Raw genomic sequence first — 57671 nt, forward strand, 5'->3', positions numbered from 1 at the left:
CCGGCGTGCCCGCCGAGCGTTCGTGGGAAATCGGTGAGGGTGTAACCCCTGACCGTCCCATGCTTCTTCGAGCGCGGGTCCCTCCCTCTCCCGCTGGGAGAGGGTTTCGAATTCTAGCCCTTCACCGCCCACAGCAGGTGTTCTTCCTGCCCGTCGCCGCCGGTGATCGGGCTGACGGTTACGCCCTTAATCGTCCAGCCCTGGGCCTCGACGAAGGCCGAGACCGAGGCGATGCATTCGGCGATGATCGCCGGGTTCCTGACCATGCCGTTCTTGCCCACCCGTCCAAAGCCGGCCTCGAACTGCGGCTTGATCAGGCAGACGAGATCAGCGCCCTCGGCGGCCAGGTCCAGCGCCACCGGCAGCGCCTTCTCCACCGAGATGAAACTGACATCGCTGACCACCAGGCCGGGCGTCTCGTCCAGATAGCCCTCGTCGAGGATGCGGGCGTCGACGCCTGACAGATCGACCACCCGGCCGTGGTTGGCCAGGCGCGGATTGAGCTGGTCACGGCCGACGTCGCAGGCAAAAACCTTCTCAGCGCCGCGTTCCAGCAGGACCTCGGTAAAGCCGCCGGTCGAGGCGCCGACGTCCAGCGCCACCTTGCCCATCACATCGATCGGCCACATGTCCAGGGCGTGGACCAGTTTGAGGGCGCCGCGCCCCACCCAGGGATGGGGTGGGCGGCCGTCCAGCTTGGCGCTGGTCTCAAGCAACTCGGCGGGCTTCTTGACCACATGGCCGTCGGCGGTGATCAGTCCGGCCTCGATGGCGGCGCGAGCCTTGGCGCGGGTCTCGAACAGGCCGGTCTCGACCAGCAGGATATCGGCGCGCTTATAGGTGGGGGGGGAGGTCATGGCCGCCGTTTAGCACAGTCCTCCCCCACGGGGGGAGGACCTTCAGGCCCGCGCCTACCCCTCGACGAACACCTTCTTCAGCTCGTTCTTCATGATCTTGCCGTTGGCGTTGCGCGGCAGGGTCTCGTGCCAGAAAACGATCTTCACCGGCACCTTGAAAGCGGCCAGGCGGTCGGCGACGAAGGCGCGAAGCTCGGCCTCGCTAGCCTCCGCGCCCGGCTTCAGGGTCACGACGGCTGCCGGCTCCTCGCCCAGGGTCTTGTGCTCGATGCCGACCAGGGCGGCGTCCATGACTGCGGGGTGCTCATAAAGGAGGTTCTCGACCTCGATGCAGTAGATGTTCTCGCCGCCCCGGATCAGCATGTCCTTGGCCCGATCGACGATGTAGCAGAAGCCTTCCTCGTCGAGCCGCGCCAGGTCGCCGGTCTTGACCCAGCCCTCCACGAAGGTCTGGGCGGTGGCTTCCGGCTTGTTCCAATAGCCCTTCACCACCTGGGGGCCCTTGCACCACAGCTCGCCGACCTCGCCGACCGGCAGTTCGCGATGCGGCGCCTCGACGGTCATGATCTTCAGGTCGGTGACCGGCACGGCCGGGCCGCAGCTGTCTGGACGGTTTTCGTAGTCCTCGCTCGAATTGCTGGTGGCTGTGGCCGAGGTCTCGGTCATGCCCCAGCCATTGCCGGGCGAGGATTTCGGCCAGATTTCCTTGATCTTCCGCACCAGTTCCGGGGCCGAGGGCGCGCCGCCATAGGCCACCGTCTCTAGCGAGGACAGGTCGTACTCGCCGCGACGCGGATGCTCGATGATCTGCCAGGCGATGGTCGGCACGCCGCCCATCTGGGTCAGTTTCTCGTCCTGGATCAGCTGCATGGCCTTGTCGGGATCCCACTTGCGGATCATAGCCAGCTTGGCGCCGGCGAACAGCGAGGGGTTCATCACCGCGAAACAGCCGGTCGCGTGGAAGAACGGCACCGAGATCAGCGACCCCTTCTGCGGCAGGCTGGGATCAGGCTGGGGCGGGGCCTCGCCGCGACGCAGGAAGCTGCGGGCTCCGGCGGCGGCGGCTGCGAAAATATTGCTGTTGACGTTGCGGTGGGTGCCCAGGGCGCCCTTCGGTTTTCCGGTCGTGCCCGAGGTGTAAAAGATCGTCGCGTCGTCTTCGGGACCGAGCGACACGGTCGACAGCGGCTTTTCGTCCAGCGTGATCCAGTCGTTGGGGGCGCCGATCACCTTCTCCATCCGCTTGACGTAGGGATGGGCGATTTCTTCCTTCGAGCGGCTGACATAGACCAGCGTCAAGGCGGGGCAATTGTGCAGGTGCTCGGTCAGGCGCTCGAATCGCTCGACGTCCATCACCGCCACCGAGGCGCCGCTGTCGATCAGACCGTATTCCAGCTCCTGCCCGGTCCACCAGGCGTTCAGCGGCGTCATGATCGCGCCGAGGCTTAGGCCGGCATAGAAGGCCACCGGCCATTCGGGCAGGTTGCGCATGATCAGGGCGATCCTGTCGCCCTTCTTGACGCCCGAGGCTTCCAGCTCGGCGGCGAACACCGTCACGGCCCGATAGAAGGCCTCGAAACTGACCCGCTCGTCCTCGTGAACCAGGAAGATCTTCTCGCCGTGCGTGCGGCCCGCCAGCAGGGTGTCGCGCAGGGTCGGCGGGCAGTTCTTCCAGACCCGGGTCATCACACCCCGGATGTCGATCTCCTCCATCTCACCGGCCGTGCCCGGCGCGGTGATCATGGCATAGGCCTGCTTGACCGACATGGCGGGCCAGGGGATGGCGGCGGGGGTGGGCGCGGGCGCGGCCTGGGTCATGTTTACTCTCCCGGTGTGTGGTCGCGCCTCGTTGGACGAGCGCGTTTCTCTCGCGAGAAAGCACAGGCCGAGGCCCGATGCAAACGTCTGTTCGAACGTAAGGGAACGACGATAAGTTAGAGAGGCTCATCCCCTTGCGGGCGCGTGCCATGACGGCGCTGGGCCTCCGCCAGTCTACAGTGACGCGCCAGCCGCCCAGGCTCCGCCGTCCCCGGCCCGCGGCTCTTGGGCGTGGGACGCGACCGCCGGGCGGTAGAGTTGGTTTCCCTGCTGATCCCGCGATCCGCCCGCAGAGCGAACCACCCGCAGAGCGAACCGCGTTCGGTCGCTTCCTATTTTGACCCCATCAGCGTCCAGCCGAAGCCCCAAAGGAACGTCAGCCTAGCGGCACGTTTCGCTAGATGGGAAATCGCATGCGTTGATTTCTGACCCTCGGCGCCGCCACGATCGCGCTCGCCATCACCGCCCCCGCCCTGCAGACTGCGCCGGGCCAGAACACGGCCCCGGCGGCCTCCGCTCAAGATTCGGGCGCCACAGCAACTATGACGGCTCCCGCAACGCCAGCGGCTCCGGCGGCGGCCGCCGCGCCCGTCACCGCCGGCCAACCCGGCAAGGACAATACCGGCGCAGTCATCGGCTCGGTCGTCGAGGTCAAGCCCGACGCCTCCGGCAAGTCGATGGCCACCATCAAGATGGACCACAAGACTTTCGCGGTGGACGTCGCCATGCTGGCCGTTCGCGACGGCGCCACCCTGATCAACGCCAGCAAGGCCGAGATACAAGGCATGATGGGGGCCGCGAAGAAGTAGGCACAGCGGACTTGTAGGGGGGGCGCGCACCCCAAGGCGCGGACACTGGGCAGACCGGCAAGCCGCTTGCCTTGAGGGGGCGTCCCGCTCTTGCGGGCCATAGTAGTTGGGATCTGGCGGGGCTATGAAGCGCCCCCTCGCCGTGCAACCTATGGCAGGATCGCGCGGTTTAACGTGGAGCCCGCGTGACAGTGGGGACCGCAGGCTTGCGTGAGGTTTGACATGGCGTTGCTGGTTGGAACAAACTTCGACGACAACCTCGTCGGGACCGCAGATGACGACACGCTCCTGGGTCTCGATGGCGCGGATACCCTGGATGGCGGCGGCGGGAACGACTTCCAGGACGGCGGCGCGGGCAACGATACGCTCTATGGTCTTGTCGGCGCCGACATTCTGCAGGGCGGCTTGGGGGACGACCTTTACGTAATCAGCGACGCCGCCGTGCGCGTTCGGGAGTCGGCCGACGGCGGGAATGACACGCTGATGACCTATGTGGATTTCGAGCTCGCGGGCGGCATCGAGAAGGTTCGGGTGCTCGACCCGGGCGCCATCAAGATTTTTGGCTCGAACGACGCCGAACAGATCATGGGCTATCTGGGCGACAACTATCTCAGCGGCGGCGGCGGGAATGACGCGCTCTACGGCCATGGCGGTAACGACAAGCTGGATGGCGGCGCGGGCGACGACTGGCTTGACGGCGGCGACGGCGGATCCGTGGACGGCGGCAGCGACGTCCTTTTCGGCGGCCTGGGTGCGGACGGCCTGGCAGGCCGGGACGGCGACGACTGGCTGGACGGCGGAGCCGGCGCCGACCTGATGATCGGCGGCGTCGGAAATGATAGCTATGTGGTCGATGACATCGGCGACCGGGTCATCGAGAGGCCGAACGAAGGTGTGGACCTGGTTCTTTCGTCGATCACCTTCGCGCTGGAGGGCGGGGTCGAGCAACTGCGATTGCTGGGCTCCGGCGCGATCAACGGCTTCGGCTCGAACGACGCCGAGCGGATCATCGGCAATCTGGGCGATAACTATCTGGGCGGCGGCGGTGGAAACGACGCGCTCTACGGCAGCGGCGGCGCCGATCATATCGACGGCGGCTCCGGCGACGATTGGCTGGACGGCGGCGACGGCGGGTCGGTCGATGGCGGCGACGACGTGTTTTTTGGCGGCCTTGGGTCAGACGGTCTCGCCGGGCGGGACGGCAATGACTGGCTGGATGGCGGCGCCGGCGCCGACCTGATGTTCGGCGGCCTCGGGGATGACATCTATGTGGTCGATGACGCCGGCGATCAAGTCGTCGAGGCCGCAGGTGAAGGGTTCGATCTGGTCCTGGCGTCGGTCAGCTACCAGTTGCAGGGGGGCGTCGAGCGGTTGGAGTTGCAGGGAAACGCCGCGATCAACGCTTTCGGCTCCGCCGACGCCGAGCAGATCAACGGCAATAACGCTTCCAACTATCTGTTCGGGGGCGGCGGCGATGACATTTTAAGGGGTCAAGCCGGCAACGACACTCTCGACGGCGGCGCGGGCGACGATTTGCTGATTGGTGACGACAGCTATCCCCGGTCGTTCCCAGAAAACGACATCCTGTTCGGCGGCGCCGGTTCCGACTTTCTCGATGGTGGATTAGGCGCCGACTGGCTGGATGGCGGTACCGGCGGCGATAACATGTATGGCGGGAAAGGCGACGACATCTATATCATCGACGACGCAGGCGACGGTACGACTGAGTACTTCAACGGCGGGTATGACATCGTCTATTCGTCAGTCAGTTACTCCTACGCCTTCCCCCATTACCCCTATCGCACGTTTATCGAGGAACTGCATCTGACCGGGACAGCCTCGATCGACGCCACTGGATCGGATTACGGCGAAAAAATCTTCGGCAATGCCGGCAACAACGTCCTGCGCGGCGGCAACTCCGGGACCAGTCTGGGAGTGGACGGTGTCGATTGGCTGGATGGCGGCGGCGGCGACGACACCCTGTACGGCTCGAGCCCCGACAACCGCACCTATTATGGCGGCTACTCAATCGACCAGTTCTCGTTCGGGCCGGGCGGCGGCCACGATCACATCATCGATTTCCATTGGGCCTACTGGAATACGCGCAGCAACGTTTCCGAAGACATCCTGGATCTGTCGTCCGAGAAGGCCGCCGGGACGACATGGACGATCCAGCAGGTTGGCTACGACACCCTGATCAGCCTTTCCGATGGCGACAGCATCGTCCTGGAGGGCGTGACCGCCAGCCAGCTTCAGCAGAATTCCAGCGGCTGGATCTTCTGATCGCTTGGAAAGTGTCGATCGCCGCTCGCTGATAAGGCCAAGATCGCCTTGGTGACCTGATCTAGACAACAGCGGTTTGCCCGCCCTCGGACTGCGCCGAGGGCGGGTCAGCAGTCGATAAACCGGCCGACGGGATCGACAGGCGTCAGGCCCCTTACCCCACCGCCACCAACCGCGCCAGGGCCGCTTCCAGCTTGGCCTTGGCGGCTTCCGCGTCAGCCAGGCGCTCGCGGTTCTCGGCCACCACCTCTTCCTTGGCTCGGGCCAGGAAGTCCGGGTTGCCCAGCTTCCTGGCCGTCTTCTCGATCTCGCCGACATGGCCGGCGATCTCCTTGGCCAGGCGAGCCTTCTCGGCGGTCAGGTCGATGAACTCGGCAATGGCCAGGGCCCCCGTCGCCTCACCCAGCACGAAGGGCACGGCGCCGGCGGGCGGCGCTTCGGCCTCGCGGGCGCTGTCCAGGCGGGCCAGGCTCAGCAGCAGGTCGCGGTGGCGGGCCAGGCGGGCCTTGGTCTCGGGATTGGCGCCGATCACCGTCAGCGGCGGCTTGGCGCCGGGCGGGACGTTCATCTCGGCGCGGACGGAGCGGATCTCGCCCACCGTCTCGACCAGCCAGCCGATCTCGGCCTCGGCCTCGGCGTCGATCCAGCTTTTCGGAAGTTCCGGCCACTTTTCGACGATCAGCATGCCCGTGCGGGGCGCGCCGAATTCGGCGGTCTTGTCCCACAGCTCCTCGGTGATGAACGGCATCACGGGGTGCAGGAGCTTGAGGATCACATCCAGCGCCCAGGCGGCAGTGGCGCGCGTCTCCGCCTTGGCCTCGGCGTCGTCGCCATTGAGGATCGGCTTGGCCAGCTCGACATACCAGTCGCAGAACACGTTCCAGATGAACTTGTAGAGCGCGTCGGCCGCGTCGCTGAAGGCCGGCGCCTCCAGGGCCCGCGTCACCTCGGTGACGGTCTTGACCGTCTCGCCGCGAATCCACTTGTTGATCGGTTGCTTCACCGTGGACGGGTCGAAACCCTCCACGCGGACGCACTCGTTCATCTGGGCGAAGCGTGAGGCGTTCCACAGCTTGGTGCCGAAGTTGCGATAGCCCTCGATGCGCTGCTTGGACAGCTTGATATCGCGCGCCTGGCCCGACATCGCCGTCATGGTGAAGCGCACCGCGTCGCAGCCCAGCTCGTCGATCAGGATCAGCGGATCCATCACATTGCCCTTGGACTTGCTCATCTTGGCGCCCTTTTCGTCGCGGACGAGGGCGTTGATGAACACCTGCTTGAACGGGACTTCGCCCATGAAGTGCAGACCCATCATCATCATCCGGGCCACCCAGAAGAAGATGATGTCGAAGCCGGTGACCAGGGTGTTGGTCGGATAGAACTTGGCGAGGTCGGCGGTCTTGTCCGGCCAGCCCAGGGTCGAGAACGGCCACAGCGCAGAGCTGAACCAGGTGTCAAGGACGTCTTCGTCTTGCTTCAAGACAACTATATTTCCGCCAGACTCAGAACTTCCCAAGCCAGATTCTGGGATGCTTACTCTCTCATCGCCATAGTAGTCTCGTGCCTCTGCGAGAGCCTCTTCGGCAGTCTCAGCCACGAACATATGAGGCGTGAGATGCTCCAACTTCATAGTGGTTTCAGTTCGTTCGACAACGCGCGGCCCATACCAAACTGGGATGCGGTGCCCCCACCATAGCTGCCTGCTGACGCACCAAGGTTCGATGTTTCGCAGCCACTCGAAGTAGGTCTTTTCCCAATTCTTCGGCTCGAAGACCGTTGCGCCCTCTTCCACCGCCTTGATCGCCGGCTGCGCAAGCGTGTGCGCATCGACGTACCATTGATCCGTCAGGCGAGGCTCGACCACCACTCCGGAACGGTCGCCATGTGGCACCGCATGGCGGATTTTTTCAATCTCCCGCAGCCAACCTTCATTTTCAGAGATCGCAACTATCGCTTTCCTAGCGCTGAAACGATCGAGGTTTCGCAGTTCAGCCGGCAACTCATGCAGGGGTGCGCTGGGCTCAAACTTTCCATTTTCAACTACCCACCGCTTCGGGCGGGCGAGCGTTGATCCACGCTCATCGAAAACGTCGATGAAAGCCAAGCCGTGGCGCTTGCCGACCTGGAAGTCGTTGAAGTCGTGGGCGGGCGTGATCTTGACCGCGCCCGAGCCCTTGGTCGGGTCGGCATAGTCGTCGGCGACGATCGGGATGCGGCGGCCGATGATCGGCAGGACCACGTCCTTTCCGACCAGGTCCTTGTAGCGTTCGTCCGAGGGATGGACGGCCACGGCGGTGTCGCCCAGCATCGTCTCGGGACGCGTTGTGGCCACGACGATGAAGTCGCGGGTCTCATATTCGGTAGCCTTGCCGTCCTCGTCGAAGGCGACCGCGTGCTGGTAGGTGACGCCGTCCGCCAACCGATAGGCAAAATGCCAATAGAAGCCGTCGACCTCCTTCTGTTCGACCTCAAGGTCGGAGATGGCGGTCTGGAACTGCGGGTCCCAGTTGACCAGGCGCTTGTCGCGATACAGCAGATTCTGCTTGTAGAGCTGGACGAACACCTTGCGGACGGCGGCCGACAGACCCTCGTCCAAGGTGAAGCGTTCGCGCGACCAGTCGCAGCTGGCGCCCAGGCGGCGCAGCTGGTTGACGATCTCGCTGCCGCTCTCGGCCTTCCATTCCCAGATCTTCTCGACGAAGGCCTCGCGGCCCATCTCGCGCCGGCCGACATTGCCGGCGGCGGCCAGTTGGCGCTCGACAACCATCTGGGTGGCGATGCCCGCATGGTCGGTGCCCGGCAGCCACAGGGCCGATTTGCCGCGCATCCGGTGGAAGCGCGTCAGCACGTCCTGCAGCGTGTTGTTCAGCGCGTGGCCGATGTGCAGCGAGCCCGTGACGTTGGGCGGCGGGATGACGATGGTGAACGACTCGGCGTTCGGGTCCTCGCTCGGCTTGAAGGCGCCAGAGGCCTCCCAGGCGGCGTACAGGCGGGGCTCGATGGATTTGGGATCGAAGGTCTTTTCAAGCATGGCGCTGCGGGTATGCCATCTGCGGCCGCTCGGCGAAACCGTGGGCCTTGGTTCAACAGGGATTTTGGGACGGAAAAAGGCGGTCGCCGGAGCGACCGCCTTCCAAATTCCGGGCCGTCACCGCCGCGCGAGCGACGGATGACGGCGGATTATACGCCGCGACCGCGAGCGATGCGGTGGACTTCTTCTTCCACCTTGGTCTCGACGATGCGTGGCAGGTTCTGGTCCAGCCATTCCTTCAGCAGCGGCTTCATCAACTCGCGGACCACGTCCTCGAGGGTGCGGCCGTCCTTGGGCATCAGCAGGGCCGAGGTCAGGCTGCCGAAGGCGCTGGCAGCCAGGTTCGAGGCGTGGTCGCCGACCAGGTTCTCGGCGACTTCGTCGCGCGAGAATCCCGACGGAAAGCTGGTTTCCGGAGCCGGCGGCGGCGGCGGCGCGGGTTCAGGCGCGGGTTCCGGCGAATAGACGTCGATATCGCCCACCGACTCCAGCGGCACGGACGGATCGATCGGATCGGTCAGGTCGAGCACGTCGTCTTCAGGCTCGATCTCGGCCAGCGGCGCGGGTTCAGGCGCGGGCGGGGCGGCGGCGGCCTCGGGCTCCGCCGGCGCGTCATCTTCCGAGATGATGCGCCGGATGGAGGCGAGGATCTCCTCCATCGTCGGTTCTTGAGAGGTCTGGTCAGACATGTGCGGGCCGTCTCGAAGGGGTACGAATCCTGTGAGCGCCCAGGCAGGCGCTCACAGCGATGGTGCAGACTTGCGCGGCTTAAGCAAGCTCAAGGATTGGGGCCGCGCCAATTCGTCCTACTTGGACGCGGTCTTGGGCTGGGCCTTGACGGCGGTCGAGGGCGCGCCGACGTGATCGATGGCCTGGATCACCGGCTCCCACGGCACCCAACCGAAGGCATGGTTGACCTTGTCGTAGGACTTGACCGGGTCGTAGCGCTCGACGGCCGGCGCCAGGTTGGCGAGATTCAGCACGCCCATGGCCTGCAGGACGCTGGCGCTCGCGACATATTCGTCGCGTCGGGCGACGACTAGGGAGACCTCGGCATTGGCCAGTTCCAGCTGGGCGTTCAGCACGTCCAGCGTGGTGCGCAGGCCGACCTGCTGCTCCTGGCGCACGCCCTCGAAAGCGATCCGCGTGGCGCGCACCTGCTCCTCGTTGGAGACCAGATTGGACCGCGAGGCCAGCAGGTTGTTCCAGGCGGTGGAGACCTGTTGCAGGGCCGAGCGCTTTGCGCCCTCCACGGCGATGCGGGCGGCGTTCTCGCGCTCGGTGGCGGCGCGCACCTGCGAGCCGTTCAGACCGCCGGTGAACAGCGGCACCGATGCAGTAATAGAGCCGGTCAGGGCGCGGCCATAGTCGCCGAACTGGCTCCCCGCGCCATTGAGGTTTTGGGCGTCCCAGCCCAGGCCGGCGCGGGCCGAGACGGTCGGGCGATAGGCGGACCTGGCGACGGCGACCCGGGCGGCGGCGGCTTGTTCGGCGTAGCGGGCCGCCTGGACTTGCGGGTTGAACTGGTCGATCGAGTCGAAGGCCTGCTCGACGGACGTCGGCAGGAGGGCGGCCAGCGACGGCTCGGGCGCCAGGTCGGTCGGGTTCTGGCCGACCACGGCGGCGTAGGCCGCGCGGCTGGCGGCCAGGATCGCCTGGGCCGACGACTGGCTGGCGCGAGCGGCGGCCAGGCGGGCTTGCGACTGGGCGACGTCGGTCCGGGTGATCTCGCCGACCTCGAAACGGGCGTCGGACTCCTCGAGCTGGCGGCTCAGGACCGCGACGTTCTCGTTGGCGATGCGCAGGCGTTCCTGATCACGACGAACATCGACATAGCTCTGGATGACATTGCCCAGCACCGATTGCTCGACACTGCGCAGATCTTCGCGGCCGGCCAGGACGTCGGCCTGGGCGGCGGTCAGGTTGGCGGTGGCTCGGCCGCCGCTATAAAGCGGTTGGGCCAGTGAAAGGCCAGCGCTGCTGGTATTGATCGTGCGGTTGTCACGATTGGGGACGTTGACCATCGCGCCATTGACGAAGGTGGCCGTCGTGCCCGGATTGGCCAGTTCGGTGCGTTGGCCGCTGACATCGGCCGAGGCGCTGAGCGCGGGACGGAAAGCGGTCTTGGCCTGGACCACGCCTTCGTCGGCGGCGCGCTGGTTGGCGCGCTGAGCCTGAAGCGTGGGGTTGGTCTGATAGGCCAGGGCCAGGGCGTCGGTCAGGGTCTCGGCCATGACTGTCGACGGGAAAGCGACCGAGACGAGGCCCGTCACCAGCCCTATGCTGCAAGCGGCGGCCAACAAAACGGCCCGACGGCTATTCGACATCAAGTTCATCCCCAGACACACGGCGCGACCGCACCCTATATGATCGGCTGTAAGACGCGACGCCAGCGGCCGCTAGTTAAGCTTTTTTCACGCAGACGTTGCGCGGATGTCTCGTGGGCGTGTTGCTAGAAGGTGAAACCGGGTTCCACCGCGAAGCCGGCCAGCATCGGCGGGGTGGAATCGAACACCGCCCGGCGACCGACGCCATCCTCGGCATGAACATAGATCATCGCCCGACCCACCGGCCCGTCGCGCTCGACCACGCCTAGACGGCCGCCGACCGCCAGGGCCTGGGTCCAGCTGGCTGGAGCGCGCGGCACGGCGCCTTCGCAGATGATCAGGTCATAGCCGGCGCCGGGCACGGCGGTCAGGTCGTCGCCGTCGAGCCGGGTGACGGTCAGGCCCATCTTTTCCAGCACGGCGGCCGCATAGGGCGCGGCGATGCACAGGGCCTTGTCGCCTTCACGGGGACGCAGGTTCTGCAACAGCTTGCCGAGGTCACGCGGGCGCAGCAGCCAGCGGCCGGGAGCGTACTCAACATCGGCGTCGGCATAGGCCAGATGGCCCTTGCCGGCCGGCACGCAGGCCTCGCGCGCCACGACGCGCAGGGCGTCCTGCAGCGGCAGATCGGTGACATCGGCCACGCGGATCTGGCTTTCGACCATGTTGAGGCGCGCGGCGGCGAAATCGGAGCTCATGGAATCCCTCAAAGGGCTGGATTTTCAAGCCCGCTTATAGGTCCCCCGCTCGGGTCTAGGCAATCGGGGCTTTTCCCGAAGGAAGCGCCGAGATCTACCAGCGCCGATAGCCCACCACGCGGGCCGCGAAGGCCTCGGCGTCCTCGTGATCGCTCCAGTCGGCGATGGCCGGGACCAGGGAGGCGATTTCCAGCATCTGATGCTGGGCGTCCTTGTAGCGGGCGACGCGGGCGTAGCGGGCGGTATCCAGGATCAGGGCGCGCAGCAGCAAGGTGGCGGCCAGGGGGTGGCGGCCCTCGATGGCGCGGGCGGCTGGCTCCAGCAATTCGGGCCGATCGCCGTCCAGCTCCGAGGCGCGGCGCAGCACCAGGCGCGCGGCGCGATCCCAGGCCGGCCAACGGATCAGGAAATCGAGCGCCGCGTGCAGGTCGTGAAAGTCTTCCGCATGGGCCAGGGCCTTGTCCTCGGCCTCGACGTCGTCGAAATCGGGCAGGCGCTTGAGATAGTCTCGCAGCCGCTCGACCGACAGGCCGCGCTCGAAGCCGGCCCAGCGCATGTCCTGGGCCAGGTCGCCCTGCCCGCGCGCCTCCAGCACGTCGATATAGGTCTCTTCCCATTCGAGCGCCCCGGGTCCAGGCAGGCTGGGTCGTCCCAACACCGTGCCGATCAGTTGGGCGAAAGAGCCCGGCGTCGCGCGGTCGAGCGCCGCGATCGCCTCGTCCAGCCGCCCCGCCGCCATCAGCCGGCGGGCGATCTGGGTCCCGATGGGCGGCAGCACGGCCTGGGAGTCGGTGAATTGGGCGATGTAGCCATCGACGTCGCCCAAGGCGTCGGACAGGACCTGAACTGCGGCCTTGAATGTGCCGCTGACCCGCTTCTGCGAGGCCATGGCCGTCTGGATCCGGGCCCGCAGAATGGCGATGGCGTCCTGGCCCATGGCCGGCAGGGCGTTCTTCAGCACGCGCGGCGCCAGGCCGGCGCGGCCCGAGACCAACAGATCATGGAGCTGGTCGGTCAGGAGGCGCGGATCTGGCATGGCCACGGCAGAGATGCTCGCCACATCCTCGACGGCCAGATCAAACACCGCATCGACCTCGCCCTTGGCGTCGGCGGTGCGTTGAAACACCCAGTCGGCCAGGTCCAGGAAGCGCAGCATCATCGACAAGGCCAGGGCGGCGTCGAGTTCGGTCAACCGACCGGCAATCATCGCCCGCACCATGTCCAGCTCGCGGACGAACTCCTTGTGCTTGCGCCAGTGGATGCGGGCGCGGCTATCGGCGACGGACTCGATGCGCTTGGCCAGCTCTGCCGCCAGGTCCCCTGCCCCCACCTCGCCCGCCAGCTCCAGACGAAGCCGGCGCTTGATCTGGGCATGACCGTCGGCGACATCGATCAGCAGATCGGCCAGCCGCTCGGCGCCCAAGGCGGCCAGATTGGCCGTCGTCAGGGTCTTCTTCGAGCCCGTACGCTTCACCGTCGCCAGCGGAGTTCTCCCGTCACGCGTCCATGGTCCGAGCCAGGCGACTCGCCAGGTTCGGAAGCACAGTCTCTAACACGACGGCATAGGCGGAGGCTGCATGGGGCGCGTCGAGGCCGTGCGCGCGCTTAAAGGCGTCCTCGACGACCATGGCCTGCTGCTCGAGGTTCAGGGCCGTGAAGACCGGTTCGCCGGTCAGGTCGTAGGCGTAGGCGGCCGGCCCGTCCCCGGCCCGCAGCTTGGCGATCAGCAGGTTGAGACCGTGCTGCGCCTGCCAGACATGCACCAGCTCATGGACGAAAAGCGCCTGGTCGCGGACGGAGACGTCGGAAGCGGTGAAATCCGGCCGCGCGCCTCGCGCCGGCCAAGCCATCAACCGGCCGCTGGCGGCGAAGGCGCGGCTCCACAGCGGCATCGCCCAGAGCCGCACGCGCGTGCTGTCCAGCGCGCGACCAAACACCTGGGCGCTTAGCGCCCGTTCGCCGTCCGTGAGCCGACGCAGGCGACCGGGCCTCATGCATGTGTGGCCGATGGGCATCACTCGCCAACGTCCGCTTTCTTGAGGGGATCCGCCGGGAACAGGTGAGCGGTGGCCGTGTTGAATTAACGCATTGGAAAATCCTAACATGGCCAAGGGCTGGGTAGTACTGGGTGGAACGGCGCTGGCGAGCGTGGCGCTGATGATCGCCGCCCCCGCCATGGCCCAGACCTGCCGTGGCCCCACGCCGTCTGTCGGCCAGACGGTCACTGGCCCGGTGATGCATGTTCTCGACGGCCGTACCCTGTGCGTCGCCCAGGGCCCGACGCCCGACCAGTGGATCCCGCTGCGGATTTCGTCGTCCATCGCGCTGATGACCGACGATCGCGAAAAGCTGATGTCTGCCGCCTTCGCTCAATCCCTGCGTTGCGATGTCACCGGCGGCCGCGGCGTAACACGCACGGCCAGTTGCACCCTGGCGGGTCGGCCGCTCGACACCTTGCTGGCCGACCCCGCGGTAGTCACCCAGGCCAGGGCCCGGCGGTAAACCTGGTCTTCTCCGCCCGCGCAACAAAAGGGTCAGGCCGACCGCCTGAACGGCTCGGCCGGGCAGTGCTGGCTCAGGAAGTCCTGGTGGCTGGGCAGCGTGGCGACGAACTCGGCCAACATGGGCGCTGACTTGTCCATCAGGTTCATGATCACGCCCAGCGGAATGCGATCGACCAACTGCTGGTAGCGTTGGGGCCGGATGCCCATGCCTTCCATCACCGACTGCCAGCTGGGGGCGCGGAACATGTCGTCAACCCCGTCGCGCAGCGCGGCGCTGGCCTTGAACAAGGCGATCCGCGTCTTCAGGCTTTCAGGCAGTTCGACCGCCTGGCAGGCGCGCCAGAACGGCGTGTCACCGCGGGCGGTCACCGAATAGTGCAGCACGACGAAGTCACGGATCTCCTCGTAGTCGGCGGTGATCCGGCGATTGTACTCGGCCGCCAGGATGGGGTCGGCGTCCATGTCCGGCATGAACCGCAGCAGATAGTCCATGCCCTTGTAGATCAAATGCAGGGCGGTGGATTCCAGCGGCTCGATGAAGCCGGCGGCCAGGCCGATGGCGACGCAGTTCTTGACCCAGGGCCTCTGGCGCATGCCGGTCTTGAACGGGATGACATTGGGGCCGAGCACCACCTCGCCCTGGACCTGGCTCATCAACACGGCGGTGGCTTCGTCGTCGCTGAGATATTTGCTGCAGAACACGTAGCCGTTGCCTGAGCGATGCTGCAGCGGGATGCGCCAGCGCCAGCCGAAGTCCTGGGCCTGGGCCAGGGTGTAGGGATGGGGCGCGCCGACATTCTCGGTCTGCAACGCAATCGCGCGGTCGCACAGCAGCAGGTCGGACCAGTCGCGGAAAGGCTCGTCCAGGGTCTTGCCGACCAGCAAGGAGCGGAAGCCCGAGCAATCGATGAAGAAGTCGCCCGCCACCTCGCGGCCGTCCTTCAGGATCACTTTCTCGATGCCACCGTCGGCGCGGGTGGCCACATTGGTGACGATGCCTTCCGTCCGCTTGACGCCGCGCGTCTCGGCGAAGTCGCGCAGATACTGGGCCACCAACTTGGCGTCGATGTGCAGGGCGTAGTTGGCGTTGGCGATCATCGTGCGCTGGGCCTTGGCCGGCAGCATGAACTTTCCCGTGTCGGCCATCACCGTGGCGGGCGCGAAGTCCTGCAGCGCCGACGGATGGCCGTTCTGCTTGGCGCGAAGCCAGCACTGATAAAACTCATTGATCTCCAGCGGTCCGCCGATCTGGCCGAACGGATGGTAGTAGGTTTCGCCCTTCTGGCGCCAGTTCTCGAAGCGGATGGCCAGCTTGAAGGCGGCTTGGGTCTTCTGGATGAAGTCCTGCTCGTCGATGCCCAAGGTTCGGATCAGCTGCAGGAACGGCGGGATGGTCGATTCGCCCACCCCGATCGTGCCGATCTCCTCGGATTCGACCAGCTCGACTTCGGTGGGGCCGTTCTGGAAATAGTGGCTGAGCATGGCCGCGCAGATCCACCCAGCCGAACCGCCGCCGACGATCACGATCTTGTTCAGATGAGCCATGAGGTCGTTTCCTTACTCGGCCGCGACGGCCTGAGGCCGGGCATACTGTTCGATGAAATCGCCGTGAGTCGGTGAAGCGTCGACGGTCTCGCGCACCGATTTTCGCATCTCGGTCAGGGCGGCCGACAGCTGCCGCACGTCCAGCCCATCGACGCTGGCGTCGTAGGTTTCCGGCAGCATTTCGAACCCATCATAGATCGCCAGCCAGCTGGGTTGCGAGAACATCTCCCAGCGATAGCGGATGAAGTGTCCCTGGGCGCGCCACAGGTCGATCTTCTTCTGGAGCGTGTCGGGCACGCTCATCTCGCGGCAGTGTCGCCAGAATCCGGTCGGGTCGTCCGTCCTCTGGTTGGCCTTGTAGTGCAGGATGATGAAGTCGCGGACGCGCTCCATCTCCAGCCGCGACATCGCGTTGAACTCGTCGATCACCAGCGGGTTGAAGTCGCGGTTGGGGAACAACTGCTTGATCTTCTCGATGCCCGTCTCGATCAGGGCGATGCTGGTGCTCTCGAGAGGCTCGAGAAAGCCCGATGCCAGGCCCAGGGCGATGCAGTTCTTGTTCCAGGCCTTCAGCCTGCGGCCGGGATGGAAGCCGATCTTGCGGGGCTCGTGTAACAGACGCTCGTCGAGGGAGCCCACCAGCACGGCCTTGGCGTCCTCGTCGCTCGTATGGCGGCTGGAATAGACATAGCCATTGCCGTAGCGATGCTGCAGCGGAATGCGCCATTGCCAGCCGGCCGGGCGGGCAGTGACGTCGGTGTAGGGCGGCGGAGCGCCCTTCCCTTCGCTCTGCACGGCCAGGGCGGAGTCGCACATTAGCCACTCGCTCCAGTCCTCATAACCAGTGTGCAGCGCCTCCTCGATCAGCAGGCCGCGGAAGCCCGAGCAGTCGATGAACAGGTCGCCCGCGACGCGCCCGCCGCTGTCGAGCGTAACGGACTCGATGAAGCCGTCCTCGCCGCGCAGGTTGACGTCGGTGATCCTGGCGTCGAGGCGGCGCACACCGGCCCGCTCGGCGACCTGGCGCATCAGCTTGGCGAACAGGCTGGCGTCGAAATGCAGCGCCCAGTCGAAGACCGACAGCGACGAGGGCGGGTTGCGCGACGGGGTGACAAACTTGCCGCCCGCCGCCAGGCTTGCGCCCAGCGAATAGTCGGCCAGAGGAACATCCTCACCATTGGCCCGCAGCCGCATCCAGTAGTGGTGAAAGGCGACGCCCTTGAGGTCTTGGCCGTACAGGCCAAAGGGGTGGATGAAGCATGAGCCGGGCCGCAGCCAGTCGTTGAAGCGGATTCCCAGCTTGCAGGTGCCGCCGGTGGCGCGGAGCACGTCGATGTCGGACAGGCCCAGCGCCTGGTAGAAGCGGCGGATGGTCGGGATCGTGGCCTCGCCCACGCCGATCGTGCCGATCTGCGAGGACTCGATCAGGGTGATGTTGATCAGCGCGTTTCCGAAGTGATGCTTCAAACTGGCGGCCGCCATCCAGCCGGCCGTACCGCCGCCAACGATGACGATCTCGCGGATACGGTCATGCGCCATGCTCAGTCCCCAAACGCTCGAAGCACTTCGGCTTCCGTGTCGCGGGCGTCGAGCACGCCCGTCTTGTGGTCCATGCTATCGCCCCCGCGCGAAAAAAGAAGCCGCCGTGACAGGGGTCACGGCGGCCCGCAGGGAGGGGTGGAGGCGCTAGAACTTCGCGCGCACGCCGATGGTGTATCGGGCTTCGAACTCGTTCTGGCTGAAGTACTGAGTCTTACCTTCCGCAAACTTCACGTAGTAATTCTCAATCTCTCCGGTCACGTTTGAGCCGTTGGCGTAGACCACGACATTGTCGCGAACATTGTAACTGACATTGACGTCGACATAGCCCGTGGCCTTCTGGAAGATCGGCAGGTTGTCGCCGGAGCTTCCAGCCACCGTGGACAACCGGTCAGTACGATAGTTGTAGGCCACGCGGGCCTGGAACTTGTCGTCCTGGTACCAACCGATCAGGTTGTACTGCTGTTTTGAGTTATCGGTGAACGGCAGTTTCTTGCCATCGAGACCAAGCCGTGATTCCGAGCTGGGCGAGTAGGTGTAGTTAGCGTCGACGCCGAAGTTGGAGAAGAAGCCGCCGCCGGCCAGCAGGTCGCTCAACGCCAGCTTGGTGCCGACTTCGACGCCCTTCACCGAGCCGCCGTCGCCCTGGATGGGCTGGCTGACATTGACGGTGCGCGGGGTGCCGTCCTCGTCCTTGAAGGTGCCGGTGGTGGTGCCGCCGGTGACGAAGCTGTCGATCTTCAGCTTGAAGGCCGACAGGTTCACCATCGAGGCGCTGCCGAAATAGTACTCGACCGCGCCGTCGAAGTTGGTCGAGCGCCACGGATCCAGGTTCGGGTTGCCCGAGGAGCTGGCGCCGGTCACGCAACGGCCGGGCTTGGTGCCGCAGTCGGCGGTGGAGATGCTGAGACCGCCGCCGTAATTGCCCAGATCCAGCGGTTGCATGGTCTTGCTGTAGGCGAAGCGGAACTTCAGGTGGTCGTCGAAGTCATAGACAGCGTTCAGCGACGGCAGCCAGTCGGTATATTTGCGGGTGGAGACCGTGTCGCCGACGTCCAGATTGGTGTCGCCGTAGTTCTGGGTGGCGCCCGTCAGGTTCTGCTTCACCAGGAAGTGCGTCTGGATGACATGCAGGCCAAGGTTACCCGACAGCTTGCCGGCCGCGAAGTTCATCACGCCGTAGGCGCTCTGCTCCTTCAGGGTCACGTCATAAGTCGCGCCGGGGATCTGATAGCGGACCGCCGCGCCGAACACCTTCTTCTGGAACGAAGCCACATCGTCGAAGTCATGCGGATCGACGACCCAGAAACCCGGCATGCCCTGGGTGACGCCACCCAGGTCGGTGAGGAAGATGACGTTGTTGTGGGCGTCGATCTTGGTCGGCCGGTTGACCGTATAGCCCTGGAAGCAGGTTGGGGTGTTCTTGCGATCGTTGGCGCCAAGGCCCGGGGGCGCGGTGCAGTTTGAAGGCCCGGTCCCGAGCGGCAGGGTCGAATTGTAGGCGGGGTTGGAGACGACTTCCCCCGCCTGGCACTGGTCCTGGCTCATGACGACGTCGATAGCCTTCCACTGGGCGAAACAGCCGGCGGCCGGAACCGGTTGGCCGTTCAGTTGCACCGCGCCCGGCGAGCCGCCGTAGAACGGCGAGAACAGGTGGAACGACTCGACGTTGACGGACCGGTCGCTCTGGCGAACCCCGGCGTCGATCTTGGTGATGAAGCCCAGGAAGTTATTATCGAACTTGTAGTGACCCTCGGCGCGGAACACGTTCATGTCCGAGTCGACTTCGTTATTGCCTTCCGAGGAGAACGCCGCGATCGCGTAGCTGTCCTTGTTGGCCATGTAGTCCTTGAGCGTCTTGCCGGCGCCAAGACCGCCAACCAAAGGCTTGTCGAAGCCGCTCCAGATCGCCTTGTCGCCGCTGATATTGTAGTGCAGCTGCGGATTGGCGCCGTAACCTTGCGGGTTGGGGTTCAGATAACAGCCGCCGGCGCTGCCGACGACCGCGTTGCTGCGCTGCGAAGCCGGATACTGCGAACAGATCGACGACGGATAGAACGGACCTCGGGTGCGGTCGGCGGGGTCGCGGAACAGGTTGAAGCGGCCCGGCGCGTACTGCCAGTTGCTCAGGTCGCCCTGGGCTTGGCCGTTCATGCTGAGGCGGTTGCCGTTGGCGCGGATGGCCCGCACCTCGCTCGTGAACTTGCCGCCGTTGTCGTATTTCAGTTCGAGGTTGTAGTTCTTGGTCGTCGACTTGGTGGTGCGGTTGACCGAAAAGGTGTTCACCCACCAGGCGTCGATGTCGTACTCATCGACAGCCACCCACGGGCGGCCATTGCCGGTGCTCTTCTGGCCGGTGGCCTCCGAGACCGTGGGCTGGGTCCAAACGCCGAAGGCGCCGCCGTCCCAACGGTTGGAGATATTGATGCCCGCGGCGCGGTTGTATTCGTCGAGCTTGGCGTAGAATCCCTCGGCCACCAGCGTGAAGCCTTCGCCCAGGTCGGCCTCGAACGAGACATTGACGCCCAGGCGCTTGCGCTCGTTCACGCGGTTGAAGCTTTCGAAGCCGTGCGGCGAAACGAAGTTGTTGGCGGCGCCGCCACCCCAGTCGTTATTGCCGGACATGCCGACCACGCCAGAGGAGTTGTTGCCCAGGTTCGACTCGCTGCCGGCCACCGAGGCCAGGATACCGACGCGGTCGTTGCGCCAGCTGACCAGGGCATTGGCGACGTAGTCGTTTTCCTTGGTGCGTTCGCCGGTCTGGCCTTCGAGGCCGCCGGCGATCTGGAACCCTTCCTGCATCTGGAACGGACGACGGGTGCGCAGGTCGATGGTGCCGGTGATGCCCGACAGGGCGTTCTTCGGATCGGTCGACTTGTAGACCAGCACCTGGTTCATCAGTTGCGAGGGCACGTCGAGCAGGTTTGGCTGGGCCGAGCCCATGTTGCCGGCGCTGAGATACTGTTCGCCGTTCAGCAGGGTGATGACCTGGGCCAGACCGCGGATGTTGACCGTGGCGCCTTCGCCTGCGTCGCGTCTGATCTGGATGCCCGGGATCCGCTGCAGCGAGTCGGCGATGGTGACGTCTGGCAGCTTGCCGATGTCTTCCGATGAGATGGCGTCGACGATCGAGGCTTCGCGCCGCTTGACATCGACCGAGCGCATCTGCGAGCCGCGGATGCCGGTGACGACGATTTCCTCGACCTGGGCGGGCGCGTCCGGCGCCGCCTGGGCCCAGGCGCTGGTGGCCAGCGCCATGGTCGATGCGCCCGCCAGCAGCGTCAGGGTCATGCCCCGCGCCAAGACGGACTTGTGGGTTGGATTGGACAAGATCTTCGCTCCCCAAACGTTTTTATGGCCGTTCTTGACCCCCGCCGGTTTCGACGAGGGCTGCAATCAATTCGCCTGGTGCTCAGGACATCCGGCCTGCCCGGAAGGTCCTGCGTTCAGGCGAAATCTGTAGGCGCCCCCTGCGTCTCGAGACGCACACGCTGGCTCACGCCCTCCCCAGCCGCAGTGCAAGATCGGCAAATGTCCGCTCCGTGTCAACTGGAATGTCAACGTTGTCATTTTGTGAGGAAGAGCGTGGAAACGGGCGATGCAATGGAATTTACTGGCCGCCCGACGCAAACCTCATCCCCAGATACAGCCCACAAACCTCTGATGATACTTATCAATTCACCCTGATAGGGATGGACCGACCTTACACCGGGAAGGCTTGAGAGTCGGCGTTTGGCAGGCCACCAAGCCATGCCCAGCCCTGACTAGGTAGTTGCTTTCCCCCGCTGCGCGAGAAATCGCTGTTATGAAATGTCTCGAAGTGTCCATAAATGTCCAACTGGATGTCTATTACAGACAAATAATGTCCTCAGGCATGACATCGTTGTCGGGTTGGGCTATGGGTTCCTTGCTGGCAAGCGGTAGCGGTTCCAGTGATCAGGCGCGACGCCGAGAAATTTGAACCCTAGGTGCGACGACGTAATGGCGACGATCCATGATGTGGCGCTTCAGGCGGGAGTGTCGCCCAAGACGGTCTCGCGGGTCATGAACGACCACGAGAGCGTCACCACAAAGACTCGCGAACGCGTCCGCAACGCCATGCAAGCCTTGAATTATCAGCCGAACGCCGTGGCGCGCACGCTGCGCTCGCAGACCGCTCCGGCGGTCGGCATCCTGATGGGCGACCCCAGCGGCGGCTATCAGACCCGCGTCCATCACGCCCTGATGGTCGCCTGCCTCGAGAACGGCCGCCACCTGACGGCCGAGTTGGTCGAGGGCGACATGGCGCGCTGGGAAGACCGGATTCGCGCCTTCGTCACCGAAGGCGGCATTCGAGAGATGGTTCTGCTGCCGCCGGAATGCGATTTCGCGCCGCTCAAGACCCTGCTGCGCGAGCACGACGTGCGCTGCGTGCTGATCTCGCCAACCAGCCCCGATTCGCAGTCGCCCGGCATCGTCATGGACGATCGCGCTGCGGCCCGCGAGGTGGTCGAGCATCTGTTCAACCTGGGCCACACGCGGATTGGCCACATCGCCGGCCACCCGGACCACGCCGCCAGCACCCTGCGCCGCAACGGCTTCAACGAAGCCTACGCCGCCGCCGGCAAGCCGCGCCCCGACCCCGCGCTGATCGTGCCTGGCGATTTCACCTTCAAAGGCGGTCTGATCGGTGCCCAGGCCCTGTTAGACATGGCCGATCCACCTACCGCCATCTTCGCGGCCAATGACGACATGGCCGCAGCGACCTGCATGGAAGCCCAGCGTCGCGGTCTGAAACTGCCCGACGAACTGTCGGTGGTCGGCTTCGATGATGCGCCAATCGCCGCGGCCATCTGGCCGTCCCTGACGACTATTCGCCAACCCTTCGACCAGATGACTCGCCGGGCCATCACCGCCTTCTCGTCCTGGAACGCCAACGAGGCGCTGGGCAAGTCGGCGGCGACAATCCTGACCCAGCATAGTCTGGTCATCCGCGAATCCACCGGCCCCGCTCGGGCCGGCTAGAGCCAAACGCCAGAATGCGTCGGCGAGCGTTCGCCGACGCCAAGAATGATGTGGGAGGTACTATGAACCGACAATCCGTGCAGGGCCTGGCCCTGGCCTTGATGCTAGGCGTGTCCATCGCCGCCGTGTCGCAAGCCGCGCAGGCTCAGACCGCCGCCGCCTACCCGGCCACGCAGCCGTGGTTGGATGCGAGCCTCGACCCCGACGCCCGCGCCGACCTGGCGTTGAAGGCCATGACCCAAGACGAGAAGATGACCATCATCTTCGGATTCTTCGGCTCGGAAATGGCGCCCAAATACACCCGCGTGCCCCAAGCCCTGCCTGGCTCGGCCGGCTATGTGCCGGGGATCGCGCGTCTTGGCGTTCCGGCCCAGTTCCAGACCGACGCCGGCGTCGGCGTGGCCACCCAGGGCGGCGAGCCCAAGAAGCGCGAACGCACAGCCCTGCCATCCGGCATGGCCACCACCGCCACCTGGAACCCCGACCTGGCCTTCAAGGGCGGCGCGATGATCGGCTCGGAAGCGCGGGATTCCGGCTTCAACGTCATGCTGGCCGGCGGGGTCAACCTGGTTCGCGAGCCGCGCAACGGCCGCAATTTCGAATATGGCGGCGAGGACCCGTTATTGGCCGGCCGCATGGTCGGGGCCCAGATCAAGGGCATCCAGTCCAACGCCATCGTCTCGACGATCAAGCACTACGCCGTGAATGGCCAAGAAACCGGACGCTTCGTGTTGGACTCCAAGATCGGCGAGGCCGACGCCCGGACCTCCGACCTGCTGGCCTTCCAGTTCGCCATCGAGGACGCCGACCCACATTCGGTGATGTGCTCGTACAACCGCCTCAACGGCGACTACGCCTGCGAGAATGATTTCCTACTCAACAAGGTGCTCAAGCAAGACTGGGGCTTCAAGAACTACGTGATGTCCGACTGGGGCGCGGTGCATTCCAGCGCCAAGGCGATCAACGCCGGCCTCGACCAGGAATCCGCCGGCCAGGCCTTCGACAAGCAGAACTTCTTCCAGGGCCCGCTGAAAGGCGCCTTGACCAAGGGCGAGGTCTCACAGGCCCGCCTCGACGACATGGCCCGTCGTATCCTGCGCGGCCTGTTCGCCAGTGGCGTGGTCGAAAAGCCGGTCAAGATCGCCGCCATCGATTACGCGGCGCACGCCAAGGTCACCCAGGCCGACGCCGAGGAAGGCATCGTCCTGCTGAAGAACGACAAGGGCCTGCTGCCGCTCGCGGCTTCGGCCAAGAAGATCGCGGTGATCGGCGGCCACGCCGATGTGGGTGTCCTATCGGGCGGTGGCTCGTCGCAGGTCTATCCGATCGGCGGCCGCGCGGTGACGGGCGAAGGTCCAGCCAGTTGGCCCGGCCCGATGATCTATTTCCCCTCCTCGCCCCTCAAGGGCCTGAAGGCGCGCTTGCCCGGCGCCGAGATCCGCTATGCCGACGGCAAGGATCTGGCCGCCGCCGCGAAGCTGGCGGCCGACAGCGACGTCGTCCTGGTGTTCGCCACCCAATGGAACGGCGAGTCGTTCGACAGCCCGCTGACCCTGGAGAACAATCAGGACGCCCTGATCGACGCGGTGGCCTCGGCCAACACCAGGACCGTGGTGGTGCTGGAGACCGGCGGCCCGGTCCTGATGCCGTGGCTGCCCAAGGTGGGCGGCGTGGTCGAGGCTTGGTATCCCGGCTCGGCGGGCGGCGAGGCCATCGCCCGCGTCCTGACCGGCGAAGTGGACGCTTCGGGCCGGCTGCCCGTCACCTTCCCAGCGGCGCTGGCGCAATTGCCGCGCCCCGTGCTGGACGGTGATCCCAAGAAGCCCGACGACAGCTTCCCGGTCGACTACACGATCGAGGGCGCGGCGGTCGGCTACAAATGGTTCGACAAGCAGGGCCACCAGCCGCTGTTCGCCTTCGGCCACGGCCTGTCCTACACCAGCTTCGCCTATGACAACCTCAAGGCCACCAGCAAGGACGGCGTCGTGACCGTCAGCTTCGACGTCAAGAACACCGGCCCCCGGGCGGGCAAGGCCGTGCCGCAGGTTTATGTCTCGCCCAAGGCGGGAGGCTGGGAAGCGCCGCAGCGCCTGGCCGCCTTCAGCAAGGTCGATCTGGCTCCTGGCGCCACAACAAGCGTCACCCTTGCGGTCGATCCGCGCCTGCTGGCGACCTGGGACTCCAAGGCCCACGGCTGGTCCGTGGCGGCCGGTGACTACACCGTTACCCTGGGCGCCTCATCGCGCGACACGGCCGCCAAGGTCGATGTCGCGGTGGCGGTGGCGGCCATCCCGGTCGGCCTGATGAAGCCCCGGTAAAGCCTTTTGGTCGCAGGTCAAATTAAGGTCTGATTAACCATAAAGGCCCAATTTCGGCTGGTCTTCCTTGAAGACACCCCACCATCACTGACTTTCAACAGCTCGACGCAAGTCGGGCTGTTTTTTTGTCCGAATGCGCTTGCACCGAGTTAAACGGGCGGCTATCACCCGGCCTCTTCCTGAGGCGACCTGTTCCGCGGTAGCTCAGTGGTAGAGCAGCCGGCTGTTAACCGGCTGGTCGTAGGTTCGAATCCTACCCGCGGAGCCACCTCTCCCCCCGAGGCCCTCATGGGTAAGGGGTTCGATGGGGGTGGAGATGAGAGCGCCCTACATTGCGCCCCACATCGTAACTCGACTGTAGCGGCCGAAAAATCTGGGCCTGGCGAACGCCATTCGCCGTGGTCGGCGTGGTTTTGATCCGCCCTCGACTCGACAATACCGCAATTCTACATCGGCGATTCCAAACCCGTCGGTCTGATGGACATGATCCGGATTCTCGAGAAGGCGCTCGGTCGCGAGGCGGTCAAGATCATGCGTCCGATGCAGCCCGGCGACGTCACCGCCACCTATGCCGACGTCTCCAAACTTCGCGCCCTGACGGGCTATGACCCCAAGGTGGCGCTGGACGATGGCCCGCCGCGCTTCGTCGAATGGTGGAGAAGCTGGAACGGTCGAAACGCCGTCTCATAGGGGGCGGGGACCGTCCGAACAACCTGCGGTTGGCGCGCCACGCCCTCGTCCGCCCCCCGTCTGCGCCGGCGCGTGATCGTCGCGCCCGAGGCCACAGGCGCGCCGCAAGCCCGGCGGGCACGGCGATCGGCCGTCCGACGATGCGGGTCCGTCCGGCACGATGAGCGTCGGCCCGCCTCGCCCGCGAGGGGGTCTCCTCGAAACGCTCACCGGCCCGAGTTTTCTGCCAAGATCGCCGCTGACGCCCTGACCGCCGCGCAACCGGCGGCGCGCATGCGGCTATGGCCTCGCGGTTCGAGGCGCCCAGAACCTCCATGCCGCCGTGCAATTGTGGAACCGGAGCGTTGAACCCCGCGCCGGGCGCTTGGGAAAGGGCCATGGCTCGCCGCCTTTTCGAAGACGGCGAGCCTTTTCATCCAGCCCGTCGAGGCGATCCGCGCGAGGCGGAGCCGGGCGCGACATTGGGCCTACACCGCCCGCAAGCCGCCAGGCGGCCGTGTCCCGGGGACGGGGCCTGCGGTTACGCGCCGGAGCTGGTTTGGACAGCGCCCTCGGGGAACAGCGAGGGCGGACCGGCATTGGATGGGGACGCTGATTGATTTGCCCGCGCGATCCGACGCGAGACAACAGGCGCGGGGCTGGCTGAAGGCGGAGCGGATTTCACATTTTGTGCTGTTTCAGCAGGTCAAGGTGCACGACCCGAACGAGGGTCGCCGGTTCAAGACCTCGATCGCCGCCCACCTGGCCTGACCGGCCCCCCCGGACGGGCGGACTCGCAAGCCGGGCAGGCCGCACGGATCGGACCAAAGCCGATTTCGGGGGAGCGCCTGGCCGCTCGCCGACGCCCTTCCGATCGGCCTCGCCTCCCGACCGTCATCGCCCTCGCCCGTCCGGCTCCCCGTGGGAAGCGGCGGGACTTCGATTGGGGCGCTTGTCCAAGGGCGGCGCTCGGATGCCGCAAGGGAGCGGACTTGCGCCGCGCGGCGCTGAGGACGGCTGGCCGAGGGTGATCCGAAGGGCCGTGCGTGGAGATCAGACACGCCAACAGGATGGCGGGGGTCACGGGCTTGGCCAGAGCGCGGAGTCGGTCCTGCGGCGTCCTGCACAGCCCCGTCGCCGCGCCGTCGGATCAGAACGGGTCAGGCTCGACGGAATCGCCCCCAGACCGGCCGCCTCGCGTGCGCAAGGGGACGCAAGGTTCGCCAGACCGCCGCGCCGGTGACGCGCGTTCGGTTGTCAGGTCCCGCGCGATGACATCGATCCAGCGGCGCGACGCGGCCAGACGTCACCACCCGCCTATTGTTCCGACTGACGGGCCTTGGCCTGAGACCCCGCTCCGGCCACTATCTTCCGTCGAGCGAGGCCCGATCGCGTGTCCGACGGGTCAGTTGCGGCGCGGAGGTCCGCGAGCGACGAGAACCGCCCCGTCTTCGGTCAGCCCAGGCGAGAGAGGCCAAGGTGGCGTCCGGCGATGTCCGAACGAGACGACGCAATTGCTCGATCATCCCGGGGAGCAAGGCGATCCCGATCCCCAGCGCATCAGCTGAAAAGTCCGCCAAAAACATACTGCGGCCCGTCAGGCCCTGGGCCAGTTCGGTCAGGACCCCGAAGACCAGCATGACGACGGCCAGGTCGGTGCGTCGGCGCCGCGGAGCGACGGCGAACAGGATCTGGGTGACGGCGAAGGCGGCGATGGCGTGAGCGGGCTTGTCGGTCAGGCCGAACACATGCTCCAGACCCTGAAAGGGACCAAGCACGAGGGATCAGCCCGACGACGAAGGCGACGCGCAAGGCAGTGAGGACGCGTCGAGGCGTAAGCATGGGACGGTAAGTCCTATCAACCGTCCTGAAAGTGTCGCTGAGTGTCACAAAGTCCGGTGAAAGGGTATGCTCAACAAGTGATGAACCCTACAGTTCGCCGCCCCTCGGCGAGAGGTGCGCTCGTCGCCGGACGGGCTGGCTGGCTGGCTGGTGGCTGCGATGATGCCATGGTCTTTGCGAACAACGGGCCAAACAGCACCATTTGGTCGTCGGCGGTGACTGACGATCGCGCGACATGAAGACATGTCGGGCAGCAGGCATCATTCCCCTTGCAAGCCCGGCGCCTCGCACGGAGCCTCAGCTAGCGTCACCATACGCCGTAGTCAGGAAACAGCGCCATAGCCGGATCCTGCTGTCAGGCAGCCAAGTCGCCGACTTGCGCGCTGATCTTGATCGGGTCAACGCCGAGCTGATCAAGGCAGGATCCTTCATCGCTGACTGCATGCAGGAAAACCAGGGCTCGCGTCTAAAGCATGGCGGAGCCTGATGCCGAACCTGTTCGCGCACTGGGTCGGCGGGGCCGTCCGCCTCTCCTTCCGCAGTCCAGTTGCGAACGCCCACCTCAGGCTTCTGCCTCGGGCTTCTACAGCGTCAGTAGAGACTGCCCATCAAGGGCGGACCATCATTGCGCGCGGGAATGGAGAGTTGCTAAAGTTCAGGGGGCGAACGACCGTTCTGTCAGCCGGAGCGGAAATCCAATGCAGAGTCCGACCTTTCGACCGGATATCGCAGCGCTCCGCGCCATCGCAGTCGCGGCGGTCGTCCTGTTTCATTTCGGCGTTCCGGGCATAAACGGCGGCTATGTCGGCGTAGATGTCTTCTTCGTGATCTCGGGATTCCTGATGACAGGCATCGTGACGCGCGCCTTACAGCGAAAGACGTTTTCGCTTTGGGGCTTTTATCGGGCCCGCGCCGAACGGATCATGCCCGCACTCGCCGTGCTCTGTCTCGTATTGGCCGTGCTCGGCCTGACAGTACTGGATCCCATGACGGCGCGGGAGATCGGGATCAGCATTCTGGCCACCCTTACCTTCACCTCCAACATCCTGTTCTGGTCTCAGGACGGTTATTTCGCCCCCGGCGCCGACGCCCAATGGCTGCTGCACACATGGTCTCTCTCGGTCGAATGGCAGTTCTATTTCGCCTTCCCCATTTTTGTGATGCTGATCTGGCGGATTGATTTCCTGCGGCGTCGATTTGGCGCCGTTATGATCGCAGGCACCGTTCTGTCGTTCGTCGCCTGCGCGGCAGCGGGTATGCTCGGCGAGGGAGCTGTCAAGACCAGCTTTTTTTTGCTGCCCTTCCGGGCTTGGGAGCTTCTGCTGGGCGGCCTCGTGGCCTGCTATCCGCTGTTGTTCTCGCGCATGCCCTCCCCGCTCGTCATCACGACAGGACTGGGAATGATCGTCGTGTCGATCCTTGTCTTCGACCCGACGACGATCTGGCCCGCCTGGAACGCCCTGCTGCCGACGCTGGGGACGGCCCTCGTCATCTGGGCGGGAGGGCGGTGGGACGGCTGGTCGAACTTACCGGGCGTGCAGCGGATCGGTGCTTGGTCATATTCGATCTATCTGTGGCACTGGCCAGTCGTCGTTGGACTGGCTTATTTGGGCCTGCGCCACAACGTCCCCGCGATCGTTGGGGGAGTTGTGGGCTCAGTCCTTTTGGGCGCCCTGTCGCATGTGACTTTTGAGGTGCGGATGCGCAAACGCCTGTTCGGTCGAACGGGCAGGCTGGCCGTGACATCCGCATTGGCGGGTCTTGCGATCCCTTTGGGAATTGGAGCTGTCGCAGCATCGAGCAATGGACTGGAGGCCCCCCGCATCGCCCACTTGTCGCCCGAGATTCAGGCCGCCCTCAGGGATTACAGGGCCGCCACGTCTGATCGTCGCTATCCAGCCGACTGTGTCGGCGGAAAGATTTCCGAAGGCCTGCTCGCCATCTGTCAGATCGGCGATCCATCAGCTCGCGACACCCTGATCATCGGCGATTCACACGCGCAGCAACTAACTCCACGCGTGTCGCAGTTGTTCGAGAACCGCCCCGGCGGCGTAACACTCGTGACACGGGGCGGATGTCCGACCCTGCCTTTGGTCAACCTTACGACGCCAGGCAACAATTGCGCAGATCGCAATCGCGCCGCTTTCGACTATGCGCTCACCCAGCCATACCATCACATTGTGATCGCAGCGTTCTGGTCCGGGTATGTCGAACCCGCCCAGGAGACGGGCGTGTTGCAGCGGAAGCTTTGTTTCGTCACCTCAAGCGGGTGCCGAACGCCCTTGGATGAGGCCGGCTACCTCGCCCAAGTCGATCGGGCCGTGGACCGGCTGGGGATCGAACTTAAACGGCTCAAGCGCGCAGGACGGCAGATCACGCTGGTTCTGGCCGTGCCCTATGCCTTCAGCAACGATCCACGACGATTGTACGCCGAGACCTTTCTGACCCGCAGACTGGTCGCTCCCCTTGGCATTCCCCGCGATCAGATGACCGCGCCGCAGCGCCGCTTGCGCGACCGCCTCATCGCCATGGCTGGCGCAGCGGGCGTCGATGTGGTCGATCCACGCGACACCATGTGCGGCGCTCGAACTTGCCCTTCGACCGATGACGGCAGGGTCATCTACATGGACAACAACCACATCCGGTCTACGATGGTCGTGCGGCCGGAGTTTGCCTATCTCGATCGGGACATGATCCCCGAACATCAAGGCAGCCGCTGAACGCCAGCTTTTGCTTGATTCTCGACCGAACTGTGAGACTCGGGGGCCGGCGTCAACGCCAACGCGGAGGGTCAAGGTCTGTGCCCTAGTCGCCGCTGGCCTTCGGCGTCTGCTCGGATCGACGTTCCCGTGGATCGAGTTCAGCCCCCATGTCGGCCGAATGGACGCGACCTGAACGGGAAGGTCGAAAAGGCGTAGGAAAGACCGGGTGAGTCCGGTTCCCGTCAGCCCAGGACGAACACACCGCCTATGCTCGGATGCCCAGGTCGATCCATGGGCACCCTCAGGACCTCTTCAGCATCATAAAGCCGACGCTACCCGAGCTGCGTTCCTGGTAATTGATTAGGCGTTCTAACCTCTGCTCATTCAGACGGTGCATGCTGATCCAAGGGCCACCTGACCGGCGTGAACGGTTTAACCCCGCCGCCTCACCCGCGATTTGCTCCGGGTTTCCTCGGCGCTATGCAGCCGAGCCAGGCGCTCCGAAGGAGCCAAGCCCGTCCTATCGCAAAGCGGCACGCTCTCTTGAGTTTAGAACAGCAGTATTTTTTGCTTAGCATCCAGCCAGCCGCGCCAATCTTAACGACCATCAACCATCTTCGATCACAGCCCAAAAACTATAGCTGTAAAGCGCATTTTAGACTCGGCGCGTCAATGTCTCCGCATGGCTGGAGAACCCTACATGCCGCGCCGGATACTGAACGTCACCGCAACGCTATTCGTTCTCGCTGCGGGAGCCGCAGGCGGATCCGCGCGGGCGGCCGAGGCCGATCGGGCCATGCACGTCTCCATGCCTTTGGGCCTCTCCGTCCCGGCCCCGAGCGGATTCCTGGAGTTCTGCCGCCGAACCCCGGAACAATGTCAGTCCTCAACGACAGAGGGACGAAACCCCGCCGCAGCCGCGCGACACGCCTCTCAACTCTACTGGCGAAACGTGTTTGCGCGCGGCGCCGCCCCCGGTCCTGCGTCGAACGGCGTGAGGGTCCAGTCCGCTGCGCCCAGCAGCAACACGCCCCTCCCCCGCAGCGCGGGTCGTGACGCATATGACCGGCCCTATGGCCTTCCAACCGTCGGCTCGCCTGGCCGCCCGGATGTGGTCATCGCCCCCCGCCTGCAGCCGGCGATGACGGGCGGACCTCATCGTCCTTCGGCGACAGAAGCCGGCGATCAGCAGGCGGAGACCCCCGTGGCCGATGGCGCCTCTCACGCGTCCGACTTCGCCGCCTCCTCCAATCCCTCCGCGCAAAGCATTGCGCAGATCGGCGGCGTGCCGGGTGCGGGGTCGCCTGAGCTCACCTCAACCCAAGCCGTTCCGGGATTCGCAGAGGCCGATCAACCTTCGCCGCCGGCAGCCCTCTCCGCCAATGACCTGGAGAGTGCCCGACCGGCTGCCGACACCGTTCTGGCCCTCACGCCCGAAACCTGGACGCTGCTCAACACGGTCAACCGCCGGGTGAACTACAGCATCCGCAAGGCTTCCGACCAATCCACCTTCGGAAAGGCGGACTATTGGCAGTCGCCAACCCGAGACGGCGCCCCCGGCGATTGTGAAGACTATGTCCTGGCCAAACGCCAGGCCCTTATTGCGTCAGGCGTCCCTGCGGCAACGCTTTCCATCGCCATCGTCCAGACGCGTTGGGGCGAAAGCCACGCCGTCCTGCTCGTCATCGGCGACACGGGCGAGGTCGTCCTCGACAGCCTGTCGCCGGCGATCTTGCGCTGGGATTTGGCCCCCTACACCTGGCGCGAGCGCCAGGCTCCGGGACAGGTGTTCGAGTGGATGACCATACCCGCTCCGGGCCTGCCTTCAAGAGCGTCCCAAATCACCGCGGCTTCGTAATCCAGGTTCCAGGCTGCGAGACGCGGGGGCGCGCTCGCGTGACGCACGGAGATGACGCTCGCCCGCTGAATTCCTGCCTCTAGGCTGATCTGGGCCGGCGTGATACCAGAACGACTTCATGGCAATCCCGCAAAGCGGGTACAGGCCGAGACCTCAGCGGGAACCTTCCGGGTCAGGAAAGCTTTTGGTAAGAGCCTTAAGCCAAGGCATGGTGAATTTTTGATGCGCAGATCTGTCCTCACTCTTGTCGCCCTCCTCAGTGTCGGTGCCGGTTCTGCAGCCGCCCAGACCAACTGCGGCCGACCCGACGAGATTGTTCCAGCAGTCAAAACGGCCGCCGAGGACCTTCTGGGCGCCAATGTGGTTGGGCGCTCGGCCTATGCGTGTGCACGCCCCTGGTCGGCGAGCGCCATCTTCGAAAAGGCCCTGGTCGCCCGACCGTCCATCCTCTCACGGTTCAACCTTGCTTCGGCCTATGCCGCCAGCGAGCGACTCGACGCGGCGGCGGCCCTCTATCGATCAGTGGTTGAGGACGGGCAGTTTGTGACCTTGCGACTTGACCCCAAGCTAAACGAGAGGACCAGGACGTCCATCCGCGTCAACGCAACGGACGAGGCGCAAAGGCGACTCGATGGCCTGAGCGCCAGGCTGCAGAGTAACGTCGCGCCAGCGGCCATCGGGGGGGGCGCCGAGGATGGATCGAGCGACAGCATCGCACTTTCTCCGCTTCATTCGGCGACCCTGGCGATCATTTCGTCGGCCCATGTGGACGAGGATCGCGCGCTCTATTTCGACGGTCTGGCGGCGGCTCCAGCCGACCTTAAAGGGGTTACGCCTTAAAAAGGGTCGCGTTTTCCCAGGGAGGCGTCCCGCCTTGATGAGCCGTTCGGACGCGAAAGATCGGGCCCCCAGTCGCTATGCTGCTTGCGGCATGTTTCGGACATAGAGAGCCGTCCGCCGCGTCGACTCAGATCTCCATTTCCTCTGGCGTCGCGGACTGCCCACTGGCCTCAAACCGAGTGCTGTGAAACGGCCCCCCAAGCTCGTCCCGGGTCACTGCAGCGGGCGAACAAATACAGTCGTCCCACGCATTGCACCAGGGCAGGACAAGGGCCCGCGGAGAAAAGGCGTTGGGTGACGGGACACGCGACCGCGTGGCCCTGTGAACCACAACGCGCCCGTCAAGGCTTTCCTGACCAGGGCGGCAGGCCGTCCATCCGGCCCGCGGCGGCCACGGCCGACTAGAAACGATGGAATATTAAGCCGATCCTCGGCTCGCGGGGGCTCAAGCCTCGCTCTGGTCAGGGTTGAAGCCTGAGCGGCCTGCGTACAGCGCCCTTTGAGGGGAGCTCAGCACAGGTCAATGCGACCCTGTACGGTGACTAGGTTTCGAACACTGGGCCGTTGGTAAGTCTAGAAGGCCGACACGTCTGTTCTCTCTGGCCCAAACAACGAGCTAAGGCCAGGCGTCAAACGCCTGACAAACTGGGTGGCCCTATCCCACCACCCGTCTGGTCATTACTCGCCAAATCTTCTAGCAGACGCCTGAAGTTGGTTATCCGAGGTTTAACCTCGTTTCCAAACCACAAGTTACGGTTTTCAGGGCGAGTATTGAGCTCCTTTCGGGAACAGTAACAATGTATACTAACGCCAAAAAACTGATCATGGCCGAGTCGGGAGCAACCCAGAATTGGGTTACCGGATCGGCAAACGCCGAAACCCAGACCGGCACGGCGAAAAATGATGTCTTCTACGCCTCGCGCGGCGACACCCTGATCGGCGGCGCGGGCGACGACACCTACTACGTTTGGGACACGTCTGCGGTTGTCACCGAAAAGGACAAGGACGGCATCGACACGATCCTCGCCAGCGTCTGGGCCCCGATCACCCTCGCCGCCAACGTGGAGAACCTCATTCTGACGGGTCAGGGCGCTCGATCCGGAACCGGCAACGCCCTAGGCAATATCCTGGTCGCCAGCGATTTCGGTTCGACCCTCAACGGCCTGGCCGGGGACGACGTCCTGGTGGGCGGCTCTCACGCGGACCTGTTCAGGATCGTGGCCGGAAACGGCTCCGACGCCATCGTCAACTTCAAGCCCAGCGTCGATGGAATCCAGCTGCAGGGCTACGGCGTCTCGACCTTCAGTCAACTGATGGCCTCCGCGACCCAGAACGGGTCCGACGTAAGCTTCGCCATGGGCAACGGAGAGTCGCTCGTCTTGCGCGACGTCTCGCTTTCAAGCCTGCACGGTTACGACTTCGGGTTTCGCATCGCCAACGTCGCCGAAGCGGGCGAGAGCCTGATGGCGGGGGCCGGTCGGGCCACGCTCGTCAACGGCTGGTACGTCGTCAACAACATCTGGAATCCAGGCGCGCTCGTCGAGAACAAGGACTATACGATCGAGAGCACCCTGACGCGCTCAAACGTAAGCCATGGCACCACCTTCACCTGGTCCTTCCCCTTCACGACGGAGTACGGCGCGCCAGTCCGCGGTTATCCCGAGGTCGCCTTCGGCCCGGCCCCGATGGCCGGCGGCCAGAAGCCGACAGACATCGGCGGCGTCTTCCCGCTTCAGGTGAGCACGATCTCGTCGCTGGCTATCAACTACGACGTCAGCATCGCGGGAAACACGGCCGGCTTCAACGTCGCCTTCGACATCTGGCTGACCAGCGTAAAGGGCGGGGGCGAGTCCACGATCACCAATGAGATCATGATCTGGACGCACACCGGCGACTTCCCGCCGTTCGGCGACCTCATCGGAACCTATTCCGACGCCAACTTCTCCGCCAAAATCTATCATACCGGCCGCTACACGGCGTTGATCCTCGACACAGACAATTTCAGGGGCACCGTCGATTTCGCTGCAGTTCTCGCCAAGCTTGTGTCTCTCGGCATCGTGTCGCCGAATGAATATCTCGCCTCCGTGGAGCTGGGTTCGGAGATCTTCTCCGGCACGGGCTCATTGACGATCAACGACTTCGGGATCCAGGCGACTACCGTTCCCGTAAACGGCGTTCAGTCGACCTATGTCGCCGACGGCTCCGGCACCGTCCGGACGGAGTTCACCGTTCGCCCGGCCGACGGGGTCTTCGACGGCGTGAACAGCTCTCATGACTTGATCGGGGCCGGCGGCGCAGACATCGTCTCCTACGCCGCCGCGACAAGGGGTGTGCTCGTCGATCTCGCTTCGTCCGCCCTGAACACGGGCGACGCCGCAGGCGATACCTTCAAAACCCTCTCGAACGTCCGCGGTTCGGCCTTCGCCGACAGCCTCTTCGGCGACGGCGCAGCCAATATGTTGCAAGGTGGAGCAGGCGCCGACGTTCTCGTCGGGCGCGGCGGCGCCGACATCCTCGAAGGCGGGGACGGCGACGACAGGCTCCAGGGCGACGCCGGATCCGACATTCTGCGCGGGGGCGCCGGGATCGACACGGCCAGTTACGCGGGCGCGCAAGCCGGCGTGGTCGTCGACTTGCTCACGCCCGCCGCGAACGCGGGCGAAGCTGCGGGCGACACCTATGACAGCATCGAGAACATCCTTGGCTCGGCGTTCAATGACACGCTCGGCGGCGACGACGGCGCAAACACGATCAACGGGGGCGACGGGAACGACATCATCCGCGGCCGTGGTGGCAACGATGTTCTCATCGGCGCAGCGGGCACCGACAACCTGTACGGTGATGCTGGCGCCGACATCCTTCAGGGCGGCGAAGGCAATGACATGCTGGTCGGTGGCCTCGGCGCCGATCGCCTGGAAGGCGGAGCCGGCATCGACACGGCAGGCTACCAGAGCAGCGCCACGGGCGTTCAGGCCGATCTCCAGGACGCCAGGCTGAACACGGGCGAAGCCGCCGGCGACACCTATGTGGGCGTCGAGAACCTGCTCGGCTCCTGGCTGAATGACATCCTCGCCGGCGACGCCGCCGCCAACCAGCTAACGGGCGGCACGGGCGACGACCTCCTGCTCGGCCGCGACGGAAACGACGTCCTCGACGGCGGCGACGGCAACGACACGCTCGACGGGGGCGCCGGGAACGACACTCTGCGGGGCGGCGCGGGCTCCGACGTCCTCGTCGGCGGCCTGGGCGCGGACGTGCTGGACGGCGGCGACGGAACCGACACCGTGAGTTACAAGGCCTCCGCCGCCGGTCTTGCGGTCGACCTCTTGGCGCCGGGCACGAACACCGGAGAGGCGGGGGGCGATACCTATCGGGACATCGAAAACATTTCCGGCTCGGCGTTCAATGACACGTTGCGAGGCAACGCCGTGTCGAACATCCTCTCCGGCGACAACGGCTCAGACTCGATCTTCGGACGCGACGGCGACGACACCCTCTTGGGAGGGTTGGGTGCCGACTATCTTTACGGCGACGCCGGCGCGGACAGCCTCTATGGCGGAGACGGCGACGACCTCCTGTGGGGCGGTGCCGGCGCTGACCGTCTGGACGGCGGAGCCGGCGTCGACACGGCGCGATACAACAACGCCCTATCAGGCGTCACCGTGGATATGACAGCGCCATCCGGCAACACCGGTGAAGCGGCCGGCGACAGCCTCATCAGCATCGAGAACCTCACCGGATCGGCGTTCAACGACAGTCTTCGCGGCGATGACGGCGCCAACCTGCTCACGGGGGCTGCCGGCTCGGACGTCCTCGAAGGCCGGGGCGGAAATGATCTGCTGGAGGGTGGGCTCGGGGCCGATACGCTCAACGGCGGCGGCGGCTACGATGTGGCCCAGTACCTCGGGGCGCAGGCGGCAGTGACCGTCGATCTGTCCAATCCCGGTCTGAACAGCGGCGAGGCGGCGGGCGACCGGTATATCAGCATCGAAGGTGTGACCGGATCGATGTTTAACGACATCCTGCGCGGAGACGCCGCGAACAACTATCTGACGGGCGGCGTCGGAGACGACGTTCTGTCTGGCGGCGGGGGCTCCGACACCCTTCGCGGAGGCATCGGCTCCGACACCCTGACCGGCGGGGCCGGCGCTGACCGGTTCCTGTTCGCAGACAAGGATGGATCGGATAAAATCACCGATTTCGTTCATGGCGAGGACCGGATCACCCTTTCCCGCTCGGCCTTCGGCTTCCAGACCATCAAGGGCGACGAGCGCGCGCTGACTGCCAGCGACGCCGATTTCATCGCCTCCGGTTCGGCCTCAGTGTCCGGCCGCCCGACCTTCTTCTGGAACGCCCAGACCGGGGCCCTGACCTTCGATGCAGACGGTACGGGCGCTGGTAAGCCGACTCTGATCGCCAGTCTCAAACCGGGCCTGGCGCTGAGCCTCGGCGACATCCATACGGTCAGCGACGCCGACATGGACATCAGCCATCTCCTCGACGGAGTCGGGGCCCAGACCTCGCCCCCCAGCGCTCTCTTCTCGGCCTCTGACGCTTTGCCGGGCAAGTCGGTCGCATCCGCGAGCGTGTCTTCAACGGACCTGGCGCACAGCGTTTCGGGCGACTTCACGACCCCCCACTTCGTGGCGACGGACGCAGGCCATGCGCTTGCCATCGCCGATCCTGCCGGAATGGTCACCCTGCCCGATATGGTGGCATGGCTTTCGCAGCCGACGCCGGCGTACTGGGGTCATGCCTGACTCGACACGGCTGGCCGGCATACCCGGCCAGCCGTGTCGACGTCGGGCCGCAGGCTAACCGCCTTGGCTCCACAGCGAGGACATCAGGGGTTCAAACCAGAATTCCAGAAGGCTCTTCTTGCGCTTGCGGATCAGCACCTCGACCGGCATTCCGGGCCTGAGCCGAACGGGTGACGCCTCACCCCGGTTGAGCTTCAGAAGCTCGACTTCACTGACGACGGCGCGGGCCGTGTAGAAGGTCGCGCCGGTCTTCTCATCGACGAGAGTGTCAGGCGACAGAACGGCCAGGGATCCCATCAACACCGGGGTCCGTCGGTTCGTGAGGCTGGGAAATTTGATTTCGACAGCCTGCCCCGCAGACAGCCCCTCCACATCCCGCGCCGGGACCCGGACATCCATGGTCAGCGACGGCCGAACGGGAACGATCTCCATCAGGTTCTGCCCTGCCGCCACCACGCCCCCGACGGTGTGGACCGTCACCCCCATCACTGTGCCGGAGACGGGTGCTTTTATCCGCGACGCCTCCAGCCGCTGTTTGGCGGCCTCCCATTGCGGGATAAGGCTTGAAAGCTCCGACTGCGCCTGGCGGGTCTCGGCGGCCAGCAGGCGGGCGCGCTCCGCAGACGTCTGGCTCATCTGCAGCCGGATTTCGCCGACGCCCGCGCCGAGGCGCGCTATTTCCCCGCGCTGAACACCGTTGGCGCCTTCGAGCTCGGCGGCCGCCCGTTCCAGCGCGCGAACCCGGGTCAGGGGCGCATAGCCCTGGTCCGCTAGGCGGCGCATCCCGCTGAGTTCCTGACCCATCAGGCCCTGCTGACGTTCATTGGCGGCGCTCTGGACGCGCCCCCCCGTGATCTGTTCGTGAAGCTGGTCGACACGGCGCGAGAGGACCGCCTGTTCCGTAGCGTAAGCCCGGTCGCGCGCCGCGAGCTCCCGCCGCGCCATGATTTCGGCCTCGGCTGCAAGCGCGCGATCTTCGGGGCTGGCGCTCGCCGGCAGGCGAAGCGCCTCGAACGGCCGTCCCAGGGTTTCGGCCTGGATCCGGGAAATCTGGGCTTGGTGCTGAATCACTTGGGCGGCCAAGGCCCGCTCCGCGGCCCGGGCCTCAGCGGCGTTCAGTTCCACCAGCGGCTGGCCGGCGGCGACGACATCGCCTTCCTTGACCAGCAGGGCGGAAATCTCGCCGCCCTCGAGGTTTTGGACCTGTTGCCTGCTGCCTGAGACCGCGACCTGGCCGGTCGCGTGCGCCGCCGAATCCAGGGGCGCCGAAGCGGCCCAGCCGACGAAGCCGACGAAGAACAGTGTGGCTGCGGCGCCGCCAAGCAGGATGTCGCGCCGGGCGTCGGCGATGTGGCACAGCCCCTTGGTCAGGGGAGAGGTCTCCATGAAAGCCGTCAGGGGGGTCATGAGACGGCTTTCGAATTGAGGGAACGGGCGTCATCGCCGGCCGGCTCGGCGGTCCGGTCGACCGGCGACGTTCGCGGGCCGGACCTCCGCTCACGCATCAGCGACGCGACGTCCTTCAACGGACCGGACAGGTCGATCTCGCCGTTCTTGAGAACAATGATCTCATCAGCCAGTCCAAGCAGGGCTCGGGAGTGCGCCATCACGATCACCGTCGCGCCCCGGGCGCGCGCGTTCGTCATCGCCTGGATGAGCTGCTGTTCGGCCAGCCCGTCCAGATGGGCGTTGGGTTCGTCGAGAACGAGCACTACGGGATCGCCGAAGAAGGCCCGCGCAAGGGCGATCCGTTGGGTCTGTCCGCCTGACAGGCCGCTGCCGTTAACCCCGAGCCGGGTGTCGTAACCGTGAGGCAGCGTGAGGATCATGTCGTGCGCGCCGACCGCCATGGCCGCCGCCACCGTGGATTCATCCAGAGAGTCTGCGTCGCCGGCGACATAGGTACCGAACCGGGAGATGTTTTCCTTCACAGTGCCTTCAAACAGGGTGGACTCCTGCGGCAGGTAGCCGATGTGCGGCCCCAGAGCGTCGGAATCCCAGTCCTGAAGGGCGGCGCCGTCCAGGCGCACAAGGCCGGAGCTGAGGTCGGCCCCGCCGACGAGGACCCGCGCCATCGTCGACTTGCCTGATCCGCTGGCGCCGGCGACGCCGGTGATCCGGCCTGGTTCGATCGTGCACGTCAGACCGCTGAGGATAGGTCGCGCGCCTGCGCCGGCCTGGACCGTGACGTCTTCCAGCGTCAGCCGCCCTCGCGGGGCGGGGAGCCGGGTCCGGTCAGGTTGCGCGCCGGTCGCGTCGAAAAGCGCCTTGAGCGAAAGGGCGGCGTTGCGAGCCTTGTCGAGCGTCGGCCATGCGCCCGTGATTTGCTCGATCGGCGAAAGTGCGCGAGCAAGGAGGAAGGAGGCCGCCATGAGGCTCCCCGCTGACAGATTGCCCTGGATGACGAGGTAGGCGCCGACGCCGACCGAGGCCGATTGCACGACGATGCGCAGGGTCTTGTTGAAACTGGTGTAGGCGGCTGCGCGAAAACTGGCCTGCGACTGCCACTCCAGCATCTGCGAGCGCTCCGACAGATGCTTGATGACCATGGCGCGCTTCATGCCGAGGGCCCCGACGACCGACAGGCCCCGCGACGCCGCCTCCTGGGTCGAATAGCCTCGCGCTGCGGCCTCCCCTGCGGCCTTGAGCGGCGCGCGTGTCCGCCGCTCGTTGGTCAGGGCGACGGCAATCATGGCGGCGCCCGCCAGCGTGGCCAGCACGCCAAGGGCCGGATGAAGGAGATAGGTCAGCCCCAGATAGAGCAGCCCCCACGGCGCATCGAGGATTGACAGAAGCACCGGGCCGGAAAGGGCCTGCTTGACAGTGTCGAAATTCTGGATTGCGCGTTGGCCGGATGTTCCCCTCGCGCTGCGCGACAACGCAGCCCAAAGCACATCGGCCGAGGCCTTGAGATCCATCTGGGCGGCCGCGCGCACCAGAATGCGCGAGCGCACCCAGTCGAGCAACGCCTGCACGCCCAGGGCCAGCAGGGTGACGCCGCTCAGCAGGACGAGGGTCATCAGCCCGCCCGTCGGGAGCACGCGATCGTAGACCTGCATCAGGTAAAGGGTCGGCACGACGAAAAGCAGATTTGACAGCGCGCTGAAGGCGGCGACGGCCACAAAATGGCTCCGGCACGCCCGGATCAGGTGATCGACGGGAGCGCCGTGGGGCGGCCGACTTACGTTCGACGACATTAGTTGAGTTCTCTCAATGCCTGAACACGGTTAACGGGCATCCGTTAATGAGTCCTGAAACCGGCATCACCCTTGGCCGAGTCTCGGCGGGCGGCGAACCGGCGTGGCGCACGGTCGCGGCGGGTCGAGAGTCAGGCGGCTCGAAGCGACAGTTCGACGCCGCCTCCGAATTTCGCCGTCTGAAGCAACCAGCGGCTCTCCCCCTCCAGGCGAAGGGCGGTGAGCACGCCGGTCGCATAGGCTCCGGTATCGACGCCGATACGGCGGTGATCGATGTGGACCTTCTCTGTCGGCGTATGGCCATGCACCACAACGCGGTCGAAGGGCCTGGGGTCGTCCAGGAAAAGCTGCCGCACCCACATCAGATCGTGCTTGGACTGGCTCTCCAAGGGCACCCCGGGCTTGGCTCCGGCATGAGTGAAGAAGTAGTCGCCGATGCCGAGCGACATTTCCTGATTGGCGAGGAAGGTTTTATGGGCCTCCTTCATGGCGCGGTTCAGGGCCTGGGACGTGATGGCCCAGCCTTCCAAGTCGTCCCGGCGGACCGGGGCATCGATGCCGTAGGACAGCAAGGCTTCGCGGCCGCCGTAGTCACACCAGCTGGGGCCCACGGACGGATCCGTGAGAAACGCCTCCATCCGGTCTTCGTGGTTGCCGCGCAAGAAGTGAAACTCGAAGGGGTGCGCACCCGGCAGGCAGGCCAGCAACTCGATCACGCCGCACGATTCCGGTCCGCGATCCACGTAGTCGCCGAGAAAGACGACGACCTTGCGTCGCGCCGGGCTGCGCGAAAGATCCGCCAGCAACTCGGCAACCAGGGGTTCGAGAAGGTCGCGGCGTCCGTGAACGTCGCCGATCGCCCACACCACTGTGTCATCCGGCAGCCTCACCGTGCGCCGGCGAAGCGGCGGACCCGGTCTTCTAAACAGATTTCCAAACATCACGAGACCCTTATGACGGCGCCGGCATGCCCGGTCCGGCGCGAACGCTCCTGCTCGCCGATCGCTGCGGCGGCCTGCCGCCCTGTCCGGCCGCACGGTTCAGAAGTAGCGCTCGCCGATGCGGATGGTGTCGCCGGGCGCAACCTGTGTTGCGGTCGTGAGCGGATAGGCCTGCTCGCCGCTGTCCCCTGCCCGCTTGATGTACACCAATTTGGTGTTCGCGCGGTAGGTGAAGCCCTGGGCGGTGGCCACCGCGTTCAGCGCCGTCAGGTTGTTCGTAAACGGATATTCCCCCGGCTTGTTCACCTCGCCCAGAATGTAGAACGGACGGTAGGTGAGAATTTCGGCGCTCACCCGTGGCTCGTTGATGTAGCCTTGGCGCAGCGCGACGGCGATCTCTTCCTGAAGCATGGAGACGGTCAGGCCGGCGGCCTGGACTTCGCCGATCAGGGGCATGGAAATCTTGCCATTACCGCCGACGAGGAACTCTCCCGTCAGCGCCTCTTCGTTGAAAACGTTAATCCGGACCTTATCGGCCGCGCCCAGGCGATACTCCGCCACTTCCCGGGTCGGAACGAGGCCGCCCGCCCCGCTGCTCGGCCCGGCCCCGACGGCGCCCGGCGCGCACGCCGCCACTGAGCAGGCGAGGAGGATCCCCAAGATAGCCGTGCCTAGCCAATGCCTCATCCGTTTGGTTCCTGCATAGTGTCTGAACGCCTCGGATCGGACCGCGCGGGATGTCCAAGGCAGAGCCTGTCAATTTGCAGTTCGCGGGCCCGAGTTCAAGCCTTCTTCGGCACCGCACAATACTCCGGAAGAAAAACATAAATGATTAAAAGCCTTGCCGTACGATGAAGGCGGATCGCCAGAGCGCAAGGGAGGACCGGGAGTGTCGCCATCAGAAAGCCTACGGCCAAGACGGCGCCATCGCGTGAAACAGGTGCGGCGACCGGCCTTCGGCGTCGCCTTGCTCGTCTCGACCTGCACCGTGGCGGCTGCGCTAGGTGTGATGATCCGTCTGTCGTCAACCGACGCCGCTCTCCAGGGCGCGAGCGCGGCGCGGCGGGAGATGAACGCCGACAGCGCCCTGCGCGAGTCGCCCACCGATTTGACAACCGCCGAGCGCGAGAACGAGGCAGCCCTGTCGGCCGCTCCCCTGACGGCCACCGCCTGGGCCCGGAAAGCCTACATCCGCCAGGCCAAAACCGGCGGCCTCGACCGCGACGCCCTGGCTGACCTTGAGAGCTCCTACCGCGCGGCGCCGCTTGGCCCGGACATCACGCGCTGGCGCGTCAAATACATGTTTGAGAATTGGGGGCGCCTGTCGCCGGCGCTGCGCGCGCGCGCGACGACAGAGCTTGAGGTCTATGCGCGCTTTCACCGCGGCAGCAACAACCTCGCCCGCACGATCCGAGATCCGGCCGGACGCCTGTCCGCAACCCTGACGACACAGCGGGCATACCGCGAGCGGGGCGCATCCAGGCCTGCAGCGCCGAAAGTTTGGACTGGCGCAAGTGTCGCATTTATGCCACAAACGCCCGGTTAAGAAATCTAAATCGACGCAAGCTATGGTAGAACTTAAAATGATCGGGCAAGGTAGGGAGATATGAGGATGATGGACGTGGCGATCCGCAGACGTATGACAGGTTGGGCCAAGGCGTTGATCGGCGCCGCAGTGGTCGTGGCAGCGCCGGTCGCCGCGGCGGTGATCGCGTCGCAACCGGCCCAGGATCAGGCGCCCGCGCCTTTGTCTGTGTCTGTGGAGGCCTTAACGAGCGCGCTGGCCTTGGCGGTAACGAATGGGCAGCGTGAATTGGCCGCCAGCGGCGCTCCCGCCACCGAACACCAGGCGTTCTTGGTGAAGGCCCTAGAAGAGACCATCACCACCAGCGGCGCCACGCCGGAGGTCGCGGTCGATGCGCTCGTGGCGGCGCGGGCGCAGCTCGGGGCGAGCGGGTCGCTGAGCGCAGAGGCCGCCGCAGCGTTCGACGAACTTCTCACGCGGATTCGCGGGTTTCTGAAAATTGATGAGTCCCCCGCATCATTGGGCAACGATACCAGTGCTCCGCCGTTCGGAGCGCCTCCAACTGCGGGAGATTCCGCCGGCGGGTCGGATTATCGCCCGAGGTCCTGAGACCTTGGGCGGACGGTAAAAGCGTCCGATCACGTCGCCGTCGTCGCATCCAGCGAAGACGGCCCTGAATCTTTTGAAAATGTAGGCCCGATCCATGTCCCAGCGGAATAACCAGACGCGGCTTGCACTCCAGATTGGGGTCATGTCGGCCCTCGTGGTCGCAGCGGCGTCGAGCGCGGCCGCGCAGGCCGTGGGGACCGCCCAGGGCCAGACTGCGGATCTGTTCGCCCGCGACCGGGCCGTGGGCGTGAGGGAACGCGCGCGACCCGACTATGAAGCCGTGGGCCTGCCGCGCGGCGCGTTTACGATCTTCCCCAAGGTCCAGACGGACGTCGAATACAACGACAATGTGTTTGCGACGGAGACTGACGCGCAGGACGCCGTCATCTTCAGGGTCCGGCCCGAGGTCACCGCCGAGTCTGGATGGTCGCGGCATTATCTTACCGCCTACGTCCGCGGCGCCCTGAACCGGAATGCGGAGTTCAAAAGCGAAAACCGAAACGAGTGGGCGCTGGGAACCCGTGGGCGTCTCGACATTGTTCGCGGCGCCAACCTCGCCGCTGGCGCCGACTTCGCTCACCAGATCGAGCCCCGGACATCCACCAACACCGCTCTCGCCGCAGCCGAACCGATCGAACTGGACGTGGCTCAGGCCTATCTCGCCGCGTCGCGCATTCGCGGACGGGTGAAGCTCGGCGCTCGGGCGGACGTCCGAAGCTACGACTACAAGAATGGTCGCAGCACCTCAGGCGCGGTCATCGAACAGAACGACCGCGACAGAGACGTCTTGAGCGCCGTGGTGCGCGTCGACTACGCCGTAAGCCCCGCGACAGCGGTCTTCGCCCAGATCACGGGCAACGACCGGTCCTACGGCAACGTCCCGGCGGGCTTCGCCGACCGGACCTCGAACGGCTACGAAGCCCTGGCGGGCGTGAATTTCGAATTGGGCGCGGTCAGCCGAGGCGAGGTGGCCGTCGGCTACATCTCGCAAAGCTTCGACAATTCCGCTTTCGTCGACCTTGGCGGCTTCGGCGCCCGCGCCCAGGTCGAATGGTTCCCGACGGAGTTGACGACCGTCACCGCCTCGGCAGCCCGAACGATCGAGGACGCCGGCGTCCCCGGAGCCGCCGGTTATCTGCGGTCGGAAGGCGGCGTCAGCGTGGACCACGAACTCCTGCGGAATTTCATTCTGAACGGCCGCGTCGGTTATTCGGACGACAGCTACAACGGCGTTGATCGCCAGGACACCCGTCTCCTCGGCTCCTTGGGAGGCACCTATCTAATCAACCGGAATTTCGGGCTCAGCGGGACCCTGATCTATATCGACCAGCAGTCCGAAGGCGTCAGCCGCGGCCCCCGGTACAACGTCACAAGGCTGCAGCTGTCGCTCGTCAGCCAGTTCTGACTTGACCGGACGGGCCTCAAGCCCTTGTTGTTAATATCCTTCCCGTACATTGGATCACAGCGCTCGTTTGGGTGAGGGCTCGAAACCGCAACCCGCCCGCAGGCGGCGATAGCGGGGTCGAGGGAGACGTCAGGTTTGAAACAGGTGCGAGCGTATCGCCGCGATATCGACGGTCTGAGAGCGATCGCCGTTCTTCCGGTGGTGGTCTTTCATATCGCCCAATCCTACCTTCGCGGCGGATATGTCGGGGTCGATATCTTCTTCGTCATTTCCGGCTATCTGATCAGCAGCCACATCATGGCCGATGCGGCGGCGGGTCGGTTCGACCTTCTTGATTTCTACCGGCGGCGCATTCGCCGCATCCTTCCCGCCTTTGTGGCCCTGTTGACGGTCGTGACGGCGCTCGTTGTCTGGCGCTTCTTTCCCATCGAAACCATCAAATACGCAGGATCGCTCCTGGCGGCCCTCGGCTCGGTGTCGAACCTTTATTTCTGGCGCGATGCCGGCTATTTTCAGCCCACCGTCAAAAGCCTGCCGCTGCTGCACACCTGGTCGCTGGCGGTTGAGGAGCAGTTCTACCTCGTCTTCCCCCTGATCATCATGGGCGTGACGCGTTGGGCCCCGCGCCGCCTGACCCTCATCGTCACCGGCCTGCTCGGACTGTCCCTGGCCCTCAGCGCGGCCTCCGTGACGGCTTTCCCTTCAGGGGGCTTCTACCTTCTGCCGACCCGGGCCTGGGAGCTTCTGATCGGCACGGTCTTGGCCCTCGGCGTCATTCCGGCAATTCGAAACCCGTTCGTCCGTAATCTCGTCGCCGCGACCGGGCTGGCGCTGATCGCCGGGTCGATGATGCTTTTCACCCAGACCACGCCCTTCCCCTGGATCGCCGCCCTCGCGCCCTGGCTGTGCGCAGCGCTCATCATTCATTCCGGTCAGGCCGGGACCTGGGTTTCACGTCTGCTCTCGCTGCGGCCGCTGGTCTTCATCGGCCTTATCTCCTGTTCGCTCTATCTGTGGCACTGGTCCATCATGGTGTTCCAGCGGTACGACGCGCTTTTGCTCGTCACCGCCGTAGCGGGCCTCGTCGTGCTCGCCCTCGTCCTGATCGGCACGCAAGGCCTTCCCGGCCGGTTTCCCGCCGGGGCGGTCAGGATGGCGATCGCCGGCGATGCGTCCAGCCTCGAGCGACAGTTGTCGGGCCAGCCTTTTGAAGCCGATCGCCTGTTCCAGATCGCGGCCCGCCAACACGGCTTCGGCTATGTTTCGCTAATCGATGCGCTGTGTTCGTCGCGTCGCTGCCAGGCGGTCGCCGGCGACGGAGCCCCGATGCTGTTTGACGGCGACCATGCGACGCCCGCTGGAGCCCGGGTCATCGCCGGTCGCATCTCCGACGGTCTTGTAGCCCAGTCGGGGGTCGCACCGCCCCCGACCGGTTCGCCAAAGCCCCGTTCGGAGCCCGCCCCCTTGAGCCGGATCAACGGTCCAGGCCCCGCCGGATGAGGACGACATCTTCTGACAATCGTGACGCCCCGATGCGGCGTCGGCGGGCGAGCCGCCGGCGTACGGCAAGTTCCACCGCCGCCCTCGGCCCAAAAATCCTCGCCGGGCTGACGCTCTTTCCTGCGGGGCTCTGCGTCTTCCATCTAACCGCCGGCGCCAACTCCGTTGCGGCCGCCCTGTGGCTCACCCTGGCGATGGCCCTGGCCCTGTCGGCGACCCTTCTCGCGCTCTGGCACGGCGCCGCGGGGGCGGACGCGCCCTCGCCCAGAACCCATCCGCTGATTACCGGAGCCTTTGCGACAACCCTGATGATCGCCGGAGCCGGCCTGATCCTTCCCGGCGGACGCTCCGGCGAAATTCTCGGCGACGCCGTGTCGCATTCGCTGTCCGTCGATCAAACCGCCACCCTGGTGGAGATCGTCAAACTCGCAGGCCTCGCCTGCGCGTTCCTGATCGGCTGCCTACAGGGCGGCGCCGTGAAACGGGCCTTGGCGACAAGCCAGGCGGTCGTCTTCAGCGGTGCGGTCTTCGCCCTGATCGGTGTTTTCAACTACCTCTCGGGCGAACAGGTCCGCACGGGCAACCGGCTTGCGGCGGGATTCATGAGCGCCAATAGTGCGGCGACACTGTTCGGGATGCTTCTCGTCATCGCCGTCGCCCTGCTGGTTCAACAAGGCGGCTCGTGGCGTTCGCTTGACCGACACCGCTTGCGCCCGAACTTTTTCCTGCTGACCGCAAGCATCGCCGTCCTCGGTGCAAGCCTGCTTCTCACGGCCTCGCGGATGGGTTTTGTCGCCACCGGCGTCGCCTTGGCCGTGATGGCCTGGCAGTGGGCACGGTCACGAAAAGCGCCGCTTCCAGCCCGATCCGCCCTCTGGATCGGGACGGCGGCCCTCACCTGTCTTGCGCTGCTCGCGGGTGCCGACGTCCTGTGGGAGCGGTTCGGACACATCGACGACGACGCCGTCAATCGCGGCGTGATCTTCGTCAGCCATTGGCGGGCGTTCCTCGCCTCGCCGGCGTTCGGCTACGGCCTGGGCTCGTTTCCCTTGATCAACAATGTGGTGATGACCCCGGAGACCTACTCCGCGCTCTGGTCAATTCGTGCAGCTCACAACGTCTACATCCAGTGGCTTGAGGAGGCCGGCGTCGTCGGCGCCGCGCCTATGTTCGTCTGTATCGGCGCCTGCCTTTGGACGGCCGTGAAATCGGCGCGCCAGCGTTCGCCCGAGCGTCTTTTCCTGGATGGGCTGATCGCCGCCGACATCGTCGTTCTTCTCCACGGACTCACCGACTATTCCCTTCAGGTCCCGTCGATCGCCGCGACCTGGGCGTTCCTTCTGGGGTTGCAGGTGGCGCTTGTCCGCCGGCCGGCATCGGACCGGGCCGCGGCTCGCGGGGGTGCGATCTCGCGCTTCGGCCGCAGGACCGTGACGCGACTGCGGAAGATTGGTTTGCAGCGCACTATGGAAGCGCTAGCAATTCGAGCTCAGGTCGATAAAGATTCGGCGGCGAGAGCGACCGTCTGTGGCGTTCAGAGGGACAGATTGACTGTGCAATCGATGAACGTGTGTCATTGCGCCCGAAATCCACAGGTCGAACCGCCCGTCAGAACCCGTAAGACGTCTTCGGCGCAGGTCCGCCGACGTCGCGAGGTGTCGACGAGCCAATCGGGCTCTCTCCCCGGCGCGCCCGGCCTCTTCCCACAGGCTCGCGACCCAGGTCCGGACGTATGAACGGTCGCCGGAGGCTCCTGGTCGGCGGCGTGCCGACCACCCGCATCACCCGCGCAGAGCTGGCGGGCATGATGGTTGAGGACTGCCTCCAGGCGCGCGCCGGGGTTCTCACCCAGCCTCTGATAATCATTTCCTCGAACGGCGCAGTCATCGCCGACTTCCACGCCAATCGGGCGTTTCGCGAAATGGTCCTGGAAGCCGACGTCATCGACGCCGACGGTATGCCCCTGGTGATGGCGACGCGTCTGTTGTGCCGTGAGCCGCTCAGCGAGCGGGTGGCGACGACGGATTTCATCCTCGACGCCTCCGCCGCAGCGGCGCGCGAAGGCTTGCGGTTCTTCTTCCTTGGCGCCAAGCCGGGCGTGGCCCAGACGGCCGCCGACCACCTCCTGGACCAGTATCCGGGTTTGCAGATCGTCGGCATCCGGCACGGCTATTTCGACCGCGAGGATGAAGCGGCGATCTGCGAAGAGATCCTCGCCGCCCGCGCCGACGTCGTCTGGATCGGCCTGGGCAGTCCCATCCAGGAATCCTTCGCCCTGCGAAACCGCGCGCGGCTGTCGGGCGTCGCCTGGCTTCGCACCTGCGGCGGCATGTTCGATCATTATTCGGGTAAGTTCCACCGCGCGCCCCTGTGGATGCAGCGCAACGGCCTGGAGTGGCTGTACCGGACCTTCAACGAGCCCCTCCGCCTGGGCCGTCGCTACCTCGGCACCAATCTTCCAGCCCTGTTCTACCTTGCGACCCAGACGTCAGACGCCCCGCGCCCGAAACGGGCCTCCCGGGCTGATGCGGATGTCCGGGGCCGCAGATAGCGGCTATGGTCCGGGAACGCGTCGCGGGTGAGGAAGGGTCAGGTTTGGGGCTGAACAGGATAGACACGGGCCTCGCCGCGACCGGACCGGCCGCGCAGCGCCCGGCGACCGCACGACCGCGCAAGATCTGGTTTCTGGTCACCCACTCCAACGCCGGGGGCGCCCAGGAAGTCGCCGCCAACCTGGCCGAGAGCTTCCAGGCGCGCGGCCATGAGGTTCGCCTGGTCGCCTTGTTTCCATCGGCAGGCGCGGTGCGCGCCGTTTCAGCGGAGACGCCCTGGTCCTACGTCGCACTGCGCAGACCCGGCTCCCCCTTCGGGCTGATCGGCCTTTTGCGGAGCCTCACGCGGCTCTTGTCGGACGGCGCGCCCGACGTGGTGTTCACCGCCCTGCCCGCCGCAAACGTGCTCACGCCGATCGCGGTCCGGCTCGCCGGCCTGTCGACCCAAGTGGTGACGACGCACCATTCGCCGGCCGAGACCCACAGTCCGCTGCTGAACCTTCTCGATGGTTTCACCGGTTCGCTGAAGGCGGTCACCGCCGTGGTCAGCGTGTCGCACACGGTCGGGCGATCGCACGACGGCAAACCGGCCGCCTATCTGGCCAAACGCCACACCATCACTAATGCGCTTCCGCCGCAAATCGAGCAGACGGCCGCGCGGCTCCGCGCAGGGCGGGGCAAGGACGGGGCCGGCCGGCGTCTGGTGGTCGCCACAGGCCGTCTGGCGGCGCAAAAAAACTATCCGACGCTGATCCGCGCCCTGTCGCATCTTCCCGCTACGCGCCTGCACATCATCGGCGACGGACCAGATGAGGGGGACCTCAAGGCGCTCGCCCGCACGCTCGGCGTTTCGGCGCGCGTCGACTTCCTGGGATTTCGACCGCGGCCCGAAGCGCTCGCCCTGCTGGCCCAAGGCGACGTCTTCGCCCAGCCCAGCCTGTACGAAGGTCACAGTCTCGGCCTCGTCGAAGCCGCCAGACTCGGCCTCCCCCTGGTGGTCTCGGACGCGCCGGTGCAAATCGAGGGGGTCACCGCGCCGGACGGGGAGGTTTGCGGTCTCGTCGTCGGGGTCCACGATGATGTCGCCCTCGCCGGCGCAATCGCCCGTCTCCTGGACGATCCTGACGTCTACCGGGACTACGTCGCCCGGGCGACGCGACTAGGCGAGACGACGGGCTGGGACACGATGCTTGCGGCCTATGAACGGCTGGCGCTCTGATGGGCTCAGCAGGAACGCCGAAGCTGACCGGCGGCCCGTTCCTTCGCGCCCGCGTGTCACCCGCGATGGCGGGACAATGATGCCGGCCTTGGCCTTGCCACGCCCGGTCCAGACGACCGGACAGCGGTCCGCCCGCTTGTGCGGCCTGGCGCTTGTCGTTCTGATGCTGCTCGTTTTCGTGGGGCTGAGTCCCCTCACGGCGCAGAAGGCCGTCAACTCGACCGGCGACGGAAATCTTCTCCGACAGGGCCTCTACATCCTGGTCTTCGGGTTCGTTCTGCTGGCCTCCCAGGCGCTGCAGTACCCGCAGCGCCTCCTGGCGCCGACGCTTTCGATCTGGCTGGTGCTGGCCTGGAGCTGCCTCAGCCTGAGCTGGTCGCTCGAACCGTCCATCGCGACACGGCGGCTACTGCTGACCTCGATCATCATCTGGACCGTGTTCGCGACCGTCGAGCGCGCCGGGTTCGAGCGCAGCATGAGAGCGTTCCAGATCACGCTGATCGGCGTCCTAGCGCTGAACTACGCCCTCGTCATCGCCTCCCCCGCGACCGCCATCCACCAGATCGCCGATGTGGTCGATCCCGGCCTTGTCGGCGACTGGCGCGGCGTGCTTCCCCAAAAGAATTTCGCCGGCGCCCTGTGCGCCCTCACCGTGATTTCGCTGGCGTTCTACGGCGGCTGGATCAACGTCGCCCTGCGCTGGGGCCTCATCCTGGCGGCCGCCTATTTCCTGTTTCGCTCGGGATCCAAGACCTCGCTGTCAGTTCTGGGCGTGGCTGTCGTCGTCGGCGGCGCCTACCTGGGCTACAATCCTAGATACCGGTCGCTGTTGATCCCTTTGGTGATCGGTCTGCTGAGCCTGCTGGTGCTGATCGGCCAGTTCTACTGGGGCGATCTGGTGCGATCGCTCACGACCGGCGAGGCCTTGACCGGACGCGCCGAAATCTGGTCCGTCGTCCTGCGCTACGCCGAGGATCACTGGCTGCGCGGCGCCGGGTTCGGCTCCTTCTGGAACATCGGCAGTGCGAGTCCCATTTTCACCTACACCCACGGCTGGGTCTCTGGACTGGGCAACGGCCACAACGGCTACCTTGATCTGCTCATCACCATCGGGGCGCCGGGACTGATCCTGGCCGTTATCGCGATGATTCTCGATCCTCTGGTCCGGCTTTTCGCCAGCCGCACTGTCATGATTCAACGCGGGTCGGTCATGATCGCCATGCTGGTGTTCTGCGCGGGCCACAATTTCAGCGAAAGCAGCCTTTTCGACCGGGACATGATCATGCAGCTAGTGTTCGTTTTCACAGTCGCCATGACCGTTTTGGCCACGCGCAAGCCCCTCCCCCCCGGACGGACAGAGCCGTTTTACTGGGCCTGGACGGCGCCCGGGCCCGCCGGTTCGCAATCGCCCGCCCCCGACACCCGCCATCGTCCCGGAATGAACGCCCAATGACCCTCGCCGACTCCAGAGAGCCCAGACAGGCGAGGCGTTTCCTCATTCCTGCGGTCATCTGCATTTTTGTGCTGGTGACGCTCGTCCTGGTGGCGCCGATCATGACCGCAGACGGCCCGGCCGGGGGCGGGGGCAATACGGCACGCCAGCTGGCCTATGCCCTCCTCTTCCTGAGCACGATCTGGATCGTGGGGGGATTCAAGAATCCGAGAAAGCTGCTGGCTCCTCCGCTGAGCATGATCCTGGCGGTCCTGTGGTGCTGGCTCAGCGTCACCTGGGCCATCGAGCCGTCGATCTCGATGAGGCGGCTGATCCTCACCACCCTGGTTTTCTGGACCATCTATCTACTGGTCGAGGAATGCGGCTACGCTCGCACGATAAAAGCCATCATGATCTGCCTGGCGGCCCTGCTGATCGTGAATTTCCTCGCCGTGGCGGTTTCGCCGCACACCGCGATCCACCAGCCGGGCGACGGGATGGACGATGGCCTGATCGGCGACTGGAAGGGCGTGCTGCCGCAGAAAAACTTCACCGGCGCAGTCTGCGCCCTGACGATTTTGATATTCGGATTTGGCCGCCAGAAGTTAAACCTTTTCTTGAGGATCGGCGTCATCGTCGCGTCGGCCGTCTTCCTGTTCAAGACCGAGTCGAAGACATCGATGGGTATGTTGCTGCTGGCCGCCGCCGTCGGTGGCGTCTATCTCGTCTTCAATCCTCGCCTGCGCTTCATCATGATCCCCGTGGTCGCCGCCGCCGGGGTCGCGGGCATGATTTATTCGATCACAGCCTGGGACGAGATGCTCGGGCCGTTCGCGCGCCGAGACGGCCTGACCGGCCGCGTCCAGATCTGGCCCTACCTCATCTCCTACGCCCAGGACCATCCGTTCGGCTCCGGCTACGGCTCCTTCTGGAACATCGGAGAAACCAGTCCGATCTTCGCCTATTCCAAAAACTGGGTGGCCGGGCTCAGCGCCGGCCACAACGGTTATCTCGACGTCCTGGTCCAGGTGGGCTGGGTCGGGCTTGTTCTGGTGGTCCTGGCGACCATTCTGATCCCCTTGTGGAAACTGCTCTCCAACGCCCAGGTCAGCCGACCCACCGGAGCGCTGCTGATTGCGCTTCTCACGTTCTGCATGGGTCACAACATCACCGAGACCAGCCTGTTCGAGCGGGACGTCATCGTCGGGGTGTTCCTGATCCTCGCCGCGGCCCTGACCAATGTCGTCACACGCAAGCCGGCGGCGCCGCGCAGCGGGTCGTCGGGGGCCGGGCGGCGTTCCCGGACGGCGAAATCAGCCCTCCCGGACGGCGAACGCCTGCAGGCTCCCGGCACGGGCCATGGGTGAGGACGGCCTGGCGGCCGACCTTCGCTCCGACGACAGCCTGCCCCGAAAAATGCTTCGCTACGCCCTAGCCGGGGTCGGCCCTATAGGCGTGGCCGGCGCCCAGTTCCTGATGTCCGTGCAGCTTCTGCACAGCCTGCCCCCGCTTGCCTTCGGCGCATTCTCCTTCCTTCTCGTGGCGAGCCAGTTCAGCACGGGCATATGGACCGCCCTGTTTTTCGCCCCGATGCCGATCCTGCTGTCGACAGCGGACACGGACCTGCGCGCGGCGCGTCAGCGCAGCCTCATGGCGGCGAATCTGGCGGGGGCGCTCGCCGCCGGCCCGGTGTTCGCCGCGGTCGCCTTTGTCTTCGACGTGCCGTGGCCCGCGGCCCTGGCCTTCGGCGCCTTCGGCGCCGCCAACCTGATGCGCTGGTTCGGTCGGGCATACGCCTACGCCTACGCCGCTGGCGCGGCCTGGCGCACCATGGCGTCGGACGTCCTGTTCGCCTTGGCGCTGCTCGCGGGGGTAGCGATCGCCCTGCTTCAGCCGTCCGTTTCTCTGGTCACGCCCTACTCGGCCCTGCTCGCGGCCGCGGTCCTCGGTCTCGCGCCCTTCGGCGGCGCCTTTCTGAGACGCCAGTTTCTCGAGATCGCCCCAAGGGACCTGCGGGGCTATGGCACGATCTGGCTCGGCCACGCCCGCTGGTCCTTGAGCGGCGTGCTCACGACCGAGGCGACCGGCAACGCCCACGCCTATATCGTGACCCTGCTGCGGGGCGCCAACGCCTTCGCCCCCCTGGCCGCAAGCGCTCTTCTGATGCGCCCCGTGAGCGTGGCCTCCAACGCGCTCACGGATTTTGAGCGGCCGCAGCTGGCGCGGCTGCTGGCCGCCGGACGTTTTCAAGAGGCCGACCGCGCCATTCTGTTCTTCCGGCTGATGCTGCTCATGGCCTGGGTCGGCACGGTCGGGCTGGCCGCCCTGCTGATGCGGTTTGCGCCGCAGGCGCTCTTTCCTCCTCAGTATGACCGTCCTCAATTGGCGCTGGGCGCCTGGTTGTGGCTGGCCGTCGCCTTCGTGCGGCTTCTGCGCACGCCCGAAAGCGTGCTGCTGCAGGCGAGCGGCCAGTTCCGGGCCCTCGCCCACGCCAGCCTGATTTCCTGCGGCGTGTCCGTCGCCGCCGTGACGGTGTTGCTTGTGACCGCAGGACCGGTCTGGTCGATCGTCGGCGTGCTGGCGGGCGAGATCGTCTTCGCTGTCTGGACCCGCCGCCAGAAGACGCAATGGATGGCGACCCAGCTGGCTCTGGGCTCTGGCCACAGCCTTCCGCCGCCCGCCCCGCGCTAGCCTTGTCAGGCCCCCGGAGGCGTTCCGACTTGGGGCTTTGGACCGTGGAGCGGCGCCAGGGCGGCGGTCATCGGCGTTTCGATAAGGCGATGAACGGTGAGGCCGACGCCGACGCCAGAGGCTGCGGCTACCACGGCGGGCCAGAGCGCAGGCAGGTTCAACCCTTCCGGAACGAATTTCCTGACGAGAACGTAGGTCAGACCGACGGCGAACATGTGGAACAGGTAGATGGCGTAACTGGCGTCTCCGAGGTAGGCCAGAACGGGCGGCGCCGCGCGCGTCCAGGCCTCGGGCGCCCGGGACAGGCAAAGGACAATGAGCGCGCATGTCCCCACCAGCCAGAACTCCGTCATCAGCCGGGTCTCGACGGCGACGTACATCACCGCCATCGCGCCCAGCGAGACCGCCGAGACGCCCAGTCCCGCCATGGCGAGGGGGACCGGAAGGGAGGGCGCGTCGGGACGGGCCAACACGGCGATCCAGACGCCCGCGACAAAGGCGATCATCACGATACGCGTATAGAACTGCGCCGGCGCCCATGGAAAGTCGAACACCAGACCGAGGCCGACCAAGGCGCCGAAAACGACCGTCAGAGCGACGGCCCGGCTCCAGGCCCCAAATGCGGCGAGACAGGCGAAGACGACATAGAAAAATATCTCGTAGTTCAGTGTCCAGCCGAGCTTGAGGAAGGGCGTGATTTGGCCTGACGATCCGGGTTCGTACATCGGCACGAACAACAGCGACGACACGATGTGCCGAAGGTCGATCACCGTGTCCTTGAAAGCCCACGGGATAGCCAGGGCCGCCAGCGCTGCGACGGCCGTGGCGACGTAGTAGAGGGGCGCCACCCGAAGAAGGCGGCGGCGCATGAACCGGACCGGATCGAACCCGCCCTGGCCGGTAGTGACCACCATGATGTAGCCGCTTATGACGAAGAACAGGGTCACGCCGAACCGTCCCCCCAGATGGGCCGCGCCGTGCGCCGCCGGAGAGGGATGAACAATCGCGTGCGTGACCACCACCATGACGGCCGCGATGGCCCGGGCCCATTGAAGGCCGATCAACTTCTTCATTCACGACCGGGGCGCGTGGAGCCCAGATAGGCGCGCAGCCTGTCGGTGAACGCCGGTGAGGCATGGGCGGTGATTCCGCTCGGTCGGCTCAGGTTCCTGAACTGCGACAACCGGTCGGTCAACGCGCCGACATCGGCGGCGACATGGACGCCCGGCGTGTCGGCGAAGCGGCGCGCGGTCGCGGCCTGGTGGCCGTTGCGATGTTCGCCACGGCCGAAATCCCGCGGCATCACGATAATGGGTTTGCCGTATTCCATCGCCGTCAGGATCGACCCCATGCCCGCGTGGCTGATGTGAAGGTCGGCGCGCTTCTGTAAATCCAGAAATGCGCCCTGATCGAGGAAGGCGAAGGCCTTGAGCGTATGCGGTCGATAGGTCGACGGGCCGATCTGGGCGATCACCTCGATCCTGGGATGGACGAGGGCCCAGTCGTCCACCGCCCGGACCAGACGATCAAAGGGCAGTTGGGTGCCGACCGACAGCAGGATCAAAGGACGGCACCGAAATAGTCTATTCCCTTGGCCGCATCGGCGAGATGCGCCCACTGGGTCAGTCGCAGATCGGCTTTGCCCTCCACCAACCGGGCGGAAAGCGAGACCTTCTCGGAGTTGGCGACGCTGTCGATCCAGACCGTGCGCGCGCCCAGAAGAATCTTGCCCAGCCACAAGGCGACGACGCCCGGCGCCGCCCCCGTCGTGACGATGATGTCCGGACGGAATCTGATCAGGACGACCATCATCTGCGCCATCATGGGCGGCAGGCGCCACGGACTGCTTTGGGACGCGTCCCAGACGACGGCCACCGCGCGCCGGCCCATCGGGGCCCTGCCCCCGGCAACCGTGGTCACGAATTTGACGTCCATGCCCTCGAAGGCCGGGACCAGCCTGGCCAGCTGCACCCAGTGTCCGCCGGCGGACGCCACAAGCAAGACGCGATCCGCCATCCCGTCCTTTCCAGTCGCCGCAGGGCGACGCTCCGTGAGGCCGGACCCTGCCGGACTGTGAAGATCATGGTTCATATCTGCCTATGTGTTGCTCACCAAGGCTATAGCGTGCGTGTGTTGAGAATGGATTTCGATGCCAAACGCGATTATTTTCCCGCCAGTCCGAAACATTCGGACGTCCGCCGGAACAGATAGGGCGAAGGCGTGCAATCCGAGGGTTGCCCATAGCGCCAACCGGAGCCCTTGAATCCCAGGTAGACCCGCCCGAAGACGTCCTTGTCGGCGTCCATGGACACCACCTGATCCAGGGTCCCGACGGGAAATTGTCCGATCCGGGTCCAGCTCCTGGCGTCATCAACGGATCTCCAGACGCCGTAGACCCCTTGCAGGCGTCCCGCGATATAGAGGGCCGGATAGGCCGCTCCCGGCGCCGCCTTGCCGAACGCCACGTCCTGGACCCCCGAGACGCCCGTCAAGACGGTCCAGTTCCGCCCGCCGTCCACGCTGCGCCGCAGACCGGTATCGACGCCGACGCCGTCCAGGCCCGTGGTGAAAAACAAATGACCGGCCTGACCCGGAACCGCGCGCAGCTTGGCGCTCCCGCGACTGTGGGGGGCGATTTCGCCCGTCCAGGCCCGGGTCCAGGTCGCTGCGCCGTCGCGCGTGACCCACAGACCGGCCAGGGCCGCGTTGGCCCCATCCCCCGAGTGATAAAGGTAGAACACCCCCGGGAGAACCCGGTCGGCGGCCACGGTTCTCCGGTTATCGTAGTAGTGGGCGTAGGAGCCTGTGAACGGCAGAACCTCTCCCGTCAGCGCCACCCGCGTCCAGCTCGCCCCGCGGTCGCGGGTGAAAAAGGGCGAACGGTTGTTAGCCGGCACCCAGACGATGTTGTTGACGTCGTTGGCCGAGACGGCGATCGCGCCATAGGACATGCGCCAGGGATCAGAAGCCTCGGTGCCGGGCGGTTGGGGAAGCCGCGCGAATTTCGACCAGGTTCTCCCGGCGTCGGTGCTGAAGCCCGCCAGCACCGAATCGCCGTCCTGCGCGCAGCATTTCAGCGTGTCGGAGGCGTTGGTGACGAGAAAGGACGGGTCGATCGCGCTCCAGTCGACCTGCTGGACGGCGATGAGCACCCGGGGTCGGGGGCCGTATCCGGTCGAGTATCGCCGCAGATCCT

40 protein-coding genes, 1 tRNA gene and 1 pseudogene (1 of these 42 running past the window's edge) are annotated in these 57671 nt (G+C 65.6%); 22 read left to right on the forward strand and 20 right to left on the reverse strand.

Going from position 1 to position 57671, the window contains the following annotated elements; genetic code table 11:
- Positions 1–113 precede the first annotated feature (113 nt).
- Together ACP694_RS08020 and ACP694_RS08025 are read right to left on the reverse strand one after the other, a co-directional pair.
- Positions 114–857: a TlyA family RNA methyltransferase gene (locus ACP694_RS08020; protein ID WP_426011606.1), complete on the reverse strand. Its 744-nt coding sequence runs from the start codon at positions 855–857 to the stop codon at positions 114–116.
- A gap of 54 nt (positions 858–911) precedes the next feature.
- Positions 912–2675, reverse strand: coding sequence for a class I adenylate-forming enzyme family protein (locus tag ACP694_RS08025; RefSeq protein ID WP_426011607.1), 1764 nt, complete (start codon positions 2673–2675; stop codon positions 912–914).
- Positions 2676–3217: 542 nt separating this feature from the next.
- Between ACP694_RS08025 and ACP694_RS08030 the strand changes: the two genes are divergently transcribed.
- Positions 3218–3484 (forward strand): hypothetical protein, encoded by a 267-nt coding sequence (locus ACP694_RS08030; RefSeq protein WP_426011608.1) that lies wholly within the window; start codon positions 3218–3220, stop codon positions 3482–3484.
- A 222-nt stretch (positions 3485–3706) separates the two neighbouring features.
- Entirely contained in the window at positions 3707–5767 is a 2061-nt protein-coding gene (locus tag ACP694_RS08035; protein ID WP_426011609.1) for a calcium-binding protein, read from the forward strand.
- Between the two features lie 154 nt (positions 5768–5921).
- Here the strand turns inward: ACP694_RS08035 and ACP694_RS08040 are convergent, their stop codons facing one another.
- The 6 genes from ACP694_RS08040 to ACP694_RS08065 form a co-directional block, all read right to left on the reverse strand.
- Complete coding sequence (locus ACP694_RS08040; protein WP_426011610.1) at positions 5922–8798, reverse strand: valine--tRNA ligase; 2877 nt, start codon at positions 8796–8798, stop codon at positions 5922–5924.
- A 149-nt stretch (positions 8799–8947) separates the two neighbouring features.
- Positions 8948–9487 carry a DUF2497 domain-containing protein gene (locus tag ACP694_RS08045; protein ID WP_426011611.1) on the reverse strand — a complete coding sequence of 180 codons (540 nt, stop codon included), beginning with the start codon at positions 9485–9487 and terminating at the stop codon, positions 8948–8950.
- A gap of 117 nt (positions 9488–9604) precedes the next feature.
- Positions 9605–11125 (reverse strand): TolC family outer membrane protein, encoded by a 1521-nt coding sequence (locus ACP694_RS08050; protein ID WP_426011612.1) that lies wholly within the window; start codon positions 11123–11125, stop codon positions 9605–9607.
- 125 nt (positions 11126–11250) lie between these two features.
- A complete protein-coding gene (locus ACP694_RS08055; protein ID WP_426011613.1) occupies positions 11251–11823 on the reverse strand; it encodes a protein-L-isoaspartate O-methyltransferase family protein in 573 nt (190 codons plus the stop codon).
- A 94-nt stretch (positions 11824–11917) separates the two neighbouring features.
- The gene (locus ACP694_RS08060) at positions 11918–13297 is read right to left on the reverse strand and encodes a DUF6880 family protein (RefSeq protein ID WP_426011614.1); all 1380 of its coding nucleotides are present in this window, start codon (positions 13295–13297) and stop codon (positions 11918–11920) included.
- Between the two features lie 22 nt (positions 13298–13319).
- Positions 13320–13817: a hypothetical protein gene (locus ACP694_RS08065; protein WP_426011615.1), complete on the reverse strand. Its 498-nt coding sequence runs from the start codon at positions 13815–13817 to the stop codon at positions 13320–13322.
- A gap of 109 nt (positions 13818–13926) precedes the next feature.
- Between ACP694_RS08065 and ACP694_RS08070 the strand changes: the two genes are divergently transcribed.
- Positions 13927–14325, forward strand: coding sequence for a hypothetical protein (locus tag ACP694_RS08070; RefSeq protein ID WP_426011616.1), 399 nt, complete (start codon positions 13927–13929; stop codon positions 14323–14325).
- 32 nt (positions 14326–14357) lie between these two features.
- Here ACP694_RS08070 and ACP694_RS08075 read toward each other — a convergent pair whose 3' ends face one another.
- The 3 genes from ACP694_RS08075 to ACP694_RS08085 all read right to left on the reverse strand — a co-directional run bounded on the left by ACP694_RS08075 (position 14358) and on the right by ACP694_RS08085 (position 20702).
- Positions 14358–15872, reverse strand: coding sequence for a tryptophan halogenase family protein (locus ACP694_RS08075; RefSeq protein ID WP_426011617.1), 1515 nt, complete (start codon positions 15870–15872; stop codon positions 14358–14360).
- Positions 15873–15884: 12 nt separating this feature from the next.
- On the reverse strand, positions 15885–17411 hold the full coding sequence (locus ACP694_RS08080; protein ID WP_426011618.1) for a tryptophan halogenase family protein: 1527 nt from the start codon (positions 17409–17411) through the stop codon (positions 15885–15887).
- Positions 17412–17558: 147 nt separating this feature from the next.
- The gene (locus tag ACP694_RS08085; protein ID WP_426011833.1) at positions 17559–20702 is read right to left on the reverse strand and encodes a TonB-dependent receptor domain-containing protein; all 3144 of its coding nucleotides are present in this window, start codon (positions 20700–20702) and stop codon (positions 17559–17561) included.
- Positions 20703–21392: 690 nt separating this feature from the next.
- Between ACP694_RS08085 and ACP694_RS08090 the strand changes: the two genes are divergently transcribed.
- The 5 genes and pseudogenes from ACP694_RS08090 (at position 21393) to ACP694_RS08110 (ending at position 26173) form a co-directional block, all read left to right on the forward strand.
- The gene (locus ACP694_RS08090) at positions 21393–22415 is read left to right on the forward strand and encodes a LacI family DNA-binding transcriptional regulator (RefSeq protein WP_426011619.1); all 1023 of its coding nucleotides are present in this window, start codon (positions 21393–21395) and stop codon (positions 22413–22415) included.
- 62 nt (positions 22416–22477) lie between these two features.
- Positions 22478–24733 carry a glycoside hydrolase family 3 C-terminal domain-containing protein gene (locus tag ACP694_RS08095; protein ID WP_426011620.1) on the forward strand — a complete coding sequence of 752 codons (2256 nt, stop codon included), beginning with the start codon at positions 22478–22480 and terminating at the stop codon, positions 24731–24733.
- Between the two features lie 193 nt (positions 24734–24926).
- Positions 24927–25001 (forward strand) — tRNA-Asn (locus tag ACP694_RS08100).
- Between the two features lie 176 nt (positions 25002–25177).
- Positions 25178–25423 (forward strand): annotated as a pseudogene (locus ACP694_RS08105) (protein CapI); the annotation flags it as partial.
- Positions 25424–26005: 582 nt separating this feature from the next.
- Positions 26006–26173: a hypothetical protein gene (locus ACP694_RS08110; protein ID WP_426011621.1), complete on the forward strand. Its 168-nt coding sequence runs from the start codon at positions 26006–26008 to the stop codon at positions 26171–26173.
- A 593-nt stretch (positions 26174–26766) separates the two neighbouring features.
- Here the strand turns inward: ACP694_RS08110 and ACP694_RS08115 are convergent.
- Positions 26767–27180, reverse strand: coding sequence for a hypothetical protein (locus tag ACP694_RS08115; RefSeq protein ID WP_426011622.1), 414 nt, complete (start codon positions 27178–27180; stop codon positions 26767–26769).
- A 762-nt stretch (positions 27181–27942) separates the two neighbouring features.
- Between ACP694_RS08115 and ACP694_RS08120 the strand changes: the two genes are divergently transcribed.
- The 4 genes from ACP694_RS08120 (at position 27943) to ACP694_RS08135 (ending at position 37404) form a co-directional block, all read left to right on the forward strand.
- Positions 27943–29964 (forward strand): acyltransferase family protein, encoded by a 2022-nt coding sequence (locus ACP694_RS08120; protein ID WP_426011623.1) that lies wholly within the window; start codon positions 27943–27945, stop codon positions 29962–29964.
- A 1186-nt stretch (positions 29965–31150) separates the two neighbouring features.
- Positions 31151–31804, forward strand: coding sequence for a transglutaminase-like cysteine peptidase (locus tag ACP694_RS08125; protein WP_426011624.1), 654 nt, complete (start codon positions 31151–31153; stop codon positions 31802–31804).
- Between the two features lie 222 nt (positions 31805–32026).
- Positions 32027–32644: a hypothetical protein gene (locus tag ACP694_RS08130; RefSeq protein ID WP_426011625.1), complete on the forward strand. Its 618-nt coding sequence runs from the start codon at positions 32027–32029 to the stop codon at positions 32642–32644.
- 797 nt (positions 32645–33441) lie between these two features.
- Complete coding sequence (locus ACP694_RS08135; RefSeq protein WP_426011626.1) at positions 33442–37404, forward strand: GH12 family glycosyl hydrolase domain-containing protein; 3963 nt, start codon at positions 33442–33444, stop codon at positions 37402–37404.
- A gap of 54 nt (positions 37405–37458) precedes the next feature.
- Here the strand turns inward: ACP694_RS08135 and ACP694_RS08140 are convergent, their stop codons facing one another.
- The 4 genes from ACP694_RS08140 to ACP694_RS08155 all read right to left on the reverse strand — a co-directional run bounded on the left by ACP694_RS08140 (position 37459) and on the right by ACP694_RS08155 (position 42202).
- Positions 37459–38811: an HlyD family type I secretion periplasmic adaptor subunit gene (locus ACP694_RS08140; RefSeq protein ID WP_426011627.1), complete on the reverse strand. Its 1353-nt coding sequence runs from the start codon at positions 38809–38811 to the stop codon at positions 37459–37461.
- Positions 38808–40601, reverse strand: a complete 1794-nt coding sequence (locus tag ACP694_RS08145) for a type I secretion system permease/ATPase (RefSeq protein ID WP_426011628.1) — start codon at positions 40599–40601, stop codon at positions 38808–38810. Before ACP694_RS08145 ends, ACP694_RS08140 begins: the two co-directional genes overlap by 4 nt.
- A 131-nt stretch (positions 40602–40732) precedes the next feature.
- Complete coding sequence (locus ACP694_RS08150) at positions 40733–41470, reverse strand: metallophosphoesterase family protein (RefSeq protein ID WP_426011629.1); 738 nt, start codon at positions 41468–41470, stop codon at positions 40733–40735.
- A 171-nt stretch (positions 41471–41641) separates the two neighbouring features.
- A complete protein-coding gene (locus ACP694_RS08155; protein ID WP_426011630.1) occupies positions 41642–42202 on the reverse strand; it encodes a polysaccharide biosynthesis/export family protein in 561 nt (186 codons plus the stop codon).
- 271 nt (positions 42203–42473) lie between these two features.
- Between ACP694_RS08155 and ACP694_RS08160 the strand changes: the two genes are divergently transcribed.
- From ACP694_RS08160 to ACP694_RS08205, 10 genes are all read left to right on the forward strand, one after another.
- Positions 42474–43088 carry a hypothetical protein gene (locus tag ACP694_RS08160; protein WP_426011631.1) on the forward strand — a complete coding sequence of 205 codons (615 nt, stop codon included), beginning with the start codon at positions 42474–42476 and terminating at the stop codon, positions 43086–43088.
- A gap of 66 nt (positions 43089–43154) precedes the next feature.
- On the forward strand, positions 43155–43676 hold the full coding sequence (locus ACP694_RS08165) for a hypothetical protein (protein ID WP_426011632.1): 522 nt from the start codon (positions 43155–43157) through the stop codon (positions 43674–43676).
- Between the two features lie 142 nt (positions 43677–43818).
- Complete coding sequence (locus ACP694_RS08170; RefSeq protein WP_426011633.1) at positions 43819–45081, forward strand: outer membrane beta-barrel protein; 1263 nt, start codon at positions 43819–43821, stop codon at positions 45079–45081.
- A gap of 144 nt (positions 45082–45225) precedes the next feature.
- A complete protein-coding gene (locus ACP694_RS08175) occupies positions 45226–46581 on the forward strand; it encodes an acyltransferase family protein (protein ID WP_426011834.1) in 1356 nt (451 codons plus the stop codon).
- Between the two features lie 32 nt (positions 46582–46613).
- Complete coding sequence (locus ACP694_RS08180) at positions 46614–48317, forward strand: O-antigen ligase family protein (RefSeq protein WP_426011634.1); 1704 nt, start codon at positions 46614–46616, stop codon at positions 48315–48317.
- Positions 48314–49132 carry a WecB/TagA/CpsF family glycosyltransferase gene (locus ACP694_RS08185; RefSeq protein WP_426011635.1) on the forward strand — a complete coding sequence of 273 codons (819 nt, stop codon included), beginning with the start codon at positions 48314–48316 and terminating at the stop codon, positions 49130–49132. Before ACP694_RS08180 ends, ACP694_RS08185 begins: the two co-directional genes overlap by 4 nt.
- Positions 49133–49137: 5 nt before the next feature.
- Positions 49138–50352: a glycosyltransferase gene (locus ACP694_RS08190; RefSeq protein ID WP_426011636.1), complete on the forward strand. Its 1215-nt coding sequence runs from the start codon at positions 49138–49140 to the stop codon at positions 50350–50352.
- Between the two features lie 76 nt (positions 50353–50428).
- Positions 50429–51805 carry an O-antigen ligase family protein gene (locus tag ACP694_RS08195; RefSeq protein WP_426011637.1) on the forward strand — a complete coding sequence of 459 codons (1377 nt, stop codon included), beginning with the start codon at positions 50429–50431 and terminating at the stop codon, positions 51803–51805.
- Entirely contained in the window at positions 51802–53151 is a 1350-nt protein-coding gene (locus ACP694_RS08200) for an O-antigen ligase family protein (RefSeq protein WP_426011638.1), read from the forward strand. The genes ACP694_RS08195 and ACP694_RS08200 overlap by 4 nt, the downstream gene beginning before the upstream one ends.
- A complete protein-coding gene (locus tag ACP694_RS08205) occupies positions 53144–54475 on the forward strand; it encodes a hypothetical protein (RefSeq protein ID WP_426011639.1) in 1332 nt (443 codons plus the stop codon). The genes ACP694_RS08200 and ACP694_RS08205 overlap by 8 nt, the downstream gene beginning before the upstream one ends.
- A 5-nt stretch (positions 54476–54480) precedes the next feature.
- Here ACP694_RS08205 and ACP694_RS08210 read toward each other — a convergent pair whose 3' ends face one another.
- From ACP694_RS08210 to ACP694_RS08225, 4 genes are all read right to left on the reverse strand, one after another.
- A complete protein-coding gene (locus ACP694_RS08210) occupies positions 54481–55548 on the reverse strand; it encodes an acyltransferase family protein (protein WP_426011640.1) in 1068 nt (355 codons plus the stop codon).
- The gene (locus ACP694_RS08215; RefSeq protein WP_426011641.1) at positions 55545–56039 is read right to left on the reverse strand and encodes a glycosyltransferase; all 495 of its coding nucleotides are present in this window, start codon (positions 56037–56039) and stop codon (positions 55545–55547) included. The genes ACP694_RS08210 and ACP694_RS08215 overlap by 4 nt, the downstream gene beginning before the upstream one ends.
- Positions 56036–56491: a glucuronosyltransferase gene (locus ACP694_RS08220; RefSeq protein ID WP_426011642.1), complete on the reverse strand. Its 456-nt coding sequence runs from the start codon at positions 56489–56491 to the stop codon at positions 56036–56038. The genes ACP694_RS08215 and ACP694_RS08220 overlap by 4 nt, the downstream gene beginning before the upstream one ends.
- Before the next feature lie 146 nt (positions 56492–56637).
- Positions 56638–57671 carry the 3' end of a WD40/YVTN/BNR-like repeat-containing protein gene (locus ACP694_RS08225; protein ID WP_426011643.1) on the reverse strand. The gene runs 1291 nt beyond the window's last position, so the window shows 1034 of its 2325 coding nt (coding positions 1292–2325); its start codon lies off the right edge, out of view; it ends in the stop codon at positions 56638–56640.

The organism is Caulobacter sp. DWR2-3-1b2 (assembly GCF_049896345.1).
In the GTDB taxonomy this organism is placed as follows: Bacteria; Pseudomonadota; Alphaproteobacteria; order Caulobacterales; family Caulobacteraceae; genus Caulobacter.

Excerpts from the sequence above, each read along its gene's own strand:
- ACP694_RS08020 (WP_426011606.1), bottom strand. The coding sequence starts at position 857 with ATGACCTCCCCCCCCACCTATAAGCGCGCCGATATCCTGCTGGTCGAG.
- ACP694_RS08025 (WP_426011607.1), bottom strand. The coding sequence starts at position 2,675 with ATGACCCAGGCCGCGCCCGCGCCCACCCCCGCCGCCATCCCCTGGCCC.
- ACP694_RS08030 (WP_426011608.1), top strand. The coding sequence starts at position 3,218 with ATGACGGCTCCCGCAACGCCAGCGGCTCCGGCGGCGGCCGCCGCGCCC.
- ACP694_RS08035 (WP_426011609.1), top strand. The coding sequence starts at position 3,707 with ATGGCGTTGCTGGTTGGAACAAACTTCGACGACAACCTCGTCGGGACC.
- ACP694_RS08040 (WP_426011610.1), bottom strand. The coding sequence starts at position 8,798 with ATGCTTGAAAAGACCTTCGATCCCAAATCCATCGAGCCCCGCCTGTAC.
- ACP694_RS08045 (WP_426011611.1), bottom strand. The coding sequence starts at position 9,487 with ATGTCTGACCAGACCTCTCAAGAACCGACGATGGAGGAGATCCTCGCC.
- ACP694_RS08050 (WP_426011612.1), bottom strand. The coding sequence starts at position 11,125 with ATGTCGAATAGCCGTCGGGCCGTTTTGTTGGCCGCCGCTTGCAGCATA.
- ACP694_RS08055 (WP_426011613.1), bottom strand. The coding sequence starts at position 11,823 with ATGAGCTCCGATTTCGCCGCCGCGCGCCTCAACATGGTCGAAAGCCAG.
- ACP694_RS08065 (WP_426011615.1), bottom strand. The coding sequence starts at position 13,817 with ATGAGGCCCGGTCGCCTGCGTCGGCTCACGGACGGCGAACGGGCGCTA.
- ACP694_RS08070 (WP_426011616.1), top strand. The coding sequence starts at position 13,927 with ATGGCCAAGGGCTGGGTAGTACTGGGTGGAACGGCGCTGGCGAGCGTG.
- ACP694_RS08075 (WP_426011617.1), bottom strand. The coding sequence starts at position 15,872 with ATGGCTCATCTGAACAAGATCGTGATCGTCGGCGGCGGTTCGGCTGGG.
- ACP694_RS08080 (WP_426011618.1), bottom strand. The coding sequence starts at position 17,411 with ATGGCGCATGACCGTATCCGCGAGATCGTCATCGTTGGCGGCGGTACG.
- ACP694_RS08085 (WP_426011833.1), bottom strand. The coding sequence starts at position 20,702 with ATGACCCTGACGCTGCTGGCGGGCGCATCGACCATGGCGCTGGCCACC.
- ACP694_RS08090 (WP_426011619.1), top strand. The coding sequence starts at position 21,393 with ATGGCGACGATCCATGATGTGGCGCTTCAGGCGGGAGTGTCGCCCAAG.
- ACP694_RS08095 (WP_426011620.1), top strand. The coding sequence starts at position 22,478 with ATGAACCGACAATCCGTGCAGGGCCTGGCCCTGGCCTTGATGCTAGGC.
- ACP694_RS08110 (WP_426011621.1), top strand. The coding sequence starts at position 26,006 with ATGGGGACGCTGATTGATTTGCCCGCGCGATCCGACGCGAGACAACAG.
- ACP694_RS08120 (WP_426011623.1), top strand. The coding sequence starts at position 27,943 with ATGCAGAGTCCGACCTTTCGACCGGATATCGCAGCGCTCCGCGCCATC.
- ACP694_RS08130 (WP_426011625.1), top strand. The coding sequence starts at position 32,027 with ATGCGCAGATCTGTCCTCACTCTTGTCGCCCTCCTCAGTGTCGGTGCC.
- ACP694_RS08135 (WP_426011626.1), top strand. The coding sequence starts at position 33,442 with ATGTATACTAACGCCAAAAAACTGATCATGGCCGAGTCGGGAGCAACC.
- ACP694_RS08140 (WP_426011627.1), bottom strand. The coding sequence starts at position 38,811 with ATGACCCCCCTGACGGCTTTCATGGAGACCTCTCCCCTGACCAAGGGG.
- ACP694_RS08145 (WP_426011628.1), bottom strand. The coding sequence starts at position 40,601 with ATGTCGTCGAACGTAAGTCGGCCGCCCCACGGCGCTCCCGTCGATCAC.
- ACP694_RS08165 (WP_426011632.1), top strand. The coding sequence starts at position 43,155 with ATGATGGACGTGGCGATCCGCAGACGTATGACAGGTTGGGCCAAGGCG.
- ACP694_RS08170 (WP_426011633.1), top strand. The coding sequence starts at position 43,819 with ATGTCGGCCCTCGTGGTCGCAGCGGCGTCGAGCGCGGCCGCGCAGGCC.
- ACP694_RS08180 (WP_426011634.1), top strand. The coding sequence starts at position 46,614 with ATGCGGCGTCGGCGGGCGAGCCGCCGGCGTACGGCAAGTTCCACCGCC.
- ACP694_RS08185 (WP_426011635.1), top strand. The coding sequence starts at position 48,314 with ATGAACGGTCGCCGGAGGCTCCTGGTCGGCGGCGTGCCGACCACCCGC.
- ACP694_RS08190 (WP_426011636.1), top strand. The coding sequence starts at position 49,138 with ATGGTCCGGGAACGCGTCGCGGGTGAGGAAGGGTCAGGTTTGGGGCTG.
- ACP694_RS08195 (WP_426011637.1), top strand. The coding sequence starts at position 50,429 with ATGATGCCGGCCTTGGCCTTGCCACGCCCGGTCCAGACGACCGGACAG.
- ACP694_RS08200 (WP_426011638.1), top strand. The coding sequence starts at position 51,802 with ATGACCCTCGCCGACTCCAGAGAGCCCAGACAGGCGAGGCGTTTCCTC.
- ACP694_RS08205 (WP_426011639.1), top strand. The coding sequence starts at position 53,144 with ATGGGTGAGGACGGCCTGGCGGCCGACCTTCGCTCCGACGACAGCCTG.
- ACP694_RS08210 (WP_426011640.1), bottom strand. The coding sequence starts at position 55,548 with ATGAAGAAGTTGATCGGCCTTCAATGGGCCCGGGCCATCGCGGCCGTC.
- ACP694_RS08220 (WP_426011642.1), bottom strand. The coding sequence starts at position 56,491 with ATGGCGGATCGCGTCTTGCTTGTGGCGTCCGCCGGCGGACACTGGGTG.